55 protein-coding genes and 1 tRNA gene (1 of these 56 cut by a window edge) are annotated in these 56,032 nt (G+C 66.3%); 29 read left to right on the top strand and 27 right to left on the bottom strand.

All coding sequences use genetic code 11. From position 1 onward, the window contains the following. A protein-coding gene (prfA, locus tag WG901_RS22595; protein WP_339589399.1) for a peptide chain release factor 1 crosses the window boundary here: on the bottom strand, positions 1-290 show its beginning. Its footprint begins 781 nt before the window's first position; only the first 290 of its 1,071 coding nucleotides appear in the window; its start codon is at positions 288-290; its stop codon lies off the left edge, out of view. Next, positions 287-1,543 carry a histidine--tRNA ligase gene (gene hisS, locus WG901_RS22590; protein WP_339589398.1) on the bottom strand — a complete coding sequence of 419 codons (1,257 nt, stop codon included), beginning with the start codon at positions 1,541-1,543 and terminating at the stop codon, positions 287-289. Before hisS ends, prfA begins: the two co-directional genes overlap by 4 nt. Before the next feature lie 148 nt (positions 1,544-1,691). Here hisS and WG901_RS22585 point away from each other — a divergent pair, with 148 nt between their 5' ends. The 3 genes from WG901_RS22585 (at position 1,692) to ppa (ending at position 4,938) form a co-directional block, all read left to right on the top strand. After that, complete coding sequence (locus WG901_RS22585) at positions 1,692-3,653, top strand: M61 family metallopeptidase (protein ID WP_339589397.1); 1,962 nt, start codon at positions 1,692-1,694, stop codon at positions 3,651-3,653. Next, complete coding sequence (locus WG901_RS22580; protein WP_339589396.1) at positions 3,650-4,309, top strand: DUF1345 domain-containing protein; 660 nt, start codon at positions 3,650-3,652, stop codon at positions 4,307-4,309. The genes WG901_RS22585 and WG901_RS22580 overlap by 4 nt, the downstream gene beginning before the upstream one ends. An 89-nt stretch (positions 4,310-4,398) precedes the next feature. Continuing rightward, positions 4,399-4,938, top strand: a complete 540-nt coding sequence (gene ppa, locus WG901_RS22575; RefSeq protein ID WP_339589395.1) for an inorganic diphosphatase — start codon at positions 4,399-4,401, stop codon at positions 4,936-4,938. A 51-nt stretch (positions 4,939-4,989) separates the two neighbouring features. Here ppa and WG901_RS22570 read toward each other — a convergent pair whose 3' ends face one another. Both WG901_RS22570 and WG901_RS22565 read right to left on the bottom strand, forming a co-directional pair. After that, positions 4,990-6,336, bottom strand: a complete 1,347-nt coding sequence (locus WG901_RS22570) for a TldD/PmbA family protein (protein WP_339589394.1) — start codon at positions 6,334-6,336, stop codon at positions 4,990-4,992. 123 nt (positions 6,337-6,459) lie between these two features. After that, a complete protein-coding gene (locus WG901_RS22565; RefSeq protein WP_339589393.1) occupies positions 6,460-6,855 on the bottom strand; it encodes a hypothetical protein in 396 nt (131 codons plus the stop codon). Between the two features lie 183 nt (positions 6,856-7,038). On the opposite strand from WG901_RS22565, the gene lptB reads away from it, so the two are divergent. The 3 genes from lptB (at position 7,039) to WG901_RS22550 (ending at position 10,218) form a co-directional block, all read left to right on the top strand. Beyond that, entirely contained in the window at positions 7,039-7,836 is a 798-nt protein-coding gene (lptB, locus tag WG901_RS22560; protein ID WP_339589392.1) for an LPS export ABC transporter ATP-binding protein, read from the top strand. 26 nt (positions 7,837-7,862) lie between these two features. Further along, positions 7,863-9,374 carry an RNA polymerase factor sigma-54 gene (gene rpoN / locus WG901_RS22555; RefSeq protein WP_339589391.1) on the top strand — a complete coding sequence of 504 codons (1,512 nt, stop codon included), beginning with the start codon at positions 7,863-7,865 and terminating at the stop codon, positions 9,372-9,374. Positions 9,375-9,555: 181 nt separating this feature from the next. Next, positions 9,556-10,218 carry an energy transducer TonB gene (locus tag WG901_RS22550; protein ID WP_339589390.1) on the top strand — a complete coding sequence of 221 codons (663 nt, stop codon included), beginning with the start codon at positions 9,556-9,558 and terminating at the stop codon, positions 10,216-10,218. A gap of 128 nt (positions 10,219-10,346) precedes the next feature. Here the strand turns inward: WG901_RS22550 and WG901_RS22545 are convergent, their stop codons facing one another. Further along, positions 10,347-11,033: a spermidine synthase gene (locus WG901_RS22545; protein ID WP_339589445.1), complete on the bottom strand. Its 687-nt coding sequence runs from the start codon at positions 11,031-11,033 to the stop codon at positions 10,347-10,349. A gap of 356 nt (positions 11,034-11,389) precedes the next feature. Here WG901_RS22545 and WG901_RS22540 point away from each other — a divergent pair, with 356 nt between their 5' ends. Beyond that, positions 11,390-11,632 carry a hypothetical protein gene (locus WG901_RS22540; RefSeq protein ID WP_339589389.1) on the top strand — a complete coding sequence of 81 codons (243 nt, stop codon included), beginning with the start codon at positions 11,390-11,392 and terminating at the stop codon, positions 11,630-11,632. On the opposite strand, the gene WG901_RS22535 is transcribed toward WG901_RS22540, so the two are convergent. After that, positions 11,629-12,279, bottom strand: a complete 651-nt coding sequence (locus tag WG901_RS22535) for an HAD-IA family hydrolase (protein ID WP_339589388.1) — start codon at positions 12,277-12,279, stop codon at positions 11,629-11,631. The two genes, WG901_RS22540 and WG901_RS22535, sit on opposite strands and share 4 nt — an antisense overlap. Before the next feature lie 103 nt (positions 12,280-12,382). On the opposite strand from WG901_RS22535, the gene WG901_RS22530 reads away from it, so the two are divergent. Further along, on the top strand, positions 12,383-13,165 hold the full coding sequence (locus tag WG901_RS22530) for a universal stress protein (protein WP_339589387.1): 783 nt from the start codon (positions 12,383-12,385) through the stop codon (positions 13,163-13,165). 415 nt (positions 13,166-13,580) lie between these two features. Continuing rightward, complete coding sequence (locus WG901_RS22525) at positions 13,581-15,890, top strand: CDC48 family AAA ATPase (protein ID WP_339589386.1); 2,310 nt, start codon at positions 13,581-13,583, stop codon at positions 15,888-15,890. A gap of 56 nt (positions 15,891-15,946) precedes the next feature. Here WG901_RS22525 and WG901_RS22520 read toward each other — a convergent pair whose 3' ends face one another. The 4 genes from WG901_RS22520 to polA are packed head-to-tail and all read right to left on the bottom strand — an operon-like array spanning position 15,947 to position 20,697. Then, positions 15,947-16,417, bottom strand: a complete 471-nt coding sequence (locus WG901_RS22520) for an SRPBCC family protein (RefSeq protein ID WP_339589385.1) — start codon at positions 16,415-16,417, stop codon at positions 15,947-15,949. Beyond that, positions 16,414-16,758, bottom strand: a complete 345-nt coding sequence (locus WG901_RS22515; RefSeq protein WP_339589384.1) for an ArsR/SmtB family transcription factor — start codon at positions 16,756-16,758, stop codon at positions 16,414-16,416. The genes WG901_RS22520 and WG901_RS22515 overlap by 4 nt, the downstream gene beginning before the upstream one ends. Before the next feature lie 58 nt (positions 16,759-16,816). After that, positions 16,817-17,851: a mechanosensitive ion channel family protein gene (locus tag WG901_RS22510; protein WP_339589383.1), complete on the bottom strand. Its 1,035-nt coding sequence runs from the start codon at positions 17,849-17,851 to the stop codon at positions 16,817-16,819. After that, complete coding sequence (gene polA, locus WG901_RS22505) at positions 17,848-20,697, bottom strand: DNA polymerase I (protein WP_339589382.1); 2,850 nt, start codon at positions 20,695-20,697, stop codon at positions 17,848-17,850. Before polA ends, WG901_RS22510 begins: the two co-directional genes overlap by 4 nt. Positions 20,698-20,984: 287 nt before the next feature. Here polA and WG901_RS22500 point away from each other — a divergent pair, with 287 nt between their 5' ends. Further along, positions 20,985-21,260, top strand: a complete 276-nt coding sequence (locus tag WG901_RS22500) for a hypothetical protein (protein ID WP_339589381.1) — start codon at positions 20,985-20,987, stop codon at positions 21,258-21,260. 235 nt (positions 21,261-21,495) lie between these two features. Here WG901_RS22500 and bla read toward each other — a convergent pair whose 3' ends face one another. From bla to WG901_RS22475, 5 genes are all read right to left on the bottom strand, one after another. After that, positions 21,496-22,497, bottom strand: a complete 1,002-nt coding sequence (gene bla / locus WG901_RS22495) for a class A beta-lactamase (RefSeq protein WP_339589380.1) — start codon at positions 22,495-22,497, stop codon at positions 21,496-21,498. A gap of 168 nt (positions 22,498-22,665) precedes the next feature. After that, positions 22,666-23,391 carry an aspartyl/asparaginyl beta-hydroxylase domain-containing protein gene (locus WG901_RS22490; RefSeq protein ID WP_339589379.1) on the bottom strand — a complete coding sequence of 242 codons (726 nt, stop codon included), beginning with the start codon at positions 23,389-23,391 and terminating at the stop codon, positions 22,666-22,668. A gap of 349 nt (positions 23,392-23,740) precedes the next feature. Further along, positions 23,741-25,387, bottom strand: a complete 1,647-nt coding sequence (gene groL / locus WG901_RS22485; RefSeq protein WP_339589378.1) for a chaperonin GroEL — start codon at positions 25,385-25,387, stop codon at positions 23,741-23,743. 40 nt (positions 25,388-25,427) lie between these two features. Next, on the bottom strand, positions 25,428-25,715 hold the full coding sequence (groES, locus tag WG901_RS22480; protein ID WP_339589377.1) for a co-chaperone GroES: 288 nt from the start codon (positions 25,713-25,715) through the stop codon (positions 25,428-25,430). Between the two features lie 135 nt (positions 25,716-25,850). Next, a complete protein-coding gene (locus WG901_RS22475) occupies positions 25,851-27,251 on the bottom strand; it encodes an MATE family efflux transporter (protein ID WP_339589376.1) in 1,401 nt (466 codons plus the stop codon). Positions 27,252-27,353: 102 nt separating this feature from the next. Here WG901_RS22475 and WG901_RS22470 point away from each other — a divergent pair, with 102 nt between their 5' ends. Both WG901_RS22470 and WG901_RS22465 read left to right on the top strand, forming a co-directional pair. Beyond that, the gene (locus tag WG901_RS22470; protein ID WP_339589375.1) at positions 27,354-27,773 is read left to right on the top strand and encodes a c-type cytochrome; all 420 of its coding nucleotides are present in this window, start codon (positions 27,354-27,356) and stop codon (positions 27,771-27,773) included. 22 nt (positions 27,774-27,795) lie between these two features. Continuing rightward, positions 27,796-28,242: a nuclear transport factor 2 family protein gene (locus tag WG901_RS22465; RefSeq protein ID WP_339589374.1), complete on the top strand. Its 447-nt coding sequence runs from the start codon at positions 27,796-27,798 to the stop codon at positions 28,240-28,242. A 72-nt stretch (positions 28,243-28,314) separates the two neighbouring features. Here the strand turns inward: WG901_RS22465 and rplL are convergent, their stop codons facing one another. The 6 genes from rplL to WG901_RS22435 form a co-directional block, all read right to left on the bottom strand. Continuing rightward, positions 28,315-28,692: a 50S ribosomal protein L7/L12 gene (gene rplL / locus WG901_RS22460; protein WP_339589373.1), complete on the bottom strand. Its 378-nt coding sequence runs from the start codon at positions 28,690-28,692 to the stop codon at positions 28,315-28,317. Between the two features lie 105 nt (positions 28,693-28,797). Continuing rightward, a complete protein-coding gene (gene rplJ, locus WG901_RS22455) occupies positions 28,798-29,313 on the bottom strand; it encodes a 50S ribosomal protein L10 (RefSeq protein WP_339589372.1) in 516 nt (171 codons plus the stop codon). Between the two features lie 335 nt (positions 29,314-29,648). Then, complete coding sequence (locus WG901_RS22450) at positions 29,649-30,263, bottom strand: TetR/AcrR family transcriptional regulator (RefSeq protein WP_339589371.1); 615 nt, start codon at positions 30,261-30,263, stop codon at positions 29,649-29,651. Positions 30,264-30,357: 94 nt separating this feature from the next. Further along, the gene (locus WG901_RS22445; RefSeq protein WP_339589370.1) at positions 30,358-30,588 is read right to left on the bottom strand and encodes a helix-turn-helix domain-containing protein; all 231 of its coding nucleotides are present in this window, start codon (positions 30,586-30,588) and stop codon (positions 30,358-30,360) included. Beyond that, a complete protein-coding gene (locus WG901_RS22440; protein ID WP_339589369.1) occupies positions 30,588-31,121 on the bottom strand; it encodes a DUF2975 domain-containing protein in 534 nt (177 codons plus the stop codon). The genes WG901_RS22445 and WG901_RS22440 overlap by 1 nt, the downstream gene beginning before the upstream one ends. 455 nt (positions 31,122-31,576) lie before the next feature. Then, entirely contained in the window at positions 31,577-32,140 is a 564-nt protein-coding gene (locus WG901_RS22435; RefSeq protein WP_339589368.1) for a hypothetical protein, read from the bottom strand. Positions 32,141-33,177: 1,037 nt separating this feature from the next. Here WG901_RS22435 and rpoB point away from each other — a divergent pair. From rpoB to WG901_RS22405, 6 genes are all read left to right on the top strand, one after another. Beyond that, the gene (gene rpoB, locus WG901_RS22430) at positions 33,178-37,344 is read left to right on the top strand and encodes a DNA-directed RNA polymerase subunit beta (protein WP_339589367.1); all 4,167 of its coding nucleotides are present in this window, start codon (positions 33,178-33,180) and stop codon (positions 37,342-37,344) included. Between the two features lie 78 nt (positions 37,345-37,422). After that, positions 37,423-41,706, top strand: coding sequence for a DNA-directed RNA polymerase subunit beta' (gene rpoC, locus WG901_RS22425; protein WP_339589366.1), 4,284 nt, complete (start codon positions 37,423-37,425; stop codon positions 41,704-41,706). 87 nt (positions 41,707-41,793) lie between these two features. Next, on the top strand, positions 41,794-42,102 hold the full coding sequence (locus tag WG901_RS22420) for a ribosomal protein L7/L12 (RefSeq protein WP_339589365.1): 309 nt from the start codon (positions 41,794-41,796) through the stop codon (positions 42,100-42,102). A 127-nt stretch (positions 42,103-42,229) separates the two neighbouring features. Next, positions 42,230-42,556, top strand: coding sequence for a PilZ domain-containing protein (locus tag WG901_RS22415; protein ID WP_339589364.1), 327 nt, complete (start codon positions 42,230-42,232; stop codon positions 42,554-42,556). 73 nt (positions 42,557-42,629) lie between these two features. Further along, positions 42,630-43,052 carry a DUF4870 family protein gene (locus tag WG901_RS22410; protein ID WP_339589363.1) on the top strand — a complete coding sequence of 141 codons (423 nt, stop codon included), beginning with the start codon at positions 42,630-42,632 and terminating at the stop codon, positions 43,050-43,052. A gap of 88 nt (positions 43,053-43,140) precedes the next feature. Further along, positions 43,141-43,587, top strand: a complete 447-nt coding sequence (locus WG901_RS22405) for a thermonuclease family protein (RefSeq protein ID WP_339589362.1) — start codon at positions 43,141-43,143, stop codon at positions 43,585-43,587. A gap of 4 nt (positions 43,588-43,591) precedes the next feature. Here WG901_RS22405 and WG901_RS22400 read toward each other — a convergent pair whose 3' ends face one another. Beyond that, positions 43,592-43,957, bottom strand: coding sequence for a TFIIB-type zinc ribbon-containing protein (locus WG901_RS22400; protein WP_339589361.1), 366 nt, complete (start codon positions 43,955-43,957; stop codon positions 43,592-43,594). Between the two features lie 87 nt (positions 43,958-44,044). Here WG901_RS22400 and WG901_RS22395 point away from each other — a divergent pair, with 87 nt between their 5' ends. The 4 genes from WG901_RS22395 to WG901_RS22380 all read left to right on the top strand — a co-directional run bounded on the left by WG901_RS22395 (position 44,045) and on the right by WG901_RS22380 (position 46,434). Continuing rightward, the gene (locus WG901_RS22395; protein WP_339589360.1) at positions 44,045-44,191 is read left to right on the top strand and encodes a hypothetical protein; all 147 of its coding nucleotides are present in this window, start codon (positions 44,045-44,047) and stop codon (positions 44,189-44,191) included. 112 nt (positions 44,192-44,303) lie between these two features. Continuing rightward, positions 44,304-45,830, top strand: a complete 1,527-nt coding sequence (locus WG901_RS22390) for a methyl-accepting chemotaxis protein (protein WP_339589359.1) — start codon at positions 44,304-44,306, stop codon at positions 45,828-45,830. A 58-nt stretch (positions 45,831-45,888) separates the two neighbouring features. Further along, entirely contained in the window at positions 45,889-46,089 is a 201-nt protein-coding gene (locus WG901_RS22385) for a hypothetical protein (protein WP_339589358.1), read from the top strand. A 9-nt stretch (positions 46,090-46,098) separates the two neighbouring features. After that, entirely contained in the window at positions 46,099-46,434 is a 336-nt protein-coding gene (locus WG901_RS22380; protein WP_339589357.1) for a hypothetical protein, read from the top strand. A 19-nt stretch (positions 46,435-46,453) separates the two neighbouring features. Here the strand turns inward: WG901_RS22380 and WG901_RS22375 are convergent, their stop codons facing one another. From WG901_RS22375 to WG901_RS22360, 4 genes are all read right to left on the bottom strand, one after another. Then, a complete protein-coding gene (locus WG901_RS22375; protein WP_339589444.1) occupies positions 46,454-46,810 on the bottom strand; it encodes a DUF4440 domain-containing protein in 357 nt (118 codons plus the stop codon). A gap of 35 nt (positions 46,811-46,845) precedes the next feature. After that, positions 46,846-47,052: a hypothetical protein gene (locus tag WG901_RS22370; RefSeq protein WP_339589356.1), complete on the bottom strand. Its 207-nt coding sequence runs from the start codon at positions 47,050-47,052 to the stop codon at positions 46,846-46,848. 120 nt (positions 47,053-47,172) lie between these two features. Continuing rightward, positions 47,173-47,246 (bottom strand) — tRNA-Cys (locus WG901_RS22365). A gap of 61 nt (positions 47,247-47,307) precedes the next feature. Beyond that, positions 47,308-48,693, bottom strand: coding sequence for an RNB domain-containing ribonuclease (locus tag WG901_RS22360; protein WP_339589355.1), 1,386 nt, complete (start codon positions 48,691-48,693; stop codon positions 47,308-47,310). A gap of 101 nt (positions 48,694-48,794) precedes the next feature. Between WG901_RS22360 and WG901_RS22355 the strand changes: the two genes are divergently transcribed. From WG901_RS22355 to WG901_RS22340, 4 genes are all read left to right on the top strand, one after another. Continuing rightward, positions 48,795-49,907, top strand: coding sequence for an S-(hydroxymethyl)glutathione dehydrogenase/class III alcohol dehydrogenase (locus WG901_RS22355; protein ID WP_339589354.1), 1,113 nt, complete (start codon positions 48,795-48,797; stop codon positions 49,905-49,907). Further along, entirely contained in the window at positions 49,907-50,764 is an 858-nt protein-coding gene (gene fghA / locus WG901_RS22350) for an S-formylglutathione hydrolase (protein WP_339589353.1), read from the top strand. The genes WG901_RS22355 and fghA overlap by 1 nt, the downstream gene beginning before the upstream one ends. A gap of 65 nt (positions 50,765-50,829) precedes the next feature. Continuing rightward, positions 50,830-51,360 carry a molybdenum cofactor guanylyltransferase gene (gene mobA / locus WG901_RS22345; RefSeq protein WP_339589352.1) on the top strand — a complete coding sequence of 177 codons (531 nt, stop codon included), beginning with the start codon at positions 50,830-50,832 and terminating at the stop codon, positions 51,358-51,360. A gap of 45 nt (positions 51,361-51,405) precedes the next feature. Then, positions 51,406-51,912 carry a DUF2306 domain-containing protein gene (locus WG901_RS22340; RefSeq protein ID WP_339589351.1) on the top strand — a complete coding sequence of 169 codons (507 nt, stop codon included), beginning with the start codon at positions 51,406-51,408 and terminating at the stop codon, positions 51,910-51,912. On the opposite strand, the gene WG901_RS22335 is transcribed toward WG901_RS22340, so the two are convergent. Further along, positions 51,909-52,259, bottom strand: a complete 351-nt coding sequence (locus tag WG901_RS22335; RefSeq protein ID WP_339589350.1) for an ArsR/SmtB family transcription factor — start codon at positions 52,257-52,259, stop codon at positions 51,909-51,911. The genes WG901_RS22340 and WG901_RS22335 overlap by 4 nt on opposite strands. A gap of 50 nt (positions 52,260-52,309) precedes the next feature. Between WG901_RS22335 and WG901_RS22330 the strand changes: the two genes are divergently transcribed. From WG901_RS22330 to WG901_RS22320, 3 genes are all read left to right on the top strand, one after another. After that, on the top strand, positions 52,310-52,768 hold the full coding sequence (locus WG901_RS22330; protein ID WP_339589349.1) for an SRPBCC family protein: 459 nt from the start codon (positions 52,310-52,312) through the stop codon (positions 52,766-52,768). A gap of 109 nt (positions 52,769-52,877) precedes the next feature. After that, positions 52,878-53,537 carry a TetR/AcrR family transcriptional regulator gene (locus WG901_RS22325; protein ID WP_339589348.1) on the top strand — a complete coding sequence of 220 codons (660 nt, stop codon included), beginning with the start codon at positions 52,878-52,880 and terminating at the stop codon, positions 53,535-53,537. Positions 53,538-53,617: 80 nt separating this feature from the next. After that, positions 53,618-55,324, top strand: coding sequence for an FAD-binding protein (locus WG901_RS22320; protein ID WP_339589347.1), 1,707 nt, complete (start codon positions 53,618-53,620; stop codon positions 55,322-55,324). Positions 55,325-56,032 lie beyond the last annotated feature (708 nt).

Here is a 56,032-nt window from a genome sequence, read left to right as displayed (position 1 = left end):
GCGATCGAGAGCTTGTGCTCGGCCTCGGGCAACTCGGCCTTGAGGCTGGCGATCTCCTCCTCGGCGAGCGCGCGCATTTCGGGATCGGTCTCGCCCAGCGCCTGCAGGCTGGTCAGTTCCTCGCGCATCGACACGACCGCGCGCGCGGCTTTGGCCACGGGCTCGAGCTCGGCATAGTCGCGGCTCGCGGCGACGAATTCGGCGCCCTCGAGCGTGCCCGAGGCGAGCCGCGCCTCGATCTCGGCGTGGCGCGCGGCGATCTGGGCAAGGCGGGCGTCGGAAACGCTCACGCAGAACCCGTCAGATAGGCGTCGTAGACGCTCTGGATGCCGGCCGTGTTCGCATGAGCTTCGGTGAGCAGCTTGAGCGCGCGCGACGGCGCTCCGTCGCGCAGGTCGAGCGAGACGATCGCCGCGGGTTCCAGCTTGCGTGCGCGGTCGAAGCGCTTCTTCGGGCTGCCCGTCGTCACGAGTTCGGCGGCGATGCCGTTGCGGCGATAGAGCGTGACCAGCTTCAGCGCCTCGGTCTCGAAGTCGCGGTGTTCGGCGACGACGACGACGTCTGGCTTGGCTTCCGTCACGCCCGTCGCATCAGCCACCAGCATCGCCAGCCGCTCGATCCCCGCGGCCCAGCCGACCGCCGGCGTGTGCGGTCCGCCCAGCGCCTCGATCAGGCCGTCGTAGCGGCCGCCGCCGAGTACGGTGCCCTGTGCGCCGAGCCGGTCGGTGACGAATTCGAAGGCCGTGTGGCGGTAGTAGTCGAGCCCGCGCACCAGCGCCGGCGCGCGCGTCCAGGCGACGCCGGCGGCGTCGAGGCCCGCGGTGACCGCGCCGAAGAAGTCCTGCGCCTCGGCCGAGAGATAGTCATCGATCTTCGGCGCGTCGGCGGTGAAAGCCTTGTCCGCGGGATCCTTGGAATCGAGGATGCGCAGCGGGTTGAGCTCGAGCCGCTTCTGGCTGTCCTCGGACAGGTTCGCTGCGTGGCTGCGGAAATAGTCGATCAGTGCCAGTCGCCAGGCCTCGCGGCTCGGTGCGTCGCCGAGCGTGTTGAGCTGCAGGGTGACGCCATCGGCGATGCCGAGTTCCTTGAGCAGCTGGTCGGCCATGGCGAGCAGCTCGACGTCGGTCTGCGGCTCGGCCGCGCCGATGATCTCGGCATCGATCTGGTGGAACTGGCGATAGCGGCCCTTCTGCGGCCGCTCGTAGCGGAACAGCGGGCCGTGCGTCGCGAGCTTGAGCGGCGCGTGCTGCTGCCAGCCGTTGGTCAGGAAGGCGCGCGCCAGACCCGCGGTGAATTCGGGGCGCAGGGTCAGCGATTCGCCGCCGCGGTCCTCGAACGAATACATCTCCTTCGAGACCACGTCGGTGGTTTCGCCGAGCGAGCGCGAGAACACCGCGGTCTTTTCGAAGACGGGCATTTCGGCGCGGCGGAAGCGGTAGAGCTTGCGCACCCGCTCGAAGGTCTCGACGACGCGTGCGAAAGCTTCGGCTTCGGCGCCGAAAATGTCCTGGGTGCCGCGAATGGCCTGTGGCGTATTGCTCATTGGCGCGCGCTTAGCCCCATTTTTCGCGGCAGGAAAGCGTGGCGGGTTCGCATGGCGGGACGGTGGGCAACACTTTGTAACCGGGTGAAGCGTGCCCTGCGCGGGGTCGCGGTTGCGGATATGCGCACTTGCCGCCATGAATGTCAGCATGAGAGGTCTGATACCTGCCGCCGCGCTGATCGCGGCCCTTCCGCTTACCCTTTCCGCCCCCGCCCCCGCCCAGGCCCAAGGCGCGACATCGGCCGGTCCGATCGCCCAACCGATCGTGCGCGCCGTGCCCGATGCGGTCGACGTAGCCTATCCGGGCGGGACGATCCGGCTCGACATCGACGCCAGCGATACCCAGCGCGGCGCCTATCGCGTGACCGAAACGATCCCGCTGGCCGCGGGCACGCGCAAGATCACGCTGCTGCTGCCGCAGTGGCTGCCGGGCAACCACGGTCCGCGCGGGCCGCTGGCCGAGCTTGCCGATCTGCGCTTCACCGTCGACGGCAAGCCCGTCGCCTGGCGGCGCGATCCGGTCGAGGTCTATGCCTTCCATGTCGAACTGCCCGAAGGCGCGAAGGAACTAGTGGTGAAGTTCGTCCACACCTCGCCGCTGCAGACTTCCGAGGGGCGGATCACGGTGACGCAGGAGATGCTCAATCTTCAGTGGGAGAAGATGAGCCTCTATCCGGCCGGGCACTATGTCCGCCGCATCCGCGTCAAGCCGAACGTGGTGCTGCCCAAAGGCTGGACCGCCGCGACCGCGCTCGACGGCCAGGCCGTGTCCGGCGACACCGTTCGCTGGGCCGAGACCGACTACGAGACGCTCGTCGATTCGCCGCTCTTCGCGGGCCAGCATTTCCGCAAGTGGGATCTCGGCCACAAGGTCACGCTCAACACGATCGCCGACGAGCCCGAACTGCTCGCGATCGCGCCGTCGAACCTCGCGCGGCTGACGGCGATGGTCGACGAGACCCTGGCGACCTTCGGCCGTCCAGCCTTCGATCGCTACGAATTCCTCCTGGCCCTGACCGACCGCATGGGCGGCATCGGCCTCGAGCACTTGCGGTCGAGCGAGAACCAGATGGAGCCGCGCAACTTCATCGACTGGGAAGGCATGGACTGGGACCGCAACGTCCTGCCGCACGAGTTCGCGCACAGCTGGAACGGCAAGTACCGGCGCCCGGCGCGGCTGTGGACGCCAGATTACCGTCAGCCGATGCAGGACGACCTGCTCTGGGTCTACGAAGGCCAGACGCAGTTCTGGGGGCTGGTCCACGCGGCGCGATCGGGTGTGCAGTCGCGCGAGATGGTGCTCGGCATGTTCGCCAGCCAGGCGGGCAACTACGCCGAACAGCCGGGGCGCAAGTGGCGCTCGGTCGAGGACACGACCTTCGATCCGGTCTTCGCCGCGCGCAAGCCCAAGCCCTACGGCACGCTCGCGCGCAGCGAGGACTACTACAACGAAGGCGCGCTGGTCTGGCTCGAGGCCGATCAGATCATCCGCGCGGGCACGAGCGGCCGCAAGGGGCTCGACGACTTCGCGCGGGCCTTCTTCTCCTACAAGGGCGACGGGCCGACCGCGACCTACGAGTTCGCCGACGTCGTCGCGACGCTCGACTCGGTCTATCGCTACGACTGGGCCGGCTTCCTGCGCACCCGCATCGAAGGCACGGGCCTGCCCGCGCCGCTCGCGGGGATCGAGAAGGGCGGCTATCGCCTGGTCTGGCGCGACGAGCCCAACGCTTATGACAAGGCGCGGATGGACGATGCCAAGACTCTGAGCCTGACCTATTCGCTCGGCCTGTCGCTCGATCGCGAGGGCACGGTCACCGCGACGCAGTGGGACGGCCCGGCCTTCAACGCGGGTGTCGTTACGGGCGCGAAGATCGTCGCGGTCAACGGGCGTGCCTATGACCACGACAAGCTCAAGCAGGCGATCACCCAGGCCAAGACCGGATCGCGACCGATCGAACTGCTGATCAAGCGCGGCGACCGCTTCCTGACCATGCCCGTGACCTACAAGGGTGGGCTGCGCTGGCCCTGGCTCGAGCGCGCCTCGGCGCGCGGCACGGCGGCACTGGACAGCTTGCTGGCGCCGCGGAGGGGAACGCCGGACAAGTGACCGTCGCGCGCCGATCGCTGGGCAACCGCGTGGCGCCGGCGCGCTTCATCGGCTTCGTGGTGCTGCTCGTTGCCGGTTTCGTGGCGGTGCGTTGGGGTTTCGGCGACGACTGGCAGGATGCCGCCGCCCTGGCCTTCGACGGCGCGGCGCTGTGCTTCCTCGTCTCGCTCGCGCCGCTGTTGCGCGACAGCCGGGCCGAGTCGATGCGGCGCCATGCGGGGGAGAACGACGCCAACCGGCTGATGGTCCTCGTCATCACCTCGCTGCTCACCGTCGTGGTGATGATCGCGGTCAGCGGCGAACTAAGCCACGTCCGCGGGGGCGATCCTTTCGCCGCGGCGAAGCTCGTGGGCACGCTCGTGCTGATCTGGCTCTTCGCCAATTCGGTCTATGCGCTGCATTACGCCCACGACTTCTACCGGCGCGGCGGGCAGGGCGACGATGCACGCGGGCTGGACTTTCCCGGCACCAAGACCCCGACCTATCCCGACTTCGCCTATTTCGCCTTCACTCTGGGCATGACCTTCCAGACCTCGGACGTGGCGGTCACCGCGCCCAGACTGCGTCAGGTGGTGATCCTGCACAGCTTCGCGGCCTTCGTGTTCAACATTGGCGTGATCGCTTTCACGATCAACGTGCTCGGCGGCAGCGGCTAGACGGTGTTCTAGCAGAAAACCGCGCTTTTGACGCGCCGCACGCAAGGTTGCTGTTGCGGCGCAGCACGGCCCCGGCTAGGTGCCCGGCCATGCGTATCGACCTGATCCCTACGGGCGACAACCCGCCCGAGAGCCTGAACGTCATCATCGAAGTGCCCGTCGGCGGCGAACCCGTGAAATACGAGTTCGACAAGGAATCGGGCGCTCTCTTCGTGGACCGCATCCTGCACACGCCGATGCGCTATCCCGCGAACTACGGCTTCGTGCCGCACACGCTCTCGCCCGACGGCGATCCGCTCGACGCGCTGGTCATCGCGCGCTCGCCCTTCGTACCGGGCTGCGTCGTCCGCGCGCGGCCGATCGCGGTGCTGAACCTCGAAGACGAAGCCGGCGGCGACGAGAAGCTCGTCTGCGTGCCCGACGACAAGACCTTCCCCTATTATTCCGACGTCGCCGAGAAGGACGACCTGCCCGGCATCGTCATGGAGCAGATCGAGCACTTCTTCACGCACTACAAGGATCTCGAGAAGACCAAGTGGGTGCGTATCGGCAAGTGGGGCGGCGCCGATGACGCGCGCCGGGTCACGATCGAGGCGATCGAGCGCTACCAGGCCGAGAAGAAGGCCTGAGTTTACGGTTCCTTCCCCGTCCGTGAACGGATGGGGAGGCCGCCACGACGATCAGTCGCCTGCGATCGTCAGTCCGTCTACGCGGATCGTCGGCACGTTGATCGGGCGGAACCATTCGAGATCGTTGGCCGGCGTCAGCGCCGCGAACATGTCGAGCAGGTTGCCGGCGATGGTGAACTCGGCCACCGGGCCGACACGTTCGCCATTCACGATGCGGAAGCCCGAGGCGCCGCGGCTGTAGTCGCCGGTCACGCCGTTGACGCCGTGGCCGATCAACTCGGTCACATAGACCCCGTCCTTGATGTCCGCCATCAGCGCTTGCGGGCTCGCCGTGCCCGCGGCGAGGTGCAGATTGCTGACCGAGGCGCCCGGCGCGCCGCCGTGCCCGCGCGAGGCGTGGCCGGTCGGTGTCAGGCCGAGCTGGCGCGCCGAGGCGCTTTCGAGCAGCCAGGTGGTGATCCGGCCGCCTTCGACGAGCGCGCGGCGGCTGGTCGCCAGGCCTTCGCCGTCGAACGGACGCGAGCGCAGTCCGCGCACCAGATGCGGGTCCTCGATCACGCTGATGCCGCTGTCGAACAACTGCTCGCCGAGCCGTTCGAGCAGGAAGCTCGACCGCCGCGCGATCGACGAACCGGCCATCGCGCCGATCAGATGGCCGATCAGCGTGCCGCCGACGCGCGGATCGAACACCACGGGCATCGCGCCGCTCTTGAGCTTGCCCGGATTGAGCCGTGCCACCGCGCGCTCGCCAGCGATCGCGCCGATTTCCTGCGGGCTTGGCAGGTCGGCGGCGTGGCGCGCCGAGCGCCAGCCGTAGTCGCGCTGCATGTTCGCGCCTTCGCCCGCGACCACGCTGGCCGAGAGCCCGCGGCTGGTCGTGCTATAGGAGCCGGCGAAGCCGTGACTCGTGGCGAGCGCGAAGAGGCCGCGGCCGGCGCTGGCGCCGCCACCTTCGGAATTGGTAACGCCGGGCACCGCACGCGCAGCGTCCTCGGCCGCCTCGGCGATCGCGCGCAGGCTCGGCGGGCTGGGCTCCTCGCTGTCCTCGAGATCGAGCGCGGGGAAGGGGCCGCGCGTCAGCAGCTCTTCGGGGGCGAGCCCGGCATAGGGATCTTCGGGCGCCGCCCGGGCCATGGCGACCGCGCGCGCGGCCAGTTCGTCGAGCGCGGCATCGCCCATGTCGCTCGAGCCGATCGAGGCAGAGCGCGTGCCACTGAATACACGCAGACCGATATGCTCGCTTTCGGAGCGCTCGACGTCTTCGAGCTTGCCGAGGCGGACCTGGATGCTCTCGGAAGCGTCGGCAGAATAGACCGCGTCGGCGGCGTCGGCGCCGGCCTTGCGCGCCCGTTCGATCAGCGCCAGCGCGCGTTCCTGGGCGGCTTCGAGGCTGAGCATTCGGCACTCCTTCAAACGCTTACGACGCGCTGGTGAAGGGGCGGCTCTAGTCCTCGCAGGCGGGAAGGGCAACGTCCGGCGTCATGCGCGCCAGGCAATCATGTCCGCGATCGCGCGCGCGGCTCAGGCGAAGGTCAGAGCCAGCAGCTTGAACAGCCCGGTCAGGGCGAAAGGCAGGCCGATCGCCATGACCCACAGCGCCAGACGATCGCGACGGAAATAGCGTGCCATCGACGGATCGTGCGCCTGGTCTTCGGTCAGGCGGTTCCAGCGGCGCTCGAAACGGCGGCAGGCCGGGATGATCGCGCCGACGAGGACGACGAGCGCCAGGTACGGCAGCAGCGAGGCGCCTTCCGATTTGAGCGCGCCCATCGTGACGAAGATCTGGAGCGCGGTGTAGACGAGGAGGGCATAGGCGATGTTGTCGCTCATCCGGCGGCGCCAGTCGACCGACTTGGCATCGTTCGGACGGGCTTCCGTTTGCGGCGCGATGAAACCGCGCTGCCACACCTTCGCCATTCGCAATCCTCTCTTATTACATCGGAAGCGGAGTAAATCATCGAATCGCCGCTGGATCAAGCAAGTTAACCACACCGCGCCGCAGCCCGTCTATGCAGGGCGGCGATCTGCCATGCATAAAACCTGCCAAGTGGTTAAAGGGCGCTTGCCCATCATCGGCCCGGCCCTTACATCGCGGAGAACATGGCCGACATCATGACGCAGACGGCCTCGCCCGAGGCTGCAAGACAGAACGACAGCGCGGCACCGCCGATCCCGCAGGGCGGGCTCGAGGTGGTGTCGATCGCCAAGTCCTACGACAAACGCGCGGTGCTGACCGACATTTCGTTGTCGGTCGCACGCGGCGAAGTGCTCGGCCTGCTCGGCCCGAACGGCGCCGGCAAGACCACCTGCTTCTATTCGGTAATGGGACTTGTGAAGCCCGACGCGGGGCGCATCCTGCTCGACGGCGTCGATATCACGAGCCTGCCGATGTATCGTCGCGCGGTGCTGGGCCTTGGCTATCTGCCGCAGGAAACCTCGATCTTCCGCGGCATGACGGTCGAGGAAAACATCGGCTGCGTGCTCGAACTGATCGAACCCGACAAGCAGGTCCGCGCGCAGGAGCTCGACCGGCTGCTCGACGAGTTCAGCCTGACGCGTCTGCGCACGAGCCCGGCCATGGCGCTTTCGGGCGGCGAGCGTCGCCGTTGCGAAATCGCGCGCGCGCTCGCGGCCAAGCCCTCCATCATGCTGCTCGACGAGCCCTTCGCCGGCATCGACCCGCTGTCGATCGCGGATATCCGGCATCTGGTGAAGGACCTCAGCAACCGCGGCATCGGCGTGCTGATCACCGATCACAACGTGCGCGAGACGCTCGACATCTGCGATCGCGCCTGCATCGTCTATGGTGGCCAGGTGCTGTTCTCGGGCACGCCCGAGGCGCTGGTCGCCGACGAGAACGTGCGTCGGCTCTATCTGGGCGAGGATTTCACGTTGTGAGGGCGCGCCGGCACGGCGGCTGATCTATGGCGTTGGGGCCCCGCCTAGATCTACGTCAGACCCAGTCGCTGGTGATGACGCCGCAGCTTCAGCAGGCGATCAAGCTGCTGGCGCTGTCCAATCTCGAGATCGAGACTTTCATCGGCGAGGCGCTCGAGGCCAATCCGCTGCTCGATATGGGCGAATCCGCGCCGAACGTCGCCGAAACGGTCGAGATTCCCGAAGAGGCGCGCCGCACGAGCCTCGAAAGCTCGCCGGTCGACGCGCTGATCGGCGAGGGCCGCGGCGCCGACGATCGCCCGCTCGACATCGATCCCGCGACGCTCGACCGCGATCGCGATACGGGCGACCACGACGGCGGCGGCTTCGAAAGCGGCGACTGGGGCGGCGACAGTCGCTTTGCTATGGGCGAGGAAGGTCCCTCGATCGAGGAGCGCAGCAGCAGCGAGGAGACGCTGGCCGAACATCTCGAGGCGCAGATCGGCACGGCGACCGAGGACCCGCGCCTCGCGGCGATCGCGCGCTATCTGATCGGCCAACTCGACGAGGCCGGCTATCTGGCCGTGGCCGTGCGTGACGTCGCCGAGGATCTCGGCCTGGCGCTCACCGAGGTCGAGCAGGGGTTGTTGCTGGTCCAGACGCTCGATCCCACCGGGGTCGGCGCGCGTTCGCTCGGCGAATGCATCGCGCTCCAGGCGCAGGAGGCCGATCGCTACGATCCCGCCATGGCGCGGCTGATCGACAATCTCGATCTCGTCGCGCGTGGCGATTTCGCGCGGCTCAAGCGCATCTGCAGCGTCGACGACGAGGATCTCGCCGACATGCTGTCAGAGCTCAAGGGTTACGATCCCAAGCCCGGCCTGCGCTTCGGTGGCGTGGTGGGCGCGCCGGTGACGCCCGACATCCTGATTTCGGCGCGCGCCGACGGCGGCTGGGACATCGCGCTCAACCAGGCGACCCTGCCGCGACTGATCGTCAACCGTTCGTACTACGTCGAGCTCAAGGGCTCTTGCACCGACAAGCCGTCGAAGGGCTGGCTCTCGGAAAAGCTCGCCGATGCCAACTGGCTGATCAAGGCGCTCGACCAGCGGCAGAAGACGATCCTCAAGGTTTCGGCCGAGATCGTGCGCCAGCAGGACGGCTTCTTCCGTCACGGCGTCTCGCAGCTCAAGCCGCTGACCCTGCGCGCCGTCGCCGAGACGATCGGCATGCACGAATCGACCGTGAGTCGCGTCACTTCGAACAAGTATCTGCTCTGCGATCGCGGAATCTACGAGCTCAAGTACTTCTTCACTTCGGGCGTAGCCGCCGCCGACGGCGAGGGTGCGGTCTCGGCCCAGGCGGTCAAGGCGGCGATCCGCAGCCTGATCGACGCCGAGGATGCCAAGGCGATCCTATCGGACGACGCGCTGGTCGACCTCCTGCGTGCCAAGGGCTTCGATCTCGCCCGGCGCACCGTGGCGAAATACCGCGAAGCGATCGGCCTCGGCAGTTCGGTTCAGCGGCGCCGGCAGAAGGCCCTGGCGGCGGTGCGCTGACAGCGGCGTGGGCCGTTCCCGCAACTACTAAGCCTGCCTATTGTTTGTTCAGCACATTTAGGTTTTATGCTAGGGTTGCTTAGTATAAAAATGTTTTCAGTTGAAAGTATTCTGATAAATTCGGCTCCTCGATAAGAGTCTCCCAAGTATTGGCTTCGGGTGATGATAAGAGAGGAGTGCCATGGCCTATATCGACCACCGGACTGGAGGGAACCAGCGTGTCGTGGCGACGGCTGTAGTGGCCCTGATCCAGGGTGCTGCGATCGTCGCGCTGATCAACGGCTTCACCGTGAAGTTCTTCAAGCCTTCACCGCCCGAGCGCACCGAAGCCGCGCAGATTCCGCTCACGCCTATCCCCCTTCCGCCTCCGCCGCCTGACACGACACTCGAAAAGCCCATAGTCGAACCGAGAATGCCCGTGCCCGACGTCGTCCTGACGCCGCGCCAGATTCCGGCCGATCCCATATCGCTACCGCCGATCCCCGACTTCCCTCCGGCACCGCGTGCCGATCCGATCCCGCAACCTTCGCCAACTCAGACCTTCGCCCCGCGTGCCGCGAAGCCGCGCAACGCGCCGGGTGGCTGGGCGACGACCAACGACTATCCGGCCCGCGACCTGCGCGAAGGCAATCAGGGTGTCACGCGCTTCTCGCTGGCGATCGACGCCAACGGGCGGGTGCAGAGCTGCACGGTGATCACGAGCAGCGGCCATCCGGGACTGGATCAGGCGACCTGCGAAAAGGTCTCGCGTCGTGCCCAGTTCGAACCGGCGACCGACGGTGAGGGCAAGCGCGTCGCTTCGACCTACACCAGCGCCATCCGCTGGCGGATTCCTCAGGACTGAACGATCCCCCTAATCGGACGGTTCTGAGAACATCGGCATCCTCTCCGGCGGTGACGACCGGGGAGGGTGTCGATGGCCAATCGTGAAATCCCGCTCGCGCTAGGCGAGGCGATATTGCGCGAAAGGCACTAAGCCACGGCGCGTTTGCGGGCGAACCACAGGACGTGGATGTCGGCATCGTCCTTGTGTCCGTCGTGGACCTGCATTTCGGCGACCTCGAAGCCGGCCTCGCGCAGCTTCACGGGAAAATGCGTGTCAGGCTCGCAGGACCATACGGCCAAAATACCGTCGTCCTTGAGCGCGCGGCGGGCTGCCGCCAGCCCGCGCGGCGAATAGAGATAGTCGTTCTGCCCGCGGGTCAGGCCCTCGGGGCCATTATCGACGTCGAGCAGAATTGCGTCGTAGCTTTCGATCGCGGCGTTGATCAAAGTGGCGACGTCTTCGTCGACGAGCATGACCCGTGGGTCGTCGAGGCAGCCGGCCGTGAGTTCGGCCATCGGCCCGCGCGCCCACTGGATGATCTCGGGAACGATTTCGGCCACGGTGACGCAGGCATCGCCCTCGAGTTCGGCGAGCGCGGCGCGCAGGGTGAAGCCCATGCCGTAGCCCCCGATCAGCCATTCGGACGCATGCCGCAGGCCCAGCCGGTCGCTGGTCATCGTCGCGAGTGCGATCTCGGAGGCGCTGACGCGCGTGCTCATCAGTTCGTTGTCTTCGAGCACGATCGAGAACTCGTCGTCGCAGCGGATCAGCCGCAGTTCGACGCCGTCGGGCACCCGCGCGCGGCCGATGCATTCGCCGTCGTCGAGCGTCATGACCTCGCCGTCACGCATCGTGCCGTCGCTCGCGCTCTTCACCGCGGACACGCGCGCCAGGGGGAGGGAAGAAAGGGCTGAACCATGATCACGAATGCTCCGGGGCTTGAGCGGGAGCACGATCGTCTGTCTGCCGCGAGCAGGCCGGCGATGGCCTGCGCGAGCCGCCCTAGCGCATCGCGGCGCATCACGCGAACGCATTCCGGTTCTCGGCCGGGCGATTGCCGGTACGCCGCATGCGACCAAGGTCTGACGCAGAACTACGATATTCCCAAGCCCGACGGTGCGGCCTATCTGACAGCTTGCTCGGTAGCGACACACGAGGTGATCGGCTCCGCGAGCCTCCGGCAGGCGTCATGACAGGTACCTATCGTTTCCAGAATGCGGGATCCGACTCGATGGTCGTGCGCATCGAAATGTGGTGCGACGAGATTTGCGTGCCCGTGGGATCGGTGCTCGTGCTTACCTGCCAATCGCCGACCACACTTCATCCGGCGACGATCGAGCGGACCGCGGACGGGCTCGTGTTCTGGCCCGAATGCGCGTCTTATGCCGCCGAACTCGATGGCCATCCTTATCCGCTGCCCTCGCAGGCTTAGGTAGCGCTCAAGTCCCGGCCCAGCACCGCTGCCAGTTCCGCCAGGGCCTGGGCACCGCTGGTGACCTTGATGGCATGCATGCCGAGCGCCGCCGCCGGCTTGCAGTTGATGCCGAGGTCGTCGAGGTAGACGCAGGCCTCGGGCGCGACATTCAGCCTTTCGCACATCAGCGCGTAGATGCGCGGATCGGGCTTGCGCAGGCCGACCCTTGCGCTTTCGATCACCTGCTCGAAATGACCGAGCGCCGCCGCGTAGGACGGTTTCAACGCCGCGCCGGGCTGGCTCTCTTCCGAGAGCACGTTGTTGGTGATGCAGCCGAGGCGATAGCCGGCGCCGCGCAGCGTGCCGAGCGCTGCGACCATCTCCGGCCTGACCGCGCCGGCGATCACCGACAGCACCGCGCGTCCCGACAGCCGGTGGCCGACGGCCTCGCTTTCCGCGGCGAAAAGCGCGTCGAACATGGCGGTGTCGATCTCCGAGCGCTCGAGTTGCGCCCAGGCGTTGTCGTCGGGGTTCGCGGCGTTGACACGGCGGATCAGCCCTGCGGGCAAGCCGCGCTCGGCTTCGAGCCGGGCGAAGCCCTCGAAGGGGCTGGCGGTGATGACACCGCCGAAGTCGAAGATGACGGCTGTGAACGAACGCGACACGACTTGGCCTTTCGGAAGCGGGCCTTTCGGCAGGATTTGATCGCGCTCAAGGCGGAACAGGCCTAATGACGGCTAGGGAGAAAAGAACAACAGGGAGATCGCGATGCGTTCCATCCTCGTCCACGCGGACCGCAGCCCGGCGATGCCGGCCCGGCTCGAGACAGCGCTGGCTTTGGCGCGGGCCGGCGAGGGCCACGTCACCCTCCTCGTCGATACCCCGATCGGCCGCTATATCTCGATGGACCCGATGGGCGGATCCTACGTCGCCTCCGATGCCATGCAGCAGGCGCTCGCCGACGACGACGGCCAGGCCGCGCGGCTACGCGCACAACTTCACGAGGCCGGCCTGCCTTACGACGTCATCCGTAGCGAGGACGAGCCCGTCGCCGCCCTGGCCGTCGCCTCGCGGCTTGCCGACGTCGTGATCGTCTCGCGCACGAGTGCGATCGCGGGCGAGGTCGTCCTGGCGACGCGCACGCCCGTGCTGGTCCTGCCCGATGACAGGGCGCTGTCCGTTCCCGTCGCCAATGCCTGCGTCGCCTGGGACGGCGGCAACGAAGTGGCGGCGGCGTTGCGCGGGGCGATTCCGTTGCTCGCGCGCTGCGCTTCGGTGAACGTGCTCACCGTCGGCGAGAAACCCGGCGGCTTTCCTGCCGCCGATGCCGTGCGCTACCTGGCGCGGCACTCGATAAAGGCGGTGCCGCACGAACTCGTGCGCAAGGGCTCGACCGAGGAGACATTGGCTGCGGCGGTGCTCAGGCTTGGCGGCGATCTGCTGATCATGGGCGCCTATGGACGCAGCCGGATGCGCGAATTCCTGTTCGGTGGGGTCACGCGCTATTTTCTCGAGGATTGCCCGCGCCCGGCGTTGCTGATGGCGCACTGACCTGCCCGACCCGACGAGCGACCAGCGCGGCATCGCGAACGATCGGACGGAATGCTCACCCAGGTAAGCTCCTGACGCAGCGCAGCACGCAGTATGTTGCGAACACCTGAGTCAGTAATAAATGAGACATATTCTCTTATTTATTGGTTATAATTCAATGATATGCCAATGAGCGCAACCATGATTGCATTTTTTGCATCATTAAAAATTCATTTCGCACTTGCACAAAAATGCGATTCGGAACATATAGGACAGGCCTTTCAGGCATCCTCTCCCAAAACTTCCAAGGCCCGGTCGGCAACGACCGGGCCTTTTTTTCGCCCGGCCTCGCCGAGCGCCCCCTTTGCAATCGGAACGTGCAGTTCCTAGCTTGCTGGAACCCCATTCGGGGCATGCCAATCGGGGAACAATCGACATGGCCGATGCTACGGCAAGCGTGGAAGAACGGACGGTCCGGCTGCAGGTCGCAGCCGCGCGCCAGGAGGAAAGCGGGCACGGCATCGCCCGACTGCCCAAGTCGGCGCTCTCGGCGCTCGGCGCGCTCGAAGGCGATGCCCTGGAGATTTCCGGCAAGCGCGTGACCGTCGCGCGCGCGGTCCTCGCTTATGCCGAGGACGAGGCGCTCGAGGTGATTCGCCTCGACGGTCTGCAGCGCGCCAATGCCGAAGTCGGCTCGGGCGACCACGTCACCGTCAAGAAGGCCGAGTCGCGCCCCGCCCAGCGGGTGGTCTTTGCGCCGGCGCAGCGCGAGATGCGGTTGCAGGGCCCCTCGGTGGCGCTCAAGCGTAACTTCTTCGGCCGTCCGCTGCTGGCGGGCGACATCGTCGCCACAGCCGGGCAGCAGCAGGTGCGTGACATGCCGCCACAGGTCCAACGCATGTTCAATGCGCCGGCCTATGCGCTGACCCAGATCCGCCTGACCGTGGTTTCGACGACGCCCAAGGGCATCGTTCACATCGACGAGAACACCGAGGTCGAGCTGCGCGAGGAGTTCGAGGAAGCGAACCTGGGCCGTGCGGGCCTCAACTACGACGATGTCGGCGGCATGGGCGACACGATCCGCCAGCTGCGCGAGATGGTCGAGCTGCCGCTGCGCTATCCCGAGCTGTTCACCCGCCTGGGCGTCGACCCGCCGCGCGGCGTGCTGCTGCACGGCCCGCCGGGCACGGGCAAGACCATGCTCGCACGCGCCGTGGCGAACGAGAGTGAAGCCTCGTTCTTCATCATCAACGGGCCCGAGATCATGGGCTCGGGCTATGGCGAGAGCGAGAAAGCCCTGCGCGAGGTGTTCGAGGAGGCCAGCAAGGCCTCGCCCTCGATCGTGTTCATCGACGAGATCGATTCGATCGCGCCCAAGCGCGAGCAGGTTCACGGCGAAACCGAGAAGCGGCTGGTCGCGCAGCTGCTGACCTTGATGGACGGGCTGCAAGCGCGCTCGAACATCGTCGTCATCGCCGCGACCAATCGGCCCGACGCGATCGACGAGGCGCTGCGTCGCCCCGGCCGCTTCGACCGCGAGATCATCATCGGCGTGCCCGACGAGAAGGGCCGGCGCGAGATCATCGGCATCCACACGCGTGGCATGCCGCTCGATCCTGGCGTCGATCTCGGCGAGCTCGCGCGCACGACGCACGGCTTCGTCGGTGCCGACCTGGCGGCCTTGACCCGCGAGGCGGCGATCGAGGCCGTGCGTCGGATCATGCCCAAGCTCGATCTCGAGGCGCAGACGATCCCGCCCGAAGTGCTCGAAAGCCTCTCGGTCCTGCGCGAGGACTTCGTCGCGGCGCTCAAGCGCGTCCAGCCTTCGGCGATGCGCGAGGTCATGGTCCAGGTGCCGAACATCGGCTGGGACGACATCGGTGGGCTCGACAGCGCGCAGCTCAAGCTCAAGGAGGGCGTCGAGCTGCCGATGAAGAATCCCGAGGCGTTCCATCGCCTGGGCATCCGGCCGGCCAAGGGCTTTCTCCTGTATGGGCCCCCGGGCACGGGCAAGACGCTGCTGGCGAAGGCCGTGGCGAAGGAGGCCGAGGCCAACTTCATCGCGATCAAGTCGTCCGACCTGCTGTCCAAGTGGTACGGCGAGAGCGAGCAGCAGATCGCCCGGCTCTTCGCGCGTGCCCGCCAGGTCGCGCCTTGCGTGATCTTCATCGACGAGATCGACAGCCTCGTGCCCGCACGCGGTTCGGGTGGCGGTGGCGAGCCGCAGGTCACCGGGCGCGTGGTCAACACGATCCTCGCCGAGATGGACGGCATGGAGGAACTGCAGTCGGTCGTGCTGATCGGCGCGACCAACCGGCCGGCCTTGGTCGATCCGGCGCTGCTGCGTCCGGGCCGCTTCGACGAGCTCGTCTATGTCGGCACGCCGAGCGAGGAAGGGCGCGAGCACATCCTCAAGATCCACACGGGCAAGATGCCGCTGGCCGACGACGTGAACCTCAAGGTGATCGCGTCGGAGACCGAGCGCTTCACCGGGGCCGATCTCGAGGACGTGGTGCGCCGCGCCGGACTCATCGCCATCCGCAAGCGCGGTGCGGCGGTGTCGCAGGTGACCGCCGACGACTTCGCCGACGCGCTCGCGGATTCGCGCGCGACGGTGACCGCCGAGATGGAAGCCGACTACGAGAAGATGAAGGGCGAGCTCAAGAAGCGCGCGATGGAAGTCTCGCCGATCGGTTTCATCGCCCCGGGCATGCTCGAATCCACGCGCGAGCGGAAGCACGGGTAGGGCGAAGTAACGCATGCAGAAACGCCGTCCCGGGTTCCGTCCCGGGGCGGCGTTTCTCATTTCTCCAGCAGCCGCGCCAACTGCGCGAGCGCCGTGCCCCAGCCCTCGTAGAAACCCATCTCGTCGTGTTTGCGCGCCTCGGCCTCGGTCTTGTGCAGCACGCGCGCGGTGTAGCGCGTGCCGCCGTCCTCGGGCGTGAAGGTGATTTGCGCCGTCAGCGCCAGCCAGGGGTCCCCCGGCCGCCAGTCCTCGATCAGCGAGGTGGTGAAGGTCAGCTTACGTTCCGGCTCGATCTCCAGGAAGCAGCCCTCGACGTGCGGCTGGAATTCCTCTCCATTCTTGGCGAGGACGCCTTCGCGCATCATCGTCTCGAAGCCGCCGCCGGGGCGCAGGTCGAGCTTGATCACCTTGCATTCGTAGGGTTCGGGAATCCACCACTGCGCGAAGTGATGCGGATCGCTCCAGGCCTGCCAGACCGCGGCGGGCGGGGCCTTGATCAGGCGCGAGATCGTCAGGTCGGCGCTCATTGTCCTTGCTCCTTGTGGATGTGGTTCTCGACATAGGCGGCCAGGCGATCGGCGCGGCCCTCCCAGATCGCACGCTGCTCGGCGATCCAGCTCTCGGCGGCCGCCAGGCGGGCCGGTTGCAGATGGCACACGCGGACGCGCCCGGTCTTGCCCGAGCCGACCAGTCCCGAATCCTCGAGCACCTTGAGATGCTTGAGGAAGGTCGGGAGGCCGATCGCGAAAGGCTGGGCCAGTTCGCTGACAGAGGCCGGGCCGACGATCAGGCGACTGATCACCGCCCGGCGGGTCGGATCGGCGAGGGCGTGGAAGGCCGAATCGAGCGGCGCGGAATTGTTTGCCATATGGCGAACTATTGTTCGACAGTTCTCCATATGGCAAACTGTTTTCGGCGTCGAGCGATCAGGCGGTCTTGAGCGCCTCGGGCATCTCGACGCGCAGCCATTCGACCATCGCCTCGCGCATGGCCAGGCGCAGGCGCGTTAGCGCGGCGGGGTCGGGGGCGCTGAGCACGAGCTTGAGTTCGAGGTGATCGACCTTGAGCTCGGACACCTGCAGCGCGCCAATGCGCTTGTCCCAGTCGGACTGGTCCTTGATCAGCGCCTCGAAGGCGGCGCGGATCGGCGCGATCGCATGGCCGGGGACGATCGGCAGTACGACGTTTCCGGTGAGCCCGCCGACGACGCGCGTCCAGTTCTGGAAGCTGGTTTCGAGAAAGCGCGCGGTCGGCACGATGATCCGTCGCTCGTCGGCCGTGCGGATCACGACGTAGGTCATGCGGATGTCCTCGACGCGCCCGGTCTCGTTCTCGATGACGACGAGGTCGCCGATGCGGATCGGTTCGCTCAGCGCCATCTGGATGCCGGCGATCAGCGACTTCAAGGCCGGCTGCGCCGCCGCGCCGACCGCCAGGGTGGCGACGCCGGCCGAGGCCATCAAGGTCACGCCAACATTGCGCACGCCGGGTATGCCCAGCAGCATCAGCGCCACGGTCACGAAGACGATGACGAAGCCCAGGCTGCGCGAGAGGATCGCGATGCGCGTGCGGCGACTGCGCACGGCGAGTTCGTCGTCGGACAGTTCGGCGCGATCGGACATGACCACGGCGAAAGCCTTGACCAGCGCGAAGGCGACCCAGCCGAGCAGCGCGGGCACGACGAAGCGCGCGACGCTGCCCCAGATCTGCGCGAGCATCGGCTGGTTCTCGGCCGCGAGCGAAATGCAAACCGCCGCCAGCGACCAGCGCAGCGGCTGGCGCAGGCGATCGACCACGACGTCGTCAGAGCGCGTCGGCGAGAGACGCGCGATCCGGTCGAGCACCGCGAAGAGCGCGAAGTGAATGAGGAAGGCGGCAAGCAGCGCGATCCCCGCGACGATCGCCGCGCTGGTACCCTTCTCGGCCCAGTGCAACACCTCGACGATCGTGGGCAGCCTCAATGCGCGGCGCCCCAGCTCCCGCCCACGCCGATCTCGACGCCGAGCGGCACGTCGAGCGTGACCGCGGGCTGCGCCGCTTCGGCCATGACCTGGCGGATCACCGGTGCGGCCTTCTCGGCATCGCCTTCGGGCGCTTCGAACACGAGTTCGTCGTGGACCTGGAGCAGCATGCGCACGTTGCGCAGACCCGCGTCGAGCAGGGCGGGCCCCATCCGCGCCATCGCGCGTTTGATGATGTCGGCGCTGGTGCCCTGGATCGGCGCGTTGATCGCCGCGCGCTCGCTGCCCTGGCGTTCGGCCTGGTTCTTCGAGTTGATCCGCGGGAACCAGGTCTTGCGGCCGAACAGCGTCTCCGAATAGCCGCGTTCGCGCACGGTCTCGAGCGTGTGGACGATGTACTTCTGGATGCCGGGGAAGCGCTCGAAATAGCGGTCGATCATCGCCTGGGCCTCGTCCGCCGGCACGCCGAGCCGGCCGCCGAGGCCCCAGCGCGAAATGCCGTAGAGGATGGCGAAGTTGATCGTCTTGGCGCGGCCGCGCGTGTCGCGATCAACCGTGCCGAACATCTCCTGCGCGGTCCGCGAATGGATGTCCTCGTTCTGGGCGAAGGCCTCCTTGAGCGGGGGCACGTCGGCCATGTGCGCGGCGAGGCGCAGCTCGATCTGGCTGTAGTCGGCGCTCATCAGCACGTGGCCGGGCTCGGCGACGAAGCAGTCGCGGATCTGGCGGCCGATCTCGGTGCGGATCGGGATGTTCTGCAGGTTGGGCTCGGTCGAGGACAGGCGCCCCGTCTGCGCGCCGACCAGCGAATAGCTCGTGTGGACGCGCTGCGTCGCCGGGTTGATCGCCGCCTGCAGCGCCTCGGTATAGGTCGAGCGCAGCTTCGAGAGCTGGCGCCATTCGAGCACCTTGTTGGCGATCTCGGCGCCCTGGCCCGCGAGGCCTTCGAGAATGCCCTGGTCGGTCGAATACTGGCCGCTCTTGCCCTTCTTGCCGCCCTTGTAGCCGAGCTTGTCGAACAGCACGTCGCCGAGCTGCTTGGGGCTGCCGATCGTGAAGGGCTCGCCGGCGAGACCGTGAATCGTGGTCTCGAGCTTGCCGATCTCGATGGCGAACTCGGCCGACAGGCCGGCCAGGCGTTCGCGATCGACCTTGATGCCGTGGCGCTCCATCTGCGCGACCACCGGGATTATCGGCCGGTCGACGCGCTCGTAGACGCGCGTGCCGCCCTCGTCCGCCAGGCGCGGGCGCAGCAGGCGGTGGAGCCGCCAGGTGACGTCGGCGTCCTCGGCGGCATAGCGTGTCGCGCGGTCGAGCGGGACTTCGCCGAAGGGGATCTGCTTCTTGCCGCTGCCGCAGATGTCCTTGAAGGTCAGCGTGGTGTGCGCAAGGTGGCGCGTGGCGAGTTCGTCCATGCCGTGGCCGCCGCCGATGCCCTCTTCGCTGCGCCCGGCGTCGAGCGCGAAGCTGACGATCATCGTGTCGTCGATCGGCGCGACGTGGATGTCGTGCCGCGCCAGGATGTTGATGTCGTACTTGATGTTCTGGCCGACCTTGAGGACGGCATCGCTCTCGAGCAGCGGCCTGAGCAGAGCCAGCGCCTCGGCCCTGTCGACCTGCTCGGGCTTCTCGGCAAACATGTCGGTGCCGCCGTGGCCGAGCGGGATGTAGCAGGCGTCGTTTGGCCCCAGCGCGAGGCTGACCCCGACCAGATCGGCGCGCATCGCGTCGAGTGCGGAGGTTTCGGTATCGACCGCGACCATGCGCGCGGCGAAGGCGCGGTCGATCCAGTGTGCGAGCCGTTCGCGCGTCTGGACGCATTCGTAGGCGTCGAGATCGAGCGCGGGCATGTCGGGCAGGGCCTGGCGGTTGCCGCCGGGAACCACCGGCGCGCCAGCGGTGACCGGCTTGGCCGGATGCAGCTGGGTCGCGCGGTCCGGGCTGCCCGAACCCGTGTCGAGCCGCTTGAGCAGGCTGGTGAAGCCGTGGGTGGACAGGAATGCCGCCAGCGGCTCGGGCGGGATCGTGCCGAGCCTGAAGTCTTCGAGCGGCATCGGCAGGGGGCAGTCTTCCTTGAGCGCGACGAGCTGGCGCGACAGCCGCGCCATCGGCGCCTGCTCTATCAGGCTCTCGCGCAGCTTGCCCGCCTTCATCGTCGGCGCCGCGGCCAGCGCCGATTCGAGGTCGCCGTAGTCCTGGATCAGCTTGGAGGCGGTCTTGGGGCCGATGCCGCGGATGCCCGGTACGTTATCCACCGAATCGCCCATCAGCGCGAGCACGTCGCCGACCTTCTCGGGCGGCACGCCGAACTTCTCGATCACTTCGGGAATGTCGATCCGCGCGTTCTTCATCGTGTCGAGCATGTCGACGCAGCCCGTGCCTTCGAGTCCCGATGCGCACTTGCCGACGAGCTGCATCAGGTCCTTGTCGGACGAGACGATCGTCACGTCCCAGCCCTTGCGCGTGGCTTCGCGGGCATAGGAGGCGATCACGTCGTCGGCCTCGACCCCGGGCTCCTCGATGCAGGGCAGCGAGAAGGCGCGGGTGGCGTCGCGGATCAACGGGAACTGTGGAACCAGATCCTCGGGCGGGGGCGGGCGGTTGGCCTTGTACTGGTCGTAGAGATCGTTGCGGAACGAGATCGACGACTTGTCGAGAATCACCGCGAGGTGGGTCGGCCCGTCGGCCTTGTTGAGGTCGTCGGCGAGCTTCCACAGCATCGTCGTGTAGCCATAGACCGCGCCGACCGGTGTCCCCTGGGGATTCGTCAGTGGCGGCAGGCGATGATAGGCGCGGAAGATGTAGGCCGACCCGTCGACCAGGTAGAGATGCTGCTTGGGCTCCATTTTTTCTACCTAGCGGGTGAAGCCTTGCGGGGGAAGCGCCGGACCGTCGCAAGACGGCCAAATATGGCGGAAATTAGGCGGGAATTGGGCATCGCCGGTCACAACCTCGACACATTCTGCCTGTAAATGCGGCGGCTCGGACAGGCCTGAACAGCGGCCAAAAGTGACTAGATGCTTGCATCGGCACGCCAAGCTGGTTAATTGACGCCCGAAGTCTACTGCTGCAGTAGGCTTTCGGCCCGGCCTTGTGCCGTGCTTGGTCCACTCGCTGTTCAAGGATACCATACATGCGCAAGATCGCTCTCGCTGCTGTTGCTGCCGCCACCGTCCTCAGCCTCTCGGCTTGCTCGAAGGGTTCGGAAGAAGCCGCTACGGAAGCCACCGAAGCTGCTGAAACCGCTACGGACGCTGCTGCGACCGCTTCGGACGCCGCTGGTGAAGCCGCTGCCGCTGCTTCGGACGCTGCTGCTGGTGCGTCGTCGGCCGCTACGGACGCTGCTGCTGCCGCTTCGAGCGCTGCTTCGGAAGCTGCTGCTACCGCTTCGGAAGCCACGAAGCACTAATCTTCGCTCTACAGCGAACGAGTTTCGAGGGCGCGCAGGGCAACCTGCGCGCCCTTTCTCGTTTGTGGGGCTGGGCGGGGCGGATCCTCCCCGGAACGGGGAGGGGGACCGCGACGCGCAGCGGCGTGGGGAGGGGGCTCGCGCCATCGCGCACCCTCTCGTCTGGACGATAGCCCCCTCCACCATGCTTCGCATGGTCCCCCTCCCCGTTCCGGGGAGGATCAATTGTATGAAGTCAGCGTGCCGCGGTGCGGCGCAGGCCCATGCCGTCGGCGCCATAGCCGTCGTAAAGTGCACGGGCGATCGCGGCGATGCGCGCGTCGCGGTTGGGCTTGCCGCCCTGGCCGGTGACGTAGATGGCCACGGCAATCGGACGCCCGTCGGGCATGTGGATGAAGCCGACGTCGCTCGAGGTGTTGTAGAGCGTGCCGGTCTTGTGCGCGACGCGGGCGTCCTCGGGCAGCAGCGCGCGCATGCGGCGCTTGCCGGTGAGGCAGCGTTCCATCGCGCCCATCAGCACCGCGCGGCTCGATGCGCTGAGCCATTCGCCACGATAGATGCCCGAAAGCAGGCGGACCATGGCCAGCGGCGTGGCGGCATCGCGCGTGTCGACCGTCCGCGCGGGATCGACCGCGCCGTCGTCGCGCACCAAGGTGGCGATGTCGCGATCGATGTGGAGATCGTTGAGGCCCGACTTGCGCAGCCAGCGGTTGACCGCCTGCGGCCCGCCGACGACGGCGAGCAGCGCGTCGGTGGCGTTGTTGTCGCTGCGCGTGATCGTCATCTCGATCAGGTTGAGCGCGCTGTACATGCCGCCGGCGCGAACCGGAGCGACCGGCCCGTCGAACTTGCGCGAGGGCACGGGGATCATCAGCGGATACTGGTCTTCGAGACGGAAGCGGCCCTGGTCGACGCCTTCGAGGAACGTGGCGACGATGGCGACCTTGCTGGTGCTGGCCATCGGGAAGGGCTGGTTGCCGAGCACGGCCACACTGCGGCCGGTCGAGAGATCGAGCGCGGCGACGCCGATGCGGCCGCCCTGGGCATTGGCGAGCGCGGCCACCTGGGCCTCGAAGGGCGAGCCGTAGTTGCGCGGCGCGCGCTGCTCGGTACCGAAGGTGGTGTCGAAGGCCGATTGGATCGCGTCGAGGTCACCAGCCGCGGCGGGCGAGAGCGACGCGCCGCAAGCCAGAACCAGGGCCAGGCTGTTGGCCGCCCGACGAGTGAAAATGTTCAAGAAACCCCGCATGACTTCGCCATGATACAACACCGCACCTTTGTATTTTCTTAATGATAAAGTGTTGAGCCGCAAGGATTCCCGCGACGAAGCGAAATTTACCTGCGGGCAACCGTGAAACCGTCGTGCCAAGCGCATGCTTTGGCGACAAAAATCACCTCGCGCACATCACGTTGCGGCCAGGGCCTTGCGGACGTCCTGAACGAAGCTCGTGCGCTTCACCAGCCAGAGGAAGAACTGGCCGAGCCAGCGTCCGCGCCAGCGCATCGGTCGCATCACCTGCAGGAACAGCACGACGCGCGGCTGGCTGGCGTCGTTCCACACTTCGTGATGGAAGGTTTCGTCGAAGATCAGGAATTCGCCCGGCGTCCAGCTGCGCGTCTCGCCTTCGACCTCCATGCGGCAGGCCTCGCGATCCTCGGGCACGATCAGGCCCAGGTGGACGTTGAGCATCGCCTTGGTCAGGCCGCGGTGGCGATGGACGTGGGTGCCGGGCTCGAAGATCGAGAAGAAGGCGACGACGAGGTTGGGCACCTGATCGACCAGCGCGGCGGTCTGTGGACAGCGTGCGCGGTTCGCCTCGGCGCGATAGCCGTAGCCGGTGAAGAAGAAGCTCTTCCAGCGGCCGTCTGGCGCCAGCGTGCGGTGATCGGGAGAGATCCGGCCGAGTGGCGGTACGCTCTCGCGCTCGGCCATCAAGGCCTGCGCCTCGGCCTGGATGACCGGCCACTGCGCGCGTAGACGATCGAGCCCGGGCACCTGGTCTTCGGTGAAGAAGGCCTGGGTGCCGATCAGCGACTGGCGCGCGAGAAAGCGGTTCAGTGGCCAGCGCAGATGCTTGCCGACACGCACGGCGAAGGTCTCCTCCGCCTCGATGTATTTCTCCAAATCCATGGAAAGACGCAGTTCCCTCCGACCCGGCGCCCTATCTACGCAAGGGTTTGTCACATTCAACCTCCGATGCCGCCATTTCGGCTAACCGAAGATGAACGTGGCGGGGCAGACGGCAGCCGAAAAACGCTACCGATCCTCCCCTGCAAGGGGAGGTGGCATCCCGCAGGGATGACGGAGGGGTGTCCCCGTCTCGGAGAGGGTGACACCCCTCCACCACCGACTGCGTCGGCGGTCCCCCTCCCCTTGCAGGGGAGGATCTGCCCAGATGATCACCCAACGAAAAGGGCCGGGAAGGTTTCCCCTCCCGGCCCTCTCGATTTCAGCCTGATCGGCCGGACTTGGCTTGGACTTAGAAGTCCATGCCGCCCATGCCGCCCATGCCGCCGCCGGGCATGCCGCCCAGGGCCGGCTTGTCGTCGGGACGCTCGCTGATCGCGGCTTCCGTCGTGATCAGCAGGCCCGAGACCGAAGCCGCATCCTGCAGCGCGGTGCGGACGACCTTGGTCGGGTCGATGACGCCGGCGGCCACGAGGTTCTCGTAGACGTCGGTCGAGGCGTTGAAGCCCAGGGTCTCATCGTTCTTGTCGAGCAGGCGACCGACGACGACGCCGCCGTCATGGCCGGCGTTCTCGGAGATCTGCTTGATCGGAGCCTGGATCGCCTTGCGGATGATGTCGATGCCGCGAGTCTGGTCCTCGTTCACGCCCTTCAGGCCTTCGAGAGCCTTGGTGGCATAGAGGAGAGCGGTACCGCCACCGGGGACGATGCCTTCTTCGACAGCCGCACGGGTCGCGTGGAGAGCGTCGTCGACGCGGTCCTTGCGCTCCTTGACTTCGACTTCCGAAGCGCCGCCGACCTTGATCACGGCAACACCGCCGGCCAGCTTGGCGAGACGCTCCTGCAGCTTCTCGCGGTCGTAGTCCGAAGTCGTGACTTCGATCTGCGAACGGATCTGCTCGACGCGACCCTTGATGTCGTCGGCCGAACCGGCGCCGTCGACGATCGTGGTGTTGTCCTTGTCGATCGAGACCTTCTTGGCCTGGCCGAGCATCGCGAGCGTGACGCTCTCGAGCTTGATGCCGAGGTCTTCCGAGATCAGCTCGCCCTGGGTCAGCGTGGCGATGTCGCCCAGCATGGCCTTGCGGCGATCGCCGAAGCCCGGTGCCTTGACGGCAGCGATCTTGAGGCCGCCACGCAGCTTGTTGACGACGAGCGTGGCCAGAGCCTCGCCCTCGATGTCCTCGGCGATGATGAGGAGCGGACGACCCGACTGCACCACGGCTTCCAGGATCGGCAGCAGCGCCTGCAGCGACGACAGCTTCTTCTCGTGGATGAGGATGTAGGGGTTGTCGAGCTCGACAATCATCTTGTCGGGGTTGGTGACGAAGTAGGGCGACAGGTAGCCGCGGTCGAACTGCATGCCTTCGACGACATCGAGTTCGAATTCGAGACCCTTGGCCTCTTCGACCGTGATGACGCCTTCCTTGCCGACCTTCTCCATGGCTTCGGCGATCTTCTCGCCGACTTCGGTGTCGCCATTGGCCGAGATGATGCCGACCTGGGCGATTTCCTTGGTGCCCGAAACCGGCTTCGAACGCGCCTTGAGGTCTTCGACGACCTTGGTCACGGCGAGGTCGATACCGCGCTTGAGATCCATCGGGTTGGTGCCCGCGGCAACCGACTTCAGGCCTTCGCGAACGATCGCCTGGGCCAGCACGGTGGCGGTGGTGGTGCCGTCACCGGCCTTGTCGTTCGCCTTGCTGGCGACTTCGCGGATCAGCTGGGCGCCAATGTTCTCGAACTTGTCCTTGAGTTCGATTTCCTTGGCGACGGTGACGCCGTCCTTGGTGATGCGGGGCGCGCCGAAGCTCTTCTCGATCACGACGTTGCGGCCCTTGGGGCCCAGCGTGACCTTCACCGCGTTGGCGAGGGTGTCGACACCGGCGAGAATGCGCTCGCGCGCATCGCGGCCGAATTTCACGTCCTTGGCAGCCATCTGTAATTCCTTCTAAATTTTGTTTCGAAGTGGCGAAATCTCAGGCGATGATGCCGAGAATGTCGCTTTCCTTCATGATCAGCAGGTCCTGACCGTCGACCTTGACCTCGGTGCCCGACCACTTGCCGAACAGCACGCGATCGCCGGCCTTGACGTCCAGCGGCGTGACCTTGCCGTCTTCGGCCTTGGTGCCCGAACCGACGGCGATGATTTCGCCCTCGGCGGGCTTTTCCTTAGCGCTGTCGGGGATGATGATGCCGCCGGCAGTCTTTTCCTCGGCCTCAACGCGGCGCACGAGCACGCGGTCGTGCAGCGGACGAAAACCCATGGGATACTCCCCTCTCTAATCAATGAATCCAGCACTTGGCACTCTCGCATGGAGAGTGCCAGCGGCGGCCATATGGGTCCGCTCCGCAGGAGCGTCAAGCGGACTCTCGGCAAAAATCTTCGGGCCGGGTCGGAGTCAGGACGGGCCGGGGGAGGGCACGGGCACGGGCAGGAGTCCGAGGGCCTGGCGGCGGTGCCAGCGCCAGCCGAGCAGGATCGCCACAGCGGTCAGCCCCGCGGCAAGGCCGATCCACACGCCGATCCCTTCGAGCGGAGTCGCGAAGCCGAGCCAGATGGCGATTACGAAACCGATCAGCCAGTAGCCGCCGATCGCAATGACCATGGGCATGCGCGTGTCCTGCAAGCCACGCAGCGCGCCGGCCGCGACCGCCTGGACGCCGTCGACGAGCTGGAAGGCGGCGGCGACGATAAGGTATTGCACGGCGAAGCCGACGAGCAGCGCGTTGTCCGGCGCGCCGACGTCGACATAGGCCGAGAGGATCGCCTGCGGGAACAGCACCATCGCGCTCGCCGAAATCCCGGCAAAGGCCAGGCACACGGCGACCGCGGCCCAGCCGGCATGGCCCGCGGCGATCGGGTTGCGTGCGCCGAAGTGATAGCCGACGCGGATCGTCGCGGCCTGGCCGACGCCGAAAGGCACCTGGAAGAAGAAGGCGGCGACCTGCAGCGCGACCGTATGCGCGGCAAGCTGGGTCTCGCCGATACGGCCCATCAGGAAGGCCGCGCTCGAGAACAGCCCGCCCTCGGCGACGATCGTCAGCGCGATCGGCACGCCGAGGCGGACAATCTCGCGGAAGCGCTGCCATTCGGGGCGCCACCAGTGGCCGAGCACGTGGTAGCGGCGCAGGTTGCGGTCCCAGCGGATCGCCAGGGCATAGGCGAGCGCGGTGGCCAGTGCGGTCAGCAGGGTCGAGACCGCCGATCCCGCCAGGCCCAGCGCGGGCAGGCCGAAGTGGCCGTAGATCAGCACCCAGTTGCCCAGCGCGTTGACCGCGATGGCCATCGCCGTGACCAGGGTCGCGAAGACCGGCCGGCCCATCGCCGAGACGAACATGCGAAGCACGTTGGTGATCAGCATCGGCACCAGCGAAAGCGAGAGCAGCGCCAGGAACCAGCCCGCGGTCTTCGCGATCGCCGGGTCCTGCCCGGTCAGCAGCATCAGGGCCTCGCCGAACTGGCACAGCACCATGCCGCCGAGACCGCCGATGACCGCGAGCCATAGCGCCATGCGTACCGAACGGCGGATTTCGCGCACGGCATGGGTCTTGCGCCCGCGCTCGGCCGCGATCAGCGGCGCTACCGCGCCGGTCAGGCCCAGGAAGCCGAAGTTGATCAGGCTGAACACCGCCACGGCCAGGCTCGATGCGGCGAGCTGGTGCGAGCCGAGCCGCGCGACGAAGATCACGTCGAGCGCATAGACCGCCATCTGCAACATGTTCGCCAGCGCCAGCGGCCCCGCGAGCCGCAGGGTGGCGCCGAGCTCGACGCGAAAGGGAGAGGGAGCGGCGCTGGCCATGGGCGCGTGGCGATAGGGGAGCGGGGCTGGGGAGGAAAGCGAATCCTTGCCTCGTCGAACCGGGGCGGTAGAGCGGCCGGCAAAGATCGACAGGGAGGTTCCATGCGGCGGGGTACGATGCGATTTGCGGTGTTGGGACTGATCGGCGCGCTATCGGCCTGTGGTGGCCAGAAGGCTGAAGACCAAGGCACCACCGCCGAAGACGCGGCACCCGTCACCACGCCGGCCGATGCACCGCCCGCCGCCTTCATGCAGTGCCGCTCGTGCCACACGGTCGAGGCCGGGCGGAACATCATCGGTCCGAGCCTGCACGACATCGTCGGCAAGCCCGCCGCCCGCGTCGCCGGCTATACCTATTCGAACGCGCTCAAGGCCTCGGGGCTGACCTGGGACGAAAAGACGCTCGACGCCTGGCTCGCTTCGCCGAGCAAGCTCGTACCCGGCAACAAGATGATCTTCGCGGGCCAGTCGAACCCGGCCAAGCGCAAGGAGATCATCGACTACCTCGCCAGGCAGAAGTAGCCTCCTGCGAAAGGGAGAGTTTATGACCGACGAGGAGTTGAAGGACCGGATCGCTATCGGCGACCGGCTGGCCGCCTGCACCCAGGCCGGCGACGCGCGCAAGGCCGACGCCTATGCCGAGTGCTTCGCCGAGGACGGCGTGCTCCAGCTCGACGAAACGATCGCCGGCCGCGAGGCGATCCGTGCCTGGATGCGCGGCCCTTCGCCGATCCCGCCGCCGAAGGGCGAAATCCGGACGGAGCAGAAACCGGTCGGCTTCATCAGCCACCATTTGACGACCTCGAAGGTCGATCTGCTCGGCGACGGCACGGCCAAGGCGCGAACCTACTGGTTGGTAACGAGCGCTGCCGGGCTCGATCACAATGGCTACTACGACGATCTTCTGCGCCAGGAGAACGGCGCCTGGCTGATCGCCCATCGCCGCCCGCGCACCTTGTGGATCAGCCCCGACAGTCTGCTGCGGGGGTAGTTTCCAGGCATAGAAAAAGGGCGGCCCCGATGGAGCCGCCCTTCTCTTTTTCCAATCGAAGCAATCCGAAGATTACTTGATCTCGACGGTGCCGCCGGCTTCTTCGATCTTCTTCTTGATGTCTTCGGCTTCAGCCTTGTTGACACCTTCCTTGATCGCCTTCGGAGCCGACTCAACGAGCGACTTGGCTTCGGTCAGACCCAGGTTGGTGATCGCGCGGACCTCCTTGATGACCTGGATCTTCTTGCCGCCGTCGCCCGTCAGGATGACGTCGAATTCGGTCTTCTCTTCAGCGGCTTCGGCAGCAGCGCCACCGCCAGCGGGGGCAGCAACGGCAACGGCGGCAGCGGCGGAAACGCCCCATGCCTCTTCGAGGGCCTTGGCAAGGTCAGCCGCCTCGAGGACGGTCAGCTTCGACAGTTCTTCAACAAGCTTGGCGATATCGGCCATGATGCTTCACTCCTAGTTGTGGACCCGGGCGACCCGAACGGTCGGCCCGGATAAATCGTGCAGACAGTCTTGCGTCCTGACGGTCGGGATTTCTCCCGAGATCCCTCAGGCGGCATCCTTCGTGGCATAAGCGCCGAAGACGCGCGCCAGCTTGGCCGCCGGAGCGGTTGCGAGCTGGGCGATCTTGGTCGCCGGTGCCTGAACGAGGCCGATCAGCTTTGCGCGCAGCTCGTCCAGCGACGGCATCGAGGCGAGAGCCTGGACACCTTCGGGGGTGAGAACCTGAGCGCCCATCGAGCCACCGACGATCTCGATCTTGTCGGTCGTCTTGGCGAAGTCCACGACTGCCTTGGCAGCAGCGACAGGATCGACCGAAGAGGCGATCGCCGTCGGACCCGTGAAGAACTCGTCGAGCCCCACATAGTCCGTGTCCTGGATGGCAAGCTTGGCAAGACGGTTCTTCGCTACCTTGTAGGTCGCGCCCGCGTCACGGATCTTTCCGCGCAGGACGGTGGACTGAGCCACCGACATGCCGAGGTTGCGGGTGACAACCACCACGCCGACCTCTTGGAAAGTCGCGTTGAGCGTGGCGACCGATTCGGCTTTCTGCGAACGATCCATGCCTTACTCCTTCACAAATGACCGCAGGGATCCCGAGAGGGATTTGGCCCCGGCGGCCGGCTACGTTGTCCGCGCCGATCTCTCGGCGCGGGCGAGTCCGTTGAGGGGGAAGGAGTTTGCGCCGTAGCGCAAAAAGGCGCCGCACTTCCTGGGAAGCGAGGGCCGCTGGAATCTCTTTTCCCCGTCTAGGCTGGGAATTAAGCGAGGAACTCGCACCAGCTGTCTCGGACGGATGATCGGCAGCGGACTGCCGGTCGGTGGCGGCCATTGGCGCAGGCGCCTGGGAAAGTCAAGCGAAACGCCCCGTGGCGGCGTTGCCGTCGGTGCGTCTGCGGTCAGCCGGCTGGCGTGACGATCAGGCGGCGAACCGCAGAGCGGAATGCGGCCAGCAGTCTGTCGGGATCGGCGTCGCGGTCCGCGGTGATGCGGCTCGTCATGCCGTGCGACAGCATGACGATGGCTTCGAGACGGGCATCGACCTCCTCGGTGGGGATCTCGGCGGCGGCCGAGATCAGGCTGTGCCGCATGATCTCGCGAAAACGCCGGTCGATTCGCGCCACGACCTCGGCGACCCGGGGATTGCGACCCGCCTCGGACATGATCTCGAGCGTCAGCGGCGCGCGCACCGGATCGATCCACCAGGCGAATTGTGCGATCCACGTATCGATATCGGCGGTGGCGGCGGGGCGCTTGTCCTGCTCGACCGCCATCAACAGGTGTTCGAAGCCGGCGAAACGTCTTTCGCACAGCGCGATGATGATCGCGTCCTTGCTTTCGAAATACTGGTAGATGTGGCCGACGCTCATCTTCGCCGCGGCGGCGATGCGCGCCATGCTGGCGCCGTGGAAGCCTTCGGCGCGAAAGCAGAGTTCGGCGGCGTCGAGCACCTGCTCCTGGCGCAACTCGGATCGTTCCTGGCGACGCGCCAAGGCTTCAGCACTGCGAACCATCGTTAGCCATCAGTCCTTCGGGCGCGGGGGCAATGCCTCTCCGTAGTCGGAGCGTGGGCGAAGTTGCAAATCTGGGGTGCCGGGGAAGGTCTCGTCAGCCCTCGCGGTCGTAGCCGAGGAGGTCGCCGGGCTGGCAATCGAGCTCGCGACAGATCGCCTCGAGCGTCGAGAAACGGATCGCCTTGGCCTTGCCGGTCTTGAGGATCGAGAGATTGGCCAAGGTGAGGTCGATACGCTCGGCCAGTTCGGTCAGCGTCATGCGCCGGGCATGGAGCAGGTCGTCGAGCCGCACCTTGATGCGGCTCCCTTCGTCGGGCCCGGCCATCAGACCGTGCCTTCCAGGTCTTCGCGCATGCGTGCGCCCTCGCGGAATACGCGGGCGAGAACGAAGAGCAGCAGCGCCATCAATATGCCGCCCAGCCCCGCGCCGAATTCGGGATGGCCGACGATGTTGCGCAGCGAGAGGCCCAGCGAATGCAGCAGCACGCCGATCGGGAACGATACGACCTGGGTCGCCGCGGTGAGCCAGCCCATCCGGGTCAACCTGGCCGCGTTGACCGGTGCGAAGGGATCGCCAAGCGCGACGCTGTCGATGATACGGCGCATGTGGATCAGCGACTGGAAGGCTAGGCCCATAATGCAGGCCGAGAGCACAAGGATTGCGCAGATTTCAGTGACCACGCTGGGGGCTACCGCGTGGCCCGATCGCCGGGTCAGTTCCGCCACCACGCCGTCGCGCCACAGCCCGAGCAGCGGTGCGCCGATCAGCATGGCGAGGCCGGTCAGTGCCAGCAGGATGAGGAGCAGCGAGATCACCCCGCGCGCGGCGGTGAGCAGGGGGTCACGTTTGTGCTTCATGCGGGGCCTTCTCGCTGCGGTCAGGCGACTATCGGCGCGAGTGTCGTCGCCCACAAGAGCATGGCGACATGGGCGGCAAGGGCGACCGCTGCGGCGTGGGGCAGATCGAGCGTCATCGTCGTGCCTCCGCTCAGCCGAGGACGGTCGTCAGGGTCGACAGCCACAGCAGGTTCGACACGTTGATCGCGAGCAGGGCGGCGACGGTGTAGCCAAGGAAGCGGGTCATTGATCGTTCTCCGATATGTTCGATATCGATATTCAATAAGTTGATTCGCCCTTATTGTCAATCGATAATATCGAAAAACGATATGTCTCTAATCGTTTTACGGAAAACGAGCGTCCGGAGTGGGCGGCGCTGATCGCTAAAGCCTGCCCCAAGCGCGGCGAAGGCGGCTCCCGGGGAGGGAGCCGCCTTCTTCGTCCCATCCCCTAAGCGGGGACGGGCACACGCACCTTCAGGCCGTGACCCGCGGGGGAGTTGCGGGGGCGGGGTTGCTGGTCGACGACTTGTAGGTGCGCCAGTCGAACGGCTTGTTCGCGCCATCGCGCTCGTCGATCTCGCGCGACTGAAGGATGATCCGCGCGCGACGCAGGCGCGCCTTGCGCGAGGTGAAGGGGTTGCTCGCATCGGGCGCGGCCGAGACCATGCTGGCAAGCAGCGTGTCGCGTTCTTCGCGGCTCTGAGGAACCGGGCCGTCAAGTCCCGCGGCCGAACGGCTCGTAGCGGGATGGGTGGCCGGGACGAGCTCCTCTTCACCGATCGCGCGGCGAGTTGCGAGCGGCACGGCGGTCGTTTCGGCAACCGTGGCGAAGGCCGGCAGCGGCGCCTCGGGGGCGAGGCCGCCGGTCGGCGCGCTGACCGGCTGTACGGCAACCGGGCGCGGAGCGGGTTCGGCGTAGGCCGTCAGCGGGGGCGCCACCACGGCCTCGTCGCGCTCTTCGACGCGGCGGCGGCGACGCGTAGCGGCATAACCGCCAAGACCCAGGGCGAGGAGCAGCGCGGCGCCGGCGCCGACCACAGCGATAGTGTTGTCGTTGTCGAGGGACTGCGCCCCCTCCTGCGGGCCATTCTGGAGGCTGGCATCCGCAGGCGGGGGCGTCGTCGCAGGCTGCGTCAGGGGAACGGACGCGGCTGGCGACAGGGGGGCTTCGGCAGTTACGGGGACGGCGGGGGCAAGAGCGGCGGGCGTCGTGGAGGCAGGAGCCGCACTACGCGAAGTCGGTGCGGCCTCCGCCGGACGCGAAGCCGGGCGCTCAACGGTACGGCGCGCCGGTGCGGCCTCTTCGACAGTGGTCGCAGCCGGCGGTGTGACGACAGGCGTTTGCTGGACCATTGGCTGCGAAACTATCGCGGGGGCTGCAGCGGTCGGTGCTGCAGGCGCTGGATCCTGGGGCGGCAGTACGATCGTCGGCTGGGCGGCGGTGGGTGTGCTCGCTGCAGGGACGTCGATTACCGGGGCGACCTCTTGGGCCCAGGCCGGGGTGGAACCGAGCACCAGCACGGCACAAATAGCCGTGGTAGCGCGAAGGATGGGGGTGGGTGCGTGTGTCATGCCCTCAAGTTTGGGCGAACACCTGTGCTTGAAAAGCCCCTGTCCTGCGATAAAGCGACGGAACGAGCGGATATCATCGGCGAGTTGATAATATCCGTCCAGAAAATGACATTTTTATCGCGAATAAGGGGTGATCTGTACTGTATTATATTGTGACAGTATTTATATAAGGGGTATATTATAAGATAAGTTAGTCTCGCCATGGCTCAGATTGTTCCGCGATTGGCCGCGCAAATAGCTCGGCTAGCCGATTTGACAAGCCGCAGGGGCAATCCTATATGGCGCTCCTGCCCACCGCTTCGAGCAAGACGAGTCCATGCGCGGGGACTCGCCCACGAAGGAGGCGAATCGGGCATCATCTGACGCGATAGGCTGCAGGCCATGGCGCCCCTTGGGTGGCCGTGTGTCGTGTGGCCTTTTCGCGTCCGATGCGCCACGCCGCGTGTGGCATTCAAGATTCCTTCGCCGGTTTTCCGGCCCGACAACAAGAGGCAAACCTCTCCATGGCGACCAAGCCCATCAGCCAGACCGCTCCGCGCGCTTCGGCCAAGAAGCGCATCCGCAAGATCTTCGGCGATATTCACGAAGTCGTGCAGATGCCGAACCTGATCGAGGTTCAGCGCGAATCCTACGAGCAGTTCCTGCGCTCGAACCCGGCGACCGGATATGTCTCGGGCCTGGAGAAGACGCTGCGCTCGGTCTTCCCGATCCGCGATTTCGGTGGCACCAGCGAGCTGGACTTCGTCCACTACGAGCTGGAAGAGCCCAAGTACGACACGACCGAGTGCCGCCAGCGCGGCATCACCTATGCGGCGCCGATGAAGGTCACGCTGCGCCTGATCGTGTTCGAAGTGGACGCCGAGACCGAGACCCGCTCCGTGCTAGATATCAAGGAGCAGGACGTTTACATGGGCGACATGCCGCTCATGACCGAGAACGGCACCTTCATCGTCAACGGCACCGAGCGCGTCATCGTCTCGCAGATGCACCGTTCGCCGGGCGTTCTGTTCGACCACGATCGCGGCAAGACGCACTCGTCGGGCAAGTTCCTCTTCGCGGCGCGCGTCATTCCCTACCGTGGTTCGTGGCTCGACTTCGAGTTCGACGCCAAGGACATCGTCAACGTCCGTATCGACCGCAAGCGCAAGCTGCCGGTCACGGCGCTGCTCTATGCGCTGGGCCTCGACGGCGAGCAGGTGCTCAACCACTTCTACGATACCGTCGCCTGGCGGCGCGGTGAGGGTGGCTGGCGTCTGCCTTACGCGCCCGAGCAGTGGCGCGGCACCAAGCCGACCTTCGACATCGTCGACGGCAAGTCGGGCGAGGTCATCTTCCCGGCCGGCCAGAAGATCAGCCCGCGCGCTGCGAACAAGGCGCAAAAGGATGGCCTGGTCGAACTGCTGATCCCGACCGAGGAAATCTTCGGCCGCTATTCGGCGCTCGACGTCATCGACGAGAGCACCGGCCGCATCTACATCGAGGCCGGCGACGAAGTCAGCCCCGAGAACCTCGACGCGCTCGACAAGGCGGGCATCGATCACATCGAGCTGCTCGACATCGATCACGTCAACACCGGTCCCTGGATCCGCAACACGCTCAAGGCCGACAAGGCCGAGAACCGCGAGATGGGCCTCGAGGCGATCTACAAGGTCATGCGTCCGGGCGAACCGCCGACGAAGGAAACCGCGGAGTCGCTGTTCGACGGCCTGTTCTTCGACGGCGACCGTTACGACCTCTCGGCCGTGGGCCGCGTCAAGCTGAACATGCGCCTGGGCCTCGACGCCGAGGACACCGTCACCACGCTGCGCACCGAGGACATCCTCGCCGTGGTCAAGGAGCTGGTGAACCTCAAGGACGGCAAGGGCGAGATCGACGACATCGACAATCTCGGCAACCGCCGCGTGCGTTCGGTGGGCGAGCTGCTCGAGAACCAGTACCGCGTTGGCCTGCTCCGCATGGAGCGCGCCGTGAAGGAGCGCATGAGCTCGGTCGACGTGTCGACCGTGATGCCGAACGATCTGATCAACGCGAAGCCGGCCGTCGCAGCCGTCCGCGAGTTCTTCGGTTCCTCGCAGCTCTCGCAGTTCATGGACCAGACCAACCCGCTGTCCGAAGTCACCCACAAGCGTCGTGTCTCGGCGCTCGGGCCGGGCGGCCTCACGCGTGAGCGCGCGGGCTTCGAAGTCCGCGACGTTCACCCGACCCACTATGGCCGCATCTGCCCGATCGAAACGCCGGAAGGCCCGAACATCGGTCTGATCAACTCGCTGTCGACCTTCGCGCGCGTCAACAAGTACGGCTTCATCGAGACGCCGTACCGCAAGGTGCTCGACGGCAAGGTGACCAAGGACGTGGTCTACCTCTCCGCCATGGAAGAGCAGAAGCACACGGTGGCTCAGGCTTCGGCCGAAACCAACGAGGACGGCTCGTTCGTCGAGGAACTGGTCTCCGCGCGTGAAGGCGGCGAATTCGTCATGGCGCCGCGCGATCACGTGACGCTGATGGACGTGTCGCCCAAGCAGCTCGTTTCGGTCGCCGCATCGCTCATTCCGTTCCTGGAAAACGATGACGCCAACCGCGCGCTCATGGGCTCGAACATGCAGCGCCAGGCGGTGCCGCTGGTCAAGGCCGATGCGCCGTTCGTCGGTACGGGCATGGAAGAGACCGTGGCGCGCGATTCGGGCGCGGCGATTGCCGCCCTACGCGGCGGTATCGTCGATCAGGTCGACGCGACGCGTATCGTGATCCGCGCTTCGGGCGATATCGAGCCTGGCCAGTCGGGCGTCGACATCTACACGCTGCAGAAGTTCCAGCGCTCGAACCAGAACACCTGCATCAACCAGCGTCCGCTGGTGAAGGTCGGTGACATCGTCGAGACCCGCGACATCATCGCCGACGGTCCCTCGACCGAGCTGGGCGAACTGGCGCTGGGCCGCAACAGCCTCGTCGCCTTCATGCCCTGGAACGGCTACAACTACGAGGACTCGATCCTCATCAGCGAGCGCATCGTCAAGGACGACGTCTTCACCTCGATCCACATCGAGGAATTCGAAGTCATGGCCCGCGACACCAAGCTCGGGCCCGAGGACATCACCCGCGACATTCCGAACGTCGGCGAGGAAGCCCTGCGCAACCTCGACGAGGCGGGCATCGTCTACATCGGCGCCGAAGTGCACGCGGGCGACATCCTGGTCGGCAAGATCACGCCGAAGGGCGAGAGCCCGATGACGCCGGAAGAGAAGCTTCTGCGCGCCATCTTCGGCGAAAAGGCCAGTGACGTGCGTGACACCTCGCTCCGCTTGCCGCCGGGCGTTTCGGGCACAATCGTCGAAGTGCGCGTGTTCAACCGCCACGGCATCGAGATCGACGACCGTACGCGCGCGATCCAGAACGAGGAAATCGAACGCCTCGCCAAGGACCGCGAGGACGAGCGCGCGATCCTCAACCGCGCGACCTACAACCGCCTGCGCGACATGCTGCTCGGCCAGGTCTCCGCGGCCGTGCCGAAGGGTCTGAAGAAGGGCGTCGAGATCACCGAGGAAGTCCTGGGTGAGGCCGAGCGTCACGAGTGGTGGAAGTTCGCCGTCGCCGACGATGCGCGCCAGGTGCAGCTCGAGGCGGTCAAGTCGCAGTACGACGAGACCGTCAAGTCGATCCAGGAGAAGTTCGAGGATCGCAAGGAGAAGCTCGAGCGCGGCGACGAGCTGGCCCCGGGCGTGCTCAAGATGGTCAAGGTCTTCGTCGCGGTGAAGCGCAAGCTGCAGCCGGGCGACAAGATGGCCGGCCGTCACGGCAACAAGGGCGTCATCTCGCGCATCCTGCCGATCGAGGACATGCCGTTCCTCGAGGACGGCACCCACGTCGACATCGTGCTCAATCCGCTGGGTGTGCCGTCGCGCATGAACGTCGGGCAGATCTTCGAGACGCATCTCGGCTGGGCCGCGCGCGGCCTCGGCCAGCAGATCAAGCATGCGCTCGAGGAATGGCGCCACGCCAACCCGAATCCGCAGGCAGCCGAGCCGCCGACGGCGATCATCGAGAAGCTGAAGGACGTCTACGGCGAGCGCTATCACGCGCAGATAGATGCCCGTTCGCCGACCGAGATCCTCGAGCTGGCCGACAACCTGAAGGCGGGCGTGCCGATGGGCACTCCGGTGTTCGACGGCGCACGCGAGGCGGACGTGTCCGACCAGCTGACCAAGGCCGGCCTGCACACTTCGGGCCAGTCGGTACTGTTCGATGGCCGTACGGGCGAAGCCTTCGACCGCAAGGTGACCGTTGGCATCATCTACATGCTGAAGCTCCACCACTTGGTCGACGACAAGATCCACGCGCGTTCGATCGGGCCCTACTCGCTCGTCACCCAGCAGCCGCTGGGCGGTAAGGCGCAGTTCGGTGGTCAGCGCTTCGGTGAGATGGAGGTCTGGGCGCTCCAGGCCTACGGCGCCGCCTATACGCTGCAGGAAATGCTGACGGTGAAGTCGGACGACGTGGTCGGCCGCACCAAGGTCTACGAAGCGATCGTCAAGGGCGACGACACCTTCGAGGCCGGCATTCCCGAGAGCTTCAACGTGCTCGTCAAGGAAATGCGCTCGCTGGGCCTCAACGTCGAACTGTCGTCGATCGATACCGACGAGGACGACGACGGCATCGCGATCGCGGCCGAGTGAACGATTCGGAGCGCTGCCCATCACGGGCGGCGCTCCACCGTTCGCCGCAGAGATTGACCCTCCAAAGGGACTGAAACCATGAACGACCTGACCAAATTCACCAACCAGATGGCCAAGCCCGAGACTTTCGATCAGATCCAGATCGGTCTCGCCAGCCCCGAGCGCATCCGCTCCTGGTCCTTCGGCGAGATCAAGAAGCCGGAAACCATCAACTACCGCACGTTCAAGCCCGAGCGCGACGGCCTGTTCTGCGCGCGCATCTTCGGTCCGGTGAAGGACTACGAATGCCTGTGCGGCAAGTACAAGCGAATGAAGTACAAGGGCGTCGTCTGCGAGAAGTGCGGCGTCGAAGTCACCGTCACCAAGGTGCGTCGCGAGCGCATGGGCCACATCGAGCTGGCCGCGCCGGTCGCGCACATCTGGTTCCTCAAGTCGCTGCCCTCGCGCATTGGCCTGCTGCTCGACATGCAGCTCAAGCAGCTCGAGCGCATCCTCTACTTCGAGTCCTACGTCGTCATCGAGCCGGGCCTGACCGCGCTCGAGAAGTACCAGCTCCTCACCGAGGACGAACTGCTCGACGCGCAGGACGAGTATGGTGAAGACAGCTTCTCCGCCGACATCGGCGCGGCGGCGGTCAAGAACATGCTGATGAATCTCGACCTCGAGCAGGAGAAGGTCGATCTGCTCGAAGAGCTGGCGACGACCAAGTCCGAGCTCAAGCCGAAGAAGATCATCAAGCGCCTCAAGGTCGTCGAGAGCTTCATCGATTCGGGCAACCGCCCCGAGTGGATGATCCTCGAGGTCGTGCCGGTCATTCCGCCCGAACTGCGCCCGCTGGTGCCGCTCGACGGCGGCCGCTTCGCGACGTCGGATCTCAATGATCTCTATCGCCGCGTGATCAACCGCAACAACCGCCTGAAGCGCCTGATCGAGCTGCGCGCGCCGGACATCATCGTCCGCAACGAAAAGCGCATGCTGCAGGAAGCCGTCGACGCCCTGTTCGACAACGGCCGCCGTGGCCGCGTGATCACGGGCGCCAACAAGCGTCCGCTGAAGTCGCTGTCCGACATGCTCAAGGGCAAGCAGGGCCGCTTCCGTCAGAACCTGCTCGGCAAGCGCGTCGACTATTCGGGCCGTTCGGTCATCGTGACCGGTCCGGAGCTCAAGCTGCACCAGTGCGGCCTGCCCAAGAAGATGGCGCTCGAGCTGTTCAAGCCGTTCATCTACGCACGTCTCGATGCCAAGGGTCTGTCGATGACCCTCAAGCAGGCGAAGAAGTGGGTCGAGAAGGAACGCAAGGAAGTCTGGGACATCCTGGACGAGGTGATCCGCGAGCACCCGGTCATGCTCAACCGCGCGCCGACGCTGCACCGTCTGGGCATCCAGGCGTTCGAGCCCGTGCTGATCGAAGGCAAGGCGATCCAGCTGCACCCGCTCGTCTGCTCGGCCTTCAACGCCGACTTCGACGGTGACCAGATGGCCGTCCACGTGCCGCTCTCGCTGGAAGCCCAGCTCGAAGCGCGCGTGCTCATGATGTCGACCAACAACATCCTGAGCCCTGCGAACGGCAAGCCGATCATCGTGCCGTCGCAGGACATGGTCCTGGGTCTCTACTACCTGTCGATGGACCGCGCCGGCGAGCCGGGCGAGGGCATGCTGCTGGCCGACATGGCCGAGGTGCACCAGGCGCTCGAGGTCAAGGCCGTGACCCTGCACTCGAAGATCATCGCGCGCGTTCCGCAGACCGACGAGAGCGGCAAGGAATACCTGAAGCGCTTCGAGACCACGCCGGGCCGCATGCTGATCGGCGAGTGCCTGCCGCGCAGCCACAAGGTGCCCTTCGAGATCGTCAACCGCCTCCTCACCAAGAAGGACGTGGGCGACGTGATCGACGAGGTCTATCGTCACACCGGTCAGAAGGACACGGTGCTGTTCGCCGACGCGATCATGACCTTGGGCTTCCGCAACGCCTTCAAGGCGGGCATCTCGTTCGGCAAGGACGACATGATCATCCCGGACACCAAGGATGCGCTGGTCGACGAGACCAAGGCGCTGGTGGCTGACTACGAGCAGCAGTACCAGGACGGTCTGATCACCCAGCAGGAAAAGTACAACAAGGTGATCGACGCCTGGAGCCGTTGCGGCGACCAGGTCGCGAACGCCATGATGGAAGAGATCAAGGCGATGCCGATCGACCCGGAAACGGGCCGCATGGCACCGATCAACTCGATCTACATGATGTCGCACTCGGGCGCTCGTGGTTCGCCGACCCAGATGAAGCAGCTCGCCGGTATGCGCGGCCTCATGGCCAAGCCGTCGGGCGAGATCATCGAGACGCCGATCATCTCGAACTTCAAGGAAGGCCTGACCGTCCTTGAATACTTCAACTCGACCCACGGTGCCCGTAAGGGTCTGGCCGATACCGCGCTCAAGACGGCGAACTCGGGTTACCTGACCCGTCGTCTGGTCGACGTGTCGCAGGACTGCGTCGTCGTGATCGACGACTGCGGCACCGAGCGCGCGCTCGAGATGCGTTCGATCGTCCAAGGCGGTTCGACCATCGCCTCGCTCGGCGAGCGTATCCTGGGCCGTACTCTGGCCGAGGATATCGTCGACAAGGAAGGCAACGTGATCGTGCCCAACGGCACGCTGCTCGACGAGCCGACCACGGCGAAGATCGAAGCGACCGGCCTCCAGGCCGCGCGCATTCGTTCGCCGCTGATCTGCGAAGCGACGCAGGGTGTCTGCGGCAAGTGCTACGGCCGCGATCTCGCGCGCGGTACGCCGGTCAACATCGGTGAGGCCGTGGGCGTCATCGCCGCCCAGTCGATCGGTGAGCCGGGTACCCAGCTGACCATGCGTACGTTCCACATCGGTGGCGCGGCGCAGGTCAACGAGACCTCGCACTTGGAATCGATCGCGGACGGCACGGTTCAGTACCGCGACATCCCGACGATCGTCGACAAGCGCAACCGTCGCCTCAGCCTTGCCCGTAACGGTGAGATCGTGGTGTTCGACACCGAGGGCCGCGAGCGCGCGATCCACAAGGTGCCTTACGGTACCCACCTGCTGCACACCGACGGTGCGACGGTGAAGGAAGGCGAGCGTCTGGCCGAGTGGGATCCGTTCACCACCCCGGTCATCACCGAGAAGCCGGGTATCGTGAAGTACCAGGACCTGATCGATGGCCGCACGCTGACCGAGCAGACCGACGAAGCCACCGGCATGACCAGCCGCGTCGTCACCGAGAACCGCGCCGCCGGTCGGGGTAAGAAGGAGGACCTGCGTCCCCGGATCACCCTGCTCGACGAGGCCTCGGGCGAAGCCGCGCGCTACATGATGGCGCCGAACACGACGCTGTCGGTCGAAGACGGTCAGATGGTCGAGGCCGGCGACGTGCTCGCCCGTGCCTCGCGCGAAGCCGCCAAGACGCGCGACATCACCGGCGGTCTGCCGCGCGTTGCCGAGCTGTTCGAGGCGCGCAAGCCGAAGGACAACGCGATCATCGCCAAGATCTCGGGTCGGATCGAATTCGTCCGTGACTACAAGGCGAAGCGCAAGATCGCGATCATCCCCGAGGAAGGCGATCCGGTGGAATACCTGATCCCCAAGTCGAAGGTGATCGACGTTCAGGAAGGTGACTGGGTCAAGAAGGGCGACAACCTGATCTCGGGCTCGCCCGATCCGCACGACATCCTGGAAGTGCTCGGCGTCGAAGCGCTGGCCGAATACCTGGTTGCGGAAATCCAGGAAGTCTATCGCTTGCAGGGCGTTAAGATCAACGACAAGCACATCGAGGTGATCGTTCGCCAGATGCTGCAGAAGGTCGAGATCACCGACGGCGGCGACACCACGCTGCTGCCGGGCGAGCAGGTCGATTACGAGGAAATGCTCGAATACAACGGCAAGCTCGAGACGGGCCTCCGCCCGGCCGAAGGCAAGCCGGTGCTGCTCGGCATCACCAAGGCCTCGCTGCAGACGCGCTCGTTCATCTCGGCCGCGTCGTTCCAGGAAACCACCCGCGTGCTCACGCAGGCGGCGGTCGAAGGCAAGAAGGACTCGCTGATCGGCCTCAAGGAGAACGTGATCGTCGGCCGTCTCATCCCCGCCGGTACCGGCGCGGGCATGAACCGTCTGCGTGTCGCCGCCTCGAGCCGCGATGCCGCGCTGCGCGCGCAGTATCGCAAGCTGCAGGAGCACCTGATCGCGCCCGCAACCGCGGCTGAAGAGCATGCGGCCGAGCTCGCCCAGGGCCCCGAAGCGGCGATCGGCGACGATCCGCTGGCGAGCATGGAAGGCGAGACCCACGGCACCGACGCCGATGCCGGCGACTACCTGCTGAAGGGCGACGAGGCCGAATAAGCCTTTCGCCTCGCTACAAGAACAGGCCCCGCCGGAGCGATCCGGCGGGGCTTTTTCGTGGGCGGGCCGATCGTGGTAGACCGGGGCATGAGCGTGATCCTCGACTCGACGGCGATCGCCGGGCTGGCGGCCTGGTCGGCCCTGGTGTTCTGGCTGGGACGGCTTTCGGCTGCGCGCGGCGCGCGCGACCTGTCGGGCCCACCGCCGAGGCTCGGGGTTCCGGCGCGGCCCGTCGCTGCCACCCGTTTCCCGGCAGACCTCCCGCCCGACAGGCTCGCCGAGATCCGTGACGAGCTTGCGCAGGGCAACAAGATCAATGCGATAAAGTTGATGCGCGACGCCACCGGGCTCGGGCTTGCCGAAGCCAAGCAGGCGGTCGAATCGCTCGAAGGATAGGCCCGCGCAAACTCGTCGCGAAAATACCCCAACTCCCCCTGCGTGACACTATCAGGACATTGTTAACCTTCGTGTGACACATCATGACAGTGATCTGTCGAGTTTTTCCGGGGGGTAGGCTCGCATCGTGACGGTATTTACTATTCGTGCCCACAAGCGTTTCGCGGTTTGTCGCAAGATAAGGCTCGGCAAGTCCGGGCGTCGCGGCGTCGACGGCCTGCTGATCGAACTCTCGCTCGACGGCTGCCGCATCAGCCACGCTTCCAAGACAGACAGCTTTGCGCTCGACGAGCCGATCGTGCTGCGTATCAGCGGTGCCGACCCGATCGAGAGCCACGTGCGCTGGCTGCGCGAAGGCGTGGTCGGCCTGCGCTTCGCCCGCCCGCTGCACAACGCCGGGCTCGAGGCGCTGATCCGGCTCTGCCGCTCGGAGCCGGTCATCACCGCCGCCTGAACCGCTCTTTCCGTCCTGCGTGACACCGCGGTTCGTCGCGGTTAGACTGGTCCCCTTCAAAGGAGACCGGCGCATGAGCGATAACGATCCTTCCGCCCAGCCCGCCCCGCGGGCCGACCTCGGTCAGGGGCCAGCGGCTCCGGCCTCCGATCCTACGGTGACCGGCGGTTTCGAATTCAATCATCCGACGATCATCAGCCTGCTCTATCTCGCCTCGGTGGTGGTCGGGGTGACCGCCATCGTCGGCATCGTGCTCGCCTATGTCTGGAAGGGTGAGGCGCACGAGGCCTGGGAGGCCTCGCACTACCAATACCTGATCCGCACCTTCTGGATCGGCCTGATCGGCAGCGTGATCAGCGTCGTGCTGATGATCGTTGCGATCGGCTTCCTGCTGTTGCTGGCGGTTGGCGTTCTGGTCCTGGTGCGCTGCGTGCTGTCGCTGGTAAACGCGCAGAAGCGCAAGCCGATGCCCAATCCCGAGAGCCTGTTCGTCTAGGGTTCTTCGCGGAAACGCGCGGCTTATCGCGCCGTTTCGGAGGGAAATACTAGCCGCGGGCCGGCGACGAGCGGTGCAGGGTGGTGGCATGAAGGCCGCCATCGCAACGCTCGCTCTGGTCCTCGTGGGGACTGCGCCATCGACCAGTCCGGCCTCCCCGGCCGGCGCCTCGGGCGACCGCGAGGCCGCGCATTTCGCGCCATGCCGTGGCGCTCTGCGCGTGACCTGCGTCGTCGACGGCGACACGCTCTGGTATCGCGGGGTCAAGATCCGCCTTGCGGACATCAACGCGCCCGAACTCTCCGCACCGCGCTGTCACGCCGAGGCGCGGCTCGGCGCGCAGGCGGCCCGGCGCCTGGCGGACCTGCTCAACGCCGGCGGCTTCACCCTGCGGCAAGCCGACCGCGTCGAAGACGCCTATGGCCGCCGCCTGCTCGTCGCCACGCGCGACGGCGAGAGCCTGGGTGCGATGCTCACGGCCGAAGGCCTGGCCGAGCCCTGGCGCGGCCATCGGCGGGCTTGGTGTCGCAGTTAGCGGATCAATCGTCGAACAGGTCCGACAGCCAGTGCTTGCGCTTCTTGTAGGGCTTGTGCTGGCCCTTCCCGTAATCGTCTCGCCCGTGACTGCCATGCCCATAACCGCCGTGATCGTATCCGCGCGGCGCCCAGGGATCGCTGCCGCCGGACTGGTGCAGCGGTGCCGACGGTTGCGGCGCAGCCGCCGGGGCGGCAGCCTGCGGCTCTGGCGCGCTGCGCTCGATGATCTTGTCGAGTTCGCCGCGGTCGAGCCAGACCCCGCGGCATTGCGGGCAATAGTCGATCTCGATCCCCGAACGCTCGCTCATCGCGAGCGGGACGCGGCATACGGGGCACGACATGGCGGCGACTTCGGACTCGGTACGCATCTTGGCTCCTTCGATTTCGCCCCGCCCTCAAGATAGGACCGATGCGCCGGGTTTCCATGGCGCGGCAAATACGGCGCTCTCGCGCAGGTGATGGTGTCGATCGCCGGACGTCCATCCTTCGAGACGATGCTGTTCGACTTCTGGGAATTCGACGCGGCGGGCAAGGTTCGCTCGGTGTTGCAGTTCGCCTACGCGGCGAGGATCGCGAGTGAATTTGCTGCCATGGCGCGTTAGCGCGAACCGGCTTAGACATTGGTCGTAAGTAGAAACGTCAAGGGTTAACTTACCCCGGGATTTACCATGACTTCGTAGAAACCGGTCAAATCGGTCGCGAAGGTGGCAAGTGATGAACAGCGTAAACCAAGCTAATTCGGCGTCTACCAGACTCGACTTCTTCGGCATCTCCGAAGCAGACTATGGTAAATTTCCCAAGCTCGCCAAGCAGATCGACAAGGTCGTTACCAAGGCGCTCGACGATCTCTACAAGAAGATCAAGCAGACGCCTGAAGTCGCGCATTTCTTCACGTCCGATCATGTGATCGAACATGCCAAGAGCAAGCAGATCGCCCACTGGGCCGGCCTGTTCGCCGGGCGGATGGGCCCTGAATATCATGCGAATGCCGAACAGATCGGCATGGTCCACGCGCGTATCGGCCTGGAACCAACCTGGTATATCGGTGGCTATGCGAGCGTGCTCGAGCGCGTGATCAAACAGATCTGCGGCGGCCTGATTGGCGGCACCGCCGGTGCCACCGTCGCCACCCTGGTCAAGGTTGCGCTCGTCGACATGGACATCGCGCTGTCGGCCTATTTCAAAGCCGAGGAACAATCGCGTCTCGCGGTGATCGACCAACTCGGCCAGGCGCTCGCCGAGGTCGCCAATGGCAATTTCTCGGCCAAACTGACTGGCCTGCCCGAGGCCTACAAGCAGATCGAGCGGGATTTCGAGGCGATGCGCGAAGGCATCGACGGCGCGCTGACCGCGGTCGCCGACGGCGCCGGGCGGATCAACACCGGGTCGAGCGAAATCCGCCAGGCCTCCGAAGACCTGGCCCAGCGCACCGAACGCCAGGCGGCCTCGCTCGAGGAAACCGCGACGGCCATGGAAAAGCTGACGGTCGGCGTGCGCGAAGCGGCCGACGGCGCGATGAACATGACCAAGGTCGCGGGCGAAGCCAACAGCGAAGCGCACACCGGCGGCCAGGTCGTCGGCCAGGCGGTCGCGGCCATGGACCGCATTCAGAAGAGCTCGGCCGAGATATCGACGATCATCGACGTCATCGACGGCATCGCCTTCCAGACCAACCTGCTCGCGCTCAACGCCGGTGTCGAAGCCGCGCGTGCGGGCGAGGCGGGCAAGGGCTTCGCGGTCGTCGCCAACGAGGTCCGTCTGCTCGCGCAGCGCTCGGCCGATGCCGCCAATTCGATCAAGGCGCTGATCAACACCAGCGTCGAACAGGTCAGCCTCGGCGCGCAGCTCGTCGACAAGTCGGGCACGGCCTTCGAGGCAATCGCCGCGCGCGTCGGCGATGTCGACAAGCTCGCGACGACGATCGCCGGCCTCGCGCAGACCCAGGCGGTCAATCTCGCGCAGGTCAACGCCGCGGTCCGCGACATGGACCAGATGACCCAGCACAACGCCGCCATGGTCGAGCAGTCGAGCGCCGCTTCGCGCAGCCTCGCGAGCGAGGCGGGCGAGCTGTCGAGCCTGGTCGCCCGCTTCACGCTTTCGGGCGGCGCGCGCCAGGTCACCGCGGCCCCGGCCAGCCAGTCCACGAAGTCGAACTTTGCGCTCATCCGCCAGCCTATGCCGTCGCGTCCGCGCGCGGCGGCGGGCAATACCGCGATCAGCGAGGACTGGAGCGAATTCTGACCTGATCCGCGCGCGACTGGCCTTGCCGGATGCCGGGCGGCGAACGATAAGCCCCGCCATGGGTACCGTGCACAAGTTCAAGCGTCCGCCGAAGAATCGCGGCCAGTTCCGTGGCCAGACCGGCGCTCAGACCGGGGGGCCGCGGCCACCGCGCGATCCGCGTGGTGGTGGCCGGCGCTGGTGGCAGTGGAAATGGCTGCCCCCGCTCGCGGTTCTGGCCCTGGCCATCGGCCTCGGCCTGCTCAGCACCTGGCGCTGACTCCCGAACATGCGATCAGACCGTATGGCCCGCACGCTCGCGGCCTCGATCGCGCGGCGCCAGTCGCGCGGGCTGGTCGATGCCGCCGCGGGCATGACCGACGTGGTGATCCACGGCCGGGTCGATCTCCAGGCCGTCGCCGAAGACATGATCGTCGCCGCGAGCCGCCTGGCCTCGCCCGTGCGGCAGTCGTGGGCGGCATGGTTCACGCTCGACGTCGAGGATCGGCGCGAGCTGCGCCGCCGGGAAGGCCGCCGCCGGAGTCTCGCCGAACAGGCGCGCAGCGACCCGGCCTCGGCCCCCGCCGCCCTGGCACGGCTGCGCATGCGCGAACTCGAGGATTGAGCGGGCAGCCTTCGCCGTTTCAGGCGAGCGTTAGGAAGATCTCGGCCTCGAGCACCCAGTCGGCGTCGAGCCGGCGCCACTTGGCGCTGTAGCTGCCCGACGCGAGTTCGCGCCCGGAGAGGCTGACGCCGCGCCATTGCCCATGCTCGAAGGCGAGCGGCGCGACCGCCGAGGCCTCGATCCGCTCGGGCGTGCGCGTGTAGATCGTGCGGTCGGGCGCGGCGAATTCGTGCTTCCACGACTTGAGCTGCGCCTGCCGCCCCGAAATCACCGCGCTGTCGGTCCCCGCGACGAGCACGACGTCGCGCGCGAGCAGCGGCCCGATCGCCGCGAGATCGGCATCGGCCAGCGCGCGGTTGAACGCGGCGCGGCGCATGCGGATGGCGAGATCGGGCGTGTCCACTTCGAGGTTTAGTCCTTGGGCTTGAGCGTGACCCAGATGTCGACCGGCGCGACGAACTTGCCCGGCGCGGGCTTGCCCACGTCGATTCGCTCGGCCGTGACCAGTTCGCCGGTCTCGAGATTGAAGGAAATCCACGGCTTGGGCATGCGCCCGAAGCTCATCTTCTGGATCGGACGGCCCGTGGCCGTGTTCATGATGGTCGCGATGATACCCATGCGAGGCCGGTAGCGAAACGCGGGGCGGGGCGTCCAGCGGGGGCGGGCAAAGGGTTGTTCAAACTTTGCCGGGAGTGGAGCTGCACCCTTGCGGGTGGCTATTGCGCGATTTGCGGAATGTGGAGGCCCGAGCCGGAATCGAACCGGCGTGCGCGGATTTGCAGTCCGCTACGTCACCACTCCGCCATCGGGCCTCGATCGCGGGAGAGCGCACCTAACAACCTCTGGTTGTCAGCGCAATGGGATTCGGACGGATCAGGCCACGCGCTCGAAGTCGAGGTGGCGGCGCAGCGGGTCGGCGGCGCGCAGGCGGACGCGGATCGTCTCGCCGGGGATCACGCCGGGAGCGGCGACGCGCGCGACGATCGGCAGGTCGGTCAGCTGGATCCGCGCGCCGCTCTCGGCCAGGTCGGTGACGACGGCGCGGAACTGCTCGCCCTCGTGGTTCGCGAGGAGGGCGACTTCGGCGAGGTCGATCACCGCGCGTTCGATCTGGCCGTCGCGACTCTCGGCCTTGGCCATGGCCGCCGGCAGGCGCTCGAAGGCGGCCTGGACTTCCTCGGGCACGGGCTGGCCGTTGGCCACCGCGAGCACGGCCTGGAGCACGTAGCGGTCGGCCAGGCGGCGCAGCGGCGCGGTGCAGTGCGCATAGGTTGCGGCCATGGCGGCGTGCCACGGCGTCTCACCCTCGCGGAACGGCACGTAGGACGCACCGCGGCCCGCGCGGCGGATCGCCAGCATGAAGGCGGCCTCGGCCGGGACGGCGGCGCGCAGCGTCTTCTCGAATTCGGTGAGCGACAGCGCCTCGGGCCAGTCGAGATGGAAGGCGAGCGCGGTGCGGCGCAGCCGGGTTTCCGCGCCGACATCGGGCTCGGGCATGACGCGGAACAGGCCGGTATGCGCGGTGAGCAGCGCGTCGGCGACGGCGAGGTTGGTCGCCAGCGACAGCGCGGCGTTGCGCTCCTCGGCCGGAAGCTGCGGGCGCAGGCGCAGGGTGAAATGGCCGCCGGCGTCGCGCGTGACTTCCTGCTCGGGCGGATCGACGCGGCCGGCGCCGCGACGCTCCTCGGCCGCGGCGATCCGCGCGGCGAGTTCGGCGAAGCCCGCGGGCAGCTCGTCGTCGCGCACCGTCTCGTAGGCGAGCTTGGCACGGCTCTCGATCCTGGCGCGGACCACGCCTTCGAGCTTGACCGAACCGTCGGGGGCGACGCGCGTGGTCAGCACCACGGCGGGGCGCGGGCCGCCCGGGAGCAGGCTCGCGGCCTTTTCGCTGAGCGCGGGTGGATAGAGGTTGGCCTTGCCGTCGGGCAGGTAGGTCGTGGTGCCGCGCTTCCATGCCTCGACGTCGAGCGGATCGCCGTCGGCGACGAACCAGGCGACGTCGGCGATCGCATAATGGAGCAGCAGGTCTTCACCCGCACGCTCGATCGTGAAGGCCTGGTCGAGGTCGGTCGATGTCGCGGGGTCGAGCGTGACGAAGGCGCGATCGGTCCAGTCCGCGTGCTGGCTCGGCGTCCGTGCCGCAGCGGTCTCGGCGGCGGCGCGCACCTGGGGCGGGAGGTCGTCGGGCACGCGGAACTGCGCGCGGATCGCGGCGAGCCCTTCGGACAGCAGGTTCTGGGGATCGCGGAGAGCTTTCATCGCGTGAAAGGAGCCTATCGCTTATGACTTGGCAAGATTGCCTATTGCTCAGGGGTGCGGGCCGCGGGCTATAGCGGGGCGACCGCTTTCAGGAGATCCCCATGAAGACCCGCGCCGCCGTCGCTTTCGCGCCGAAGACCCCGCTCGAGATCGTCGAGCTCGACCTCGAAGGTCCCAAGCCCGGCGAGGTCCTGGTCGAGATCATGACGACGGGCATCTGCCACACCGACGCCTATACGCTCGACGGCTTCGATTCCGAGGGCATCTTCCCCTCGGTGCTCGGCCACGAAGGCGCGAGGATCGTGCGCGAGGTCGGGCCGGGGGTGACCTCGGTCAAGCCCGGCGACCACGTCATCCCGCTCTACACCCCCGAGTGCCGCCAGTGTAAGTCGTGCCTCTCGGGCAAGACCAACCTCTGCACCGCGATCCGCGCGACCCAGGGCCAGGGGCTGATGCCCGACGGCACCTCGCGGTTCTCGTACAAGGGCCAGACGATCTTCCACTATATGGGCTGCAGCACCTTCTCGAACTTCACCGTCCTGCCCGAGATCGCGGTCGCCAAGATCCGCGAGGACGCGCCGTTCGACAAGTCGTGCTACATCGGCTGCGGCGTCACCACCGGCGTCGGCGCCGTGGTCAAGACCGCCAAGGTCGAGCCGGGCGCCAATGTCGTGGTCTTCGGCCTCGGCGGCATCGGCCTCAACGTCCTGCAGGGCGCGCGCATGGTCGGCGCCGACAAGATCATCGGCGTCGACATCAATCCGGCGCGGGAGGAATGGGGCCGCCGCTTCGGCATGACCCACTTCTACAATCCGACGGGCAAGAGTACCGCCGAAGTGGTCGCCGATCTCGTCGCGCTGACCGACGGCGGAGCCGACTATACCTTCGACTGCACGGGCAACACCGAAGTCATGCGCCAGGCGCTCGAGGCCTGCCACCGCGGCTGGGGCGTCTCGACCGTGATCGGCGTGGCCGAGGCGGGCAAGGAGATCTCCACCCGCCCGTTCCAGCTCGTCACCGGCCGCGTCTGGCAGGGCTCGGCCTTCGGCGGCGCCAAGGGCCGCACCGACGTGCCCAAGATCGTCGACTGGTACATGAACGGCAAGATCGAGATCGACCCGATGATCACCCACGTGCTCACGCTCGAGGAGATCAACAAGGGCTTCGACCTGATGCATGCGGGCGAATCGATCCGCTCGGTGGTGGTGTTCTGATGGAGCAGGTCCCGGTCCAAGTCGTATCAGAGACGAAAAGCCACGGCGGCACCCAGGGTGTCTATGGCCACCCTTCGGCCGCGACCGGGACCGAGATGACCTTCTCGGTCTTCGTTCCCGACCGTCCGGAGGGAACGAAGCTGCCCGTGCTGTGGTACCTCTCGGGCCTGACCTGCACCCACGCCAATGTCACCGAGAAGGGCGAGTTCCGCGCGGCCTGCGCCGAAGCCGGGGTGATCCTCGTGGCGCCCGACACCAGCCCGCGCGGCGACGATGTGCCGGACGATGCCGACAAGGCCTATGACTTCGGCCTCGGCGCCGGCTTCTACGTCGACGCCACGCAGGAGCCTTGGGCCCGTAACTACCGCATGCGCTCCTATGTCGAGAGCGAACTGCCCGAACTCATCGCGACCATATTCCCCGCCGACATGGCGCGGCAGGGGATCACCGGCCATTCGATGGGCGGCCACGGCGCGCTGACGATCGCCTTGCGCAATCCCGGGCGGTTCCGTTCGGTCAGCGCCTTCGCGCCGATCGTCAGTCCGCTCAACTGCCCCTGGGGCGACAAGGCGCTCGGCGGCTATCTCGGTCCCGATCGCGCGGCCTGGCGCGAGTACGATGCCTGCGCACTGATCGCCGACGGCGCGCGCCTGCCCAACCTGCTGGTCGACCAGGGCGAGGCCGACGGCTTCCTCGCCGAACAGCTGAAGACGCAGCTGCTGGTCGGGGCCTGTGCCAAGGCGGGGATCGAGGCGGCGATCCGCATGCAGCCCGGCTACGATCATTCGTACTATTTCATCTCCAGCTTCATGGCCGAGCACGTCGCCTGGCATGCGGGGCACCTGCATCGCGGCTGAGCTTGCGTGCGGGAACATCAGGCCGCACTATCTGTTCGAAAACCATGCGTTTGGGAGGAGTTGGCATGATCCTGGGAGCCGTTCTGGCGGGTGGCCAATCCTCGCGCTTCGGGAGTGACAAGGCGCTCGCCGAATTTCGTGGCCACACGCTGCTGGCCCATGCCGTCGACACGCTGTCGGGCTGGTGCGAGCACGTCATCGTCGTCGGTCGCGAGACCGCGCCGGCGCCGACCCTGCCCGACTGGCCGCGCGCCGGCATGGGACCGCTCGGCGGCATCGCCGCGGCGCTCCACCACGCGCGCGACGAAGGCTACGAATTCCTGCTGACCTGCGGCGTCGATTCGCTCGACCTGCCCGAGAATCTGCTCGAACTGCTCACGCCCGCACCGGCCTTCGTCGCCGCGCAGCCGATCATCGGGCTCTGGCCCTCCACCATCGTCGGCACGGTCGAGGATATCCTCCATGCGGAGGGCTCGCATTCGCTGAAGCGGCTGACCGCGGCGATCGGTGCGCGCGCGGTGACTGGTGTTGCCGATCCGGCGAACATCAACACCCAGGCCGATCTCGCCGCGCTGGAGCGCCGGCTGAGCGACTAGGCCGGCTTGCCTCGATGCCAGCCGCATCCTAGAGCTGCGGCCCGCATGGCTACCACCGCGACCCCCGTCTCGCCCGCCCAGGGCAGCACCGCTCCCGACCGTCTCGAAAAGGCTCTGGCCTTCCTGTCGCTGGCCCTGCTCGCGACCGTGCTGACCGCGCTCGTGCGCGGGCAGGGCGACTGGGGTCAGGTTCCGGCGCTGGTCTGGGGCCATCTTGGCCTGATCCTCGTCGCCCTGGCGCTGACCCCGCTGATGCTGCTCCGCCCGCGCGGCGACGGGCTGCACCGCACGCTCGGGACGATCTGGTTCCTGGCCATGTTCTGCGCGGCGGTCTCGTCGTTCGGGATCACCCGCAACGGCCACTTCAGCCCGATCCACCTGCTGTCGATCTTCGTGGTGATCATGGTGCCGATCTCCTGGCGCGCGGCGCGCGGACACCGCGTCGCCCGCCACCGCCGCGTCGTGCGCGGCCTGGTGATCGGCGCGCTGCTGGTCGCCGGGGTCTTCACCTTCCCGTTCGACCGCCTGCTCGGTCACTGGCTGTTCGGCTAAGCGCTTTCGGTCTTTATCTTCGCGGGCTTTTCCAGCGCGCGCTTCAATCCCGCCAGCTTCTCGACCGCGCGCGCTGCGTGCGGACCGATCCAGCGCTCGTGGATATCGTGGATCGGCAGCGGGTTCAGGTGGTTCCAACGCTCGCGCCCGCGTCTTTCGGCGATGACGAGATCGGCGGCTTCCAGCACTTTCAGATGCTGCATGACAGAGCAGCGGTCGAGTTCGGGAAACAGCGTGCAGAGTGCGCCCGTGGTCTGCGGCGTGTCGCGCAGATGATCGAGCAAGGCGCGGCGCAGGGGCGAGGCGAGCGCGCGGAACACCGCGTCTTGGCGTTCGGACGGGGACATGTTATTAATATATAACATATTGGATGGAATCGCAAGGAAGGGCCTTCGCCATGGAGCTCAAGTTCAAGGTCTTCGCGCATGTGTCGCGCCCCAGCCACGACGTGTTCGAGGCCGTGGTCGATCCCGCCCAGCTATCGGGCTATTTCACCACGGGCGGGGCCGAGGGTCGGCTCGAAACGGGCAGCACGGTGACCTGGGACTTCCACGACTTTCCCGGCCGCTTTCCCGTCGAGGTGATCGAGGTCGTTTCCGACCGGAAGATCGTGCTGAAGTGGGAGGCCAACGAAGGCGAGGCACAGCCCGGCTACCAGACCACGGTGACGATGGAATTCACCCCGCTCGACGACGACACGCGCACCTTGGTTTCGATCACTGAGGAAGGCTGGCGCCAGAACGAGGCGGCGCTGGGTTCGTCCTACGGCAATTGCATGGGCTGGTCGCAGATGCTGGCCGCGCTCAAGGTCTGGATCGAGCACGGCATCAACCTGCGCGAGGGCATGTACAAGTAGCCGTCAGGCGCCATCGGCCCCACGATCCCCGGCCCAGCCGTCCCGTGAATGGAAGGGCTCCTACCATTGCTAGCTGGGCAAGCGGCGAACTGCTGATATGCTGGGCACCATGAAGCTGCTTGTCCAAGACGATGCCCTCGAGGTGCCGCGGCGACCTCGCGGACGCCCCAAGCTCGACGACGTGGCCCAGATCGATGCCCTTCTGCTCGACGTGGCGCTGCGCGAGTTCCTCGCCGAAGGCTATGGCGGCACCTCGCTGACACGGATCGTCAAGATCGCCGGCATTTCGAAGACCACGCTCTACACGCGCTATCCGTCGAAGGCCGATCTGTTTGCGGCGATTTGCCGGCGGCAGATCGAGCGGTTCTCGGCCGTGACGGCGCTACGTTCGCCCAAAGGGCGGCTCGATCTCGCCTCGGGGCTCGAAGCCTATGGCAATCGCACGCTCGAGATCAGCCTCGAGGGCGACCTGCTTCACGTCAATCGGCTGATCTACAGCGAATCGGGCCGCTTTCCCGAGCTGGGCCAGGCCGCGGCCGAGCGGACGCAACTCGGCATCGAAGACGTTTCGACCTTCATTCGCACCTGCGCCGATGCCGAAGGTATAGCCTGCCGCGATCCTCAGGTGGTGGCCGCAGCTTTCATCTTCATGCTGCGCGGCTGGTATGTCGACGTGCTGTTGACCAACCGCCATGTCACGGCGCGCGATCGCCAGCGCTGGGTCGCCAGTGCCGTTCGCACCTTGCTGGCGGGCCGCGCCGAATGGTGACGGGCTTGACGGGCCGGAGCCACAGGCTCTAGCAACAAATAGTCGTCACGGTATCATAACCGGACGTTGGGAGAGCGGCGATGATCAGCAACCTACCGGCGCAGTGGGACCTCGAGGCCGACGTCGTCGCGATCGGCTCGGGCATCGGCGGTCTTTCCGCCGCGATCACCGCACATGACCATGGCAGCAGCGCTATAGTGGTTGAGCGCGCGGACAAGGTCGGCGGCGTCACCGCGCTGTCGCTGGGTGAGGTCTGGATCGCGGGGAACCATCACGAGGAGGCGCTAGGCGTCGAGGATTCAGCGGACAGCGGCTTCCGCTACCTCAAGCGCCTGGCGATGGGGTACGGCGACGACGTGGCCATGCTCAACCTGGTCACCAACGCGCCGGTCGCGCTCAAATATTTTGAGGACACGATCGGCCTCAGGATGGAAGCGATCCGCGGCTGTCCCGACTACTACTACGGCACGTCGAACGATGCTGTCCGCGAAGGCCGCCTGCTCGAATGCCTGCCCTTCGAGGCGGCGAGCCTCGGCGAATGGCAGCCCAGGACGCGGATTTCGCCGCTGGTGCCCTATGCGATGACTCATCACGACATGTTCTCGCGCGGCGGAGCGGCCAACATGATGAAGTGGGACTACGAGCTGATGGCCGAGCGGCTGACCCAGGACGTCCGCTGCCTCGGCGCCGGCCTCGTCGCCTATTTCGTCAAGGGCGTGCTCGACCGCGACATTCCGATGAGAACCGGGATCAACGTCGTCGGCCTGATCGGCGACGGCGAGCGGGTCGTCGGCGTCCATGCGATCGAGGATGGCAAGAACATATACGTCAAGGCCAACAAGGGCGTGGTGATCGCGGTCAGCTCCTATGAGCGCAACCAGGCCTTCAACAAGACCGTGGGTTCGTCGCTCGATCTTGAATCGATGGTCTTCTCGACCGTCGACGGCGCGCATTTCCGCATGGCCGGGCCGTTCGGCGGCCGGGTCGCGCGCGTGCCAGACATCACCGCGCTCGGCTTCCACGTCGTCGGCGAGGAAGACGAGGAGGGCAAGCCGCTCTGGCGTTCCGCGCTGCAGCCGATCGGGTTGCCGCACGTCATCGTCGTCAACCGCGCGGGCAAGCGCTTCGGCAACGAGGCGTTCTATCGCGACATCCTCTATGCGGTCGATACGATCCACGGCGGCACCCAGACCCATCCCAACATGCCGTGCTGGGCGGTGCTCGACAGCCAGCAGCGCGAGAAATATCCGTTCGCCAGCGTCATGCCGGGGCAGGAGATTCCCGAGGGCATGGCGATCAAGGCCGATACACTGGCCGAACTCGCGGCCAAGACCGGCATCGACGCCGAGGGTCTCGCCGCGACGGTCGCGCGGTTCAATCACTACGCGGAGAAGGGCGAGGATCCCGATTTCGGTCGCGGCACCCATGTCTGGAGCGCCTGGATGTGCGGCGATCCCTACAACAAGCCGCATCCCAATTTCGGCACCCTGGAGAAAGGGCCGTTCTACGCGGTGCCGCTCCACCGCTTCGGCGGCAGCGCCATTGCCGCAGCGGGGCTGCTCGCCGATCACCACTGCCGCGCGATCGGCTGGGACGACCAGCCGATTCCCGGGCTCTACGTCGCGGGCAATTCGGTGGCGCGCATGGATACCGGCGCGACGATGCAGAGCGGCGTCTCGAACGCGCGCGGCATGACTCACGGCTATCTTGCCGGCCGGCACGCGGCCGGATCGCCGAGCCAGGGCCTGCAGATCGCGATCGATCGCGGTGCGCTCGACGCGGCCTGAAGGTCGGTAAAAGGTTATTCGGGATTAGGTAGTTCTGCCAGCTTGCGTTCCGGGGGAGAATGCGACTCGGGCGAATGGGCCTGATCGGCGAAGACCCGCGTAATCGCGCTCACGGGCCATTCCGCACTCGAGTAATCGCGCCCTCGTGCCAAAGCGCTATTGTGTAGATTCGCGCGGCGTTCACCAATTTATAAGGCATAGCACCGTCCGATTGGCCGACCGGGTTCGGCCGATTTCTCGCGAATTACAGTTGTTTCGGACGATTTTCATGGCGGTTGCCACCAAGCGCGACGCGCATACCAGCGGGCGTCGCGGCGCAGTTCTTTGCGGACTGCGCGCGCCTATGAAAACGGCTCCGGCGCTTCTTTGCACCGTCCGCGCGATAGGTATCAAGCACAAAGTCCGACTTGGCAAGGCCCGAAAGACAGTGCTCCGTCTCCCTGCGACCTATATCGCGCGACCCATTCTTAGTCGTTCCTACAGTATAGTTGCCTCTCGACCCCAACGTGGCCTTAAATAAAACGCCCGATTTTCTGAGAGTATTAGGTTATTTATTTTAACCAATTATTTTAACATTGAAAGACGAGCCGGGTTCTTTGCTTTGCTTTAGGGCGCATTACAGCAACATCAGGTGTTTCAGATTGGAACGGTGCTCTGAAACACTCGTTGCGTCGCACGTCTGACTCGGCTAATCGCAATTTAACGACT

The sequence above is a fragment of the Novosphingobium anseongense genome, from assembly GCF_037482895.1.
GTDB lineage: Bacteria > Pseudomonadota > Alphaproteobacteria > Sphingomonadales > Sphingomonadaceae > Novosphingobium > Novosphingobium anseongense.
The sequence above is the reverse complement of the archived record's forward strand: the minus strand, read 5'-3'. Positions and strand labels throughout refer to the sequence as shown.

Excerpts from the sequence above, each read along its gene's own strand:
- hisS (WP_339589398.1), bottom strand. The coding sequence starts at position 1,543 with ATGAGCAATACGCCACAGGCCATTCGCGGCACCCAGGACATTTTCGGC.
- WG901_RS22585 (WP_339589397.1), top strand. The coding sequence starts at position 1,692 with ATGAGAGGTCTGATACCTGCCGCCGCGCTGATCGCGGCCCTTCCGCTT.
- ppa (WP_339589395.1), top strand. The coding sequence starts at position 4,399 with ATGCGTATCGACCTGATCCCTACGGGCGACAACCCGCCCGAGAGCCTG.
- WG901_RS22570 (WP_339589394.1), bottom strand. The coding sequence starts at position 6,336 with ATGCTCAGCCTCGAAGCCGCCCAGGAACGCGCGCTGGCGCTGATCGAA.
- WG901_RS22565 (WP_339589393.1), bottom strand. The coding sequence starts at position 6,855 with ATGGCGAAGGTGTGGCAGCGCGGTTTCATCGCGCCGCAAACGGAAGCC.
- lptB (WP_339589392.1), top strand. The coding sequence starts at position 7,039 with ATGGCCGACATCATGACGCAGACGGCCTCGCCCGAGGCTGCAAGACAG.
- rpoN (WP_339589391.1), top strand. The coding sequence starts at position 7,863 with ATGGCGTTGGGGCCCCGCCTAGATCTACGTCAGACCCAGTCGCTGGTG.
- WG901_RS22550 (WP_339589390.1), top strand. The coding sequence starts at position 9,556 with ATGGCCTATATCGACCACCGGACTGGAGGGAACCAGCGTGTCGTGGCG.
- WG901_RS22545 (WP_339589445.1), bottom strand. The coding sequence starts at position 11,033 with ATGACGCTCGACGACGGCGAATGCATCGGCCGCGCGCGGGTGCCCGAC.
- WG901_RS22540 (WP_339589389.1), top strand. The coding sequence starts at position 11,390 with ATGACAGGTACCTATCGTTTCCAGAATGCGGGATCCGACTCGATGGTC.
- WG901_RS22530 (WP_339589387.1), top strand. The coding sequence starts at position 12,383 with ATGCGTTCCATCCTCGTCCACGCGGACCGCAGCCCGGCGATGCCGGCC.
- WG901_RS22525 (WP_339589386.1), top strand. The coding sequence starts at position 13,581 with ATGGCCGATGCTACGGCAAGCGTGGAAGAACGGACGGTCCGGCTGCAG.
- WG901_RS22520 (WP_339589385.1), bottom strand. The coding sequence starts at position 16,417 with ATGAGCGCCGACCTGACGATCTCGCGCCTGATCAAGGCCCCGCCCGCC.
- WG901_RS22515 (WP_339589384.1), bottom strand. The coding sequence starts at position 16,758 with ATGGCAAACAATTCCGCGCCGCTCGATTCGGCCTTCCACGCCCTCGCC.
- polA (WP_339589382.1), bottom strand. The coding sequence starts at position 20,697 with ATGGAGCCCAAGCAGCATCTCTACCTGGTCGACGGGTCGGCCTACATC.
- WG901_RS22500 (WP_339589381.1), top strand. The coding sequence starts at position 20,985 with ATGCGCAAGATCGCTCTCGCTGCTGTTGCTGCCGCCACCGTCCTCAGC.
- WG901_RS22490 (WP_339589379.1), bottom strand. The coding sequence starts at position 23,391 with ATGGATTTGGAGAAATACATCGAGGCGGAGGAGACCTTCGCCGTGCGT.
- groL (WP_339589378.1), bottom strand. The coding sequence starts at position 25,387 with ATGGCTGCCAAGGACGTGAAATTCGGCCGCGATGCGCGCGAGCGCATT.
- groES (WP_339589377.1), bottom strand. The coding sequence starts at position 25,715 with ATGGGTTTTCGTCCGCTGCACGACCGCGTGCTCGTGCGCCGCGTTGAG.
- WG901_RS22475 (WP_339589376.1), bottom strand. The coding sequence starts at position 27,251 with ATGGCCAGCGCCGCTCCCTCTCCCTTTCGCGTCGAGCTCGGCGCCACC.
- WG901_RS22470 (WP_339589375.1), top strand. The coding sequence starts at position 27,354 with ATGCGGCGGGGTACGATGCGATTTGCGGTGTTGGGACTGATCGGCGCG.
- WG901_RS22465 (WP_339589374.1), top strand. The coding sequence starts at position 27,796 with ATGACCGACGAGGAGTTGAAGGACCGGATCGCTATCGGCGACCGGCTG.
- rplL (WP_339589373.1), bottom strand. The coding sequence starts at position 28,692 with ATGGCCGATATCGCCAAGCTTGTTGAAGAACTGTCGAAGCTGACCGTC.
- rplJ (WP_339589372.1), bottom strand. The coding sequence starts at position 29,313 with ATGGATCGTTCGCAGAAAGCCGAATCGGTCGCCACGCTCAACGCGACT.
- WG901_RS22450 (WP_339589371.1), bottom strand. The coding sequence starts at position 30,263 with ATGGTTCGCAGTGCTGAAGCCTTGGCGCGTCGCCAGGAACGATCCGAG.
- WG901_RS22445 (WP_339589370.1), bottom strand. The coding sequence starts at position 30,588 with ATGGCCGGGCCCGACGAAGGGAGCCGCATCAAGGTGCGGCTCGACGAC.
- WG901_RS22440 (WP_339589369.1), bottom strand. The coding sequence starts at position 31,121 with ATGAAGCACAAACGTGACCCCCTGCTCACCGCCGCGCGCGGGGTGATC.
- rpoB (WP_339589367.1), top strand. The coding sequence starts at position 33,178 with ATGGCGACCAAGCCCATCAGCCAGACCGCTCCGCGCGCTTCGGCCAAG.
- rpoC (WP_339589366.1), top strand. The coding sequence starts at position 37,423 with ATGAACGACCTGACCAAATTCACCAACCAGATGGCCAAGCCCGAGACT.
- WG901_RS22420 (WP_339589365.1), top strand. The coding sequence starts at position 41,794 with ATGAGCGTGATCCTCGACTCGACGGCGATCGCCGGGCTGGCGGCCTGG.
- WG901_RS22410 (WP_339589363.1), top strand. The coding sequence starts at position 42,630 with ATGAGCGATAACGATCCTTCCGCCCAGCCCGCCCCGCGGGCCGACCTC.
- WG901_RS22405 (WP_339589362.1), top strand. The coding sequence starts at position 43,141 with ATGAAGGCCGCCATCGCAACGCTCGCTCTGGTCCTCGTGGGGACTGCG.
- WG901_RS22400 (WP_339589361.1), bottom strand. The coding sequence starts at position 43,957 with ATGCGTACCGAGTCCGAAGTCGCCGCCATGTCGTGCCCCGTATGCCGC.
- WG901_RS22390 (WP_339589359.1), top strand. The coding sequence starts at position 44,304 with ATGAACAGCGTAAACCAAGCTAATTCGGCGTCTACCAGACTCGACTTC.
- WG901_RS22385 (WP_339589358.1), top strand. The coding sequence starts at position 45,889 with ATGGGTACCGTGCACAAGTTCAAGCGTCCGCCGAAGAATCGCGGCCAG.
- WG901_RS22380 (WP_339589357.1), top strand. The coding sequence starts at position 46,099 with ATGCGATCAGACCGTATGGCCCGCACGCTCGCGGCCTCGATCGCGCGG.
- WG901_RS22375 (WP_339589444.1), bottom strand. The coding sequence starts at position 46,810 with ATGCGCCGCGCCGCGTTCAACCGCGCGCTGGCCGATGCCGATCTCGCG.
- WG901_RS22370 (WP_339589356.1), bottom strand. The coding sequence starts at position 47,052 with ATGGGTATCATCGCGACCATCATGAACACGGCCACGGGCCGTCCGATC.
- WG901_RS22360 (WP_339589355.1), bottom strand. The coding sequence starts at position 48,693 with ATGAAAGCTCTCCGCGATCCCCAGAACCTGCTGTCCGAAGGGCTCGCC.
- WG901_RS22355 (WP_339589354.1), top strand. The coding sequence starts at position 48,795 with ATGAAGACCCGCGCCGCCGTCGCTTTCGCGCCGAAGACCCCGCTCGAG.
- fghA (WP_339589353.1), top strand. The coding sequence starts at position 49,907 with ATGGAGCAGGTCCCGGTCCAAGTCGTATCAGAGACGAAAAGCCACGGC.
- mobA (WP_339589352.1), top strand. The coding sequence starts at position 50,830 with ATGATCCTGGGAGCCGTTCTGGCGGGTGGCCAATCCTCGCGCTTCGGG.
- WG901_RS22340 (WP_339589351.1), top strand. The coding sequence starts at position 51,406 with ATGGCTACCACCGCGACCCCCGTCTCGCCCGCCCAGGGCAGCACCGCT.
- WG901_RS22335 (WP_339589350.1), bottom strand. The coding sequence starts at position 52,259 with ATGTCCCCGTCCGAACGCCAAGACGCGGTGTTCCGCGCGCTCGCCTCG.
- WG901_RS22330 (WP_339589349.1), top strand. The coding sequence starts at position 52,310 with ATGGAGCTCAAGTTCAAGGTCTTCGCGCATGTGTCGCGCCCCAGCCAC.
- WG901_RS22325 (WP_339589348.1), top strand. The coding sequence starts at position 52,878 with ATGAAGCTGCTTGTCCAAGACGATGCCCTCGAGGTGCCGCGGCGACCT.
- WG901_RS22320 (WP_339589347.1), top strand. The coding sequence starts at position 53,618 with ATGATCAGCAACCTACCGGCGCAGTGGGACCTCGAGGCCGACGTCGTC.